We start from the raw sequence: 57,671 nt of genomic DNA on the forward strand, positions 1-57,671 counted from the left end.
CTCCCACAGGTCCGCGTACACTCACCGATTCTTCAGCGGCTGGAATACCGCCTTCTTGAGCAAGGTGGAGGGCCACCCCGCTTACTCCAACAGGTCCAGCGAACTGGCCGAGATCTCAAGCCAAACCACCATCCCGTGGGAGCGAGCTTGCTCGCGAAGGGGCCGGTACATCCACCCCATATGCAGCGGTTGTAATGACCTCTTCGTGAGCAAGCTCACTCCCACAAGATCTGGGTACATCCACTCCATATGCAGCGGTTGAAATGGCCTCTGAGCGAGCAAGCTCACTCCCACAGGTCCGCGTACACTCACCGATTCTTCAGCGGCTGGAATACCGCCTTCTTGAGCAAGGTGGAGGGCCACCCCGCTTACTCCAACAGGTCCAGCGAACTGGCCGACATCTCAAGCCAAACCACCATCCCGTGGGAGCGAGCTTGCTCGCGAAGGGGCCGGTACATCCACCCTACATGCAGCGGTTGAAATGGCACCTTCGTGAGCAAGGTGGAGCGCCACCCCGATTCCACATGGACGGTGGCAGCGACCTAGCGAAACAATGTCTAGATGACAGCAAATCCTAGAACTCGGTACCGGCAACCAATGCATCCACCTCTGCCGCCGTCGGCGCAGTCGCCGGGCCCCAGCGGGTGACGGCAATGGCCGCAGCTGCATTGGCGCGCAGTGCCGCTTGCGACGCTGAAAGCCCTGACGCCAGCCCGGCCAGCAACACCCCCGCATGGGCATCGCCGGCGCCGTTGGTGTCGATGGCCGTCACTGGAAACCCCTGAACGTGTCGGGCCTCGGAACCCTGACGGATCCAGCAGCCGTTCGGTCCGTCGCGCACAACAATCAGCGCGTCACTGCGCAGCCAGTGCGCCAGCCGGTCGAGGGCCTTATCGATCGTCTCGCACCCGGTGAAGCGCAGCGCCTCTTCGGCATTGCTCGTCCACAGGGTGATCAATGGCAACACCGCCTGCATGCCGGGCGCCTCGGGAGAATCGATCAGTGGTCCCGGATCAAACACCACGCCCGCCCCGGCCGGTAACCGCGCGAGCCAATCCAGCAGCGTCGACACCTTGGCTTCGTGCAGCAAGCTGTAGCCACTGACGAACACGAAATCCTCAGCCTGCACATCAACGCCGCGCAGATCCTCAGCCGACAAACCGCCCTCGGCACCGACGTAGGAAATGAACGAGCGCTCGGCCGAAGGCTCGATGAGCGCCACCGACAGGCCCGTGTCCTGCCCCGTCGACGCCGCAGCCGCGATGTCGATGCCTTCTGCCGCCATGGCCTGCCGCGCCAGATCGCCGAAACGCCCCGCACCGTGGCGACCGAGATACACCGTCGGCATACCGCTGCGTCGTGCCGCGGCCATCACGTTGAATCCCCCGCCGGTTTCAAAGGCCGCCGAACGGGCGAGCACATCGCCGCCCGAACGAGGGAGAGCATCGAGGGCCATGACCAGATCGACCACGACCTGGCCGGTGTAGAGCAATCTAGCGGGCATGAACAACCTCTATTGCAACGACACGACGGTCACGGGCACCGCCGAGCAAGGCATACAGACCGCCCGCCACCACGAAGGTCACGATCCAGCCCAGTCCGTTATGGCCAAACCATGAGTCCGACAGCAAGCCCTTGAATATCACGTTCTCCGGCGTGGTGGCGACGGTGGTGAAACTGTAACCGAGCACGATGGCCAGGGCCCACGCACCCAGCGCACGCCACTCGATACCCCCGCGATACCAATAGGCGCTGCGCGGCGAAACGTCCATCAAGTCAGCCGGTGAGTAGTAGTGGCGATGCATCAGGTCGACGACGAAGATCCCGACCCACGCGGTAATCGGCACGGCAAGCATCGAAATGAACGTGATAAAGGGGCCGTAAAAGCTGTCGGCGATCAGCATGAAGTAAATCGAGCCGGCGAAGATCGCCACGATGTCGACAATCACCGCGTGCACGCGCTTGATCTTCAGGCCTAGCGTCAGCGTGGTCAGCCCTGCCGAGTACACCGACAGGTTATTCGAGAGCAGCAGCCCGCCGAACGCCGTGATCAGGTACGGCACGGCCATCCAGGTCGGCAGCAGCTCGCGGATCGCGATGATCGGATCGGTGGCCGACGCCAGGTGGTCATTGCCCACCGACAGCAGCCCGCCCAGGGTGATCAGCAACACCAGCGGGATGCCGGCGCCGAAAGCCGCCGACGCCACCAGCCGCGTGGCCTTGACGCTGCGATGCTGGTAGCGCGACATATCAGCGCCCGCGTTGGCCCAGCCGATGCCGGTGCCTGCCGCCATGGTGCCGATGCCGATGATCATCGCGCTCACCGGCGCAGGCGCGGCGTTGAACACAGCGGCCCAGTCGATGTGCGCGATCAGGAAGCCGCCGACGATGACATTCAGCGCGCCAAAGATGTACGTCGCCCATTTCTGGATGACCAGCAAAGTGGCGTGGCCGAGGCCGGAAACGGTCAGCGTCATCAACACGAAAATGGCGATGAACACGAGGGTCAGGCCCGGCGCGCTCTTGGCCTCTACCGGTGTGGCGAAGAGGATCGAACACAGCGACAGCAGCACGAATGAGGCGGTCGTAGTGTTCACTGTTTCCCAGCCCAGGCGCGACATCAGCGAAACAATGGTCGGACCGATATTCCCGCGCATGCCGAAGATGGCCCGCGACAGCGTAAGACTCGGCGCCCTACCCCGTCGGCCGGCAATGGAAATGACCCCGACCACCGCAAACGAGCCGGCCGCGCCGAGGATCGCGACGATGATCGCCTGCCAGATCGACAGGCCGCGAAAGGCCACGAGCGTCGCCCCCAGCGGCAGACCGAGGATGCTGATATTGGCCGCGAACCACACCCAGAAAAGCTGCAACGGGTGGCCGTTGCATTCGTTTTCCGGAACCGGTTCGATGCCGCGTGTTTCAAGCTGACCTGCGCCTTGAGCGGCGTTGGATGACGTCATGTGAATGCTCCTGTGCCATTTGTTCTGGTTGTGGGCAGTGCGCAAAGCAAACGACATCCGTGTCAGCGTGGGCTTTTGCAGGCTGCAAAAACCCTGGCTCGCCGCTGCATAGAGCCGCGAGGTAGGTCTTGTTCTTTATACGGGCTGGCGTTGGTCGGATCAGACCCCGCGCAGGGACAGCAACTGCTCGACAACCGGATACAGGTCGAGCCCGTTGACGGTCTGGACCTCTCTGATCAAGGGCTCAGGCCAGGCGCCCATGCCGGCGCAGGCACCGAGCATCGCCCCGAGAATGGCGGCGATGGTGTCGGTGTCGCCGCCCAGACTGGCCGCCATGCACAGCGCATCGAATGCCGATACCTGCCCGCGAGCCACGTGATGCGCGAGGGCGAAGGCCGCGACCACCGATTCCTGGGAGGCGACCGACGTGCCGATCACGTCATAAATCAGATCGGGCAGCTGCTCGTTGCTGCATCCGGCGCACAGGTCTCTGGCCCACTGGATGCGCGTGGCAATGCGGCCCCCAGCGATCCAGTAGCCGAATCGCTCTGCTTGCTGGGCGATGCGCGCGCCGACGTCGAGGGCTTCGCCGAGGCTGGCACCGCTGACGCCCGCCGAAACCACCGCCGCCACCGCCGCTGCGCTCGAGATACCGAGAGTGGTGTTGTGGGTGACCTGGCAGGCCTGTTTGACCGCCTCGATGAAGCGCGCTTCTTCGCGCACATCGAAGGCAATGCCGACCGGCGTAATGCGCATGGCGGCGCCGTTGGTGGTGCCGAAACGCCCGGCCTCCTCAGGGCTGTGCCCGGCCAGAATCATCTCGATGGCGCGCTTGGTCGAAGGGCCCAGCAGGTCTTGCGACCCTTTGGCCTGCATCACCGCTTCCCAGTCAATCAGGTGCTGCGCCAGGTCCGAAGGCTCGATGCGCCCTTCCCCGGCGACCAGCAATTCGGCCACCAGGACCGCCTGCTCGGTGTCGTCGGTGATCGACCCGGCGGGCATGTTCGGCGCAATCGGCTGATCGGCACCGGCGGCCTGCAAGGTTGTGATGCGGTCGAATCGCTGCCTGATCTGCTCGCGACTGAGGGACTGCGTTGGCATGCCCAGCGCATCGCCCAGTGCCAGTCCGTAGAAAGCGCCGAGGCCTCGGTCGCGGGTGTCGATCAGTGCAGTCATGTGGGTGATCCAAAAGCCAGATGCAGACGAAAATGCACGGGGTCCAGCAGACTTTCCACGTGCTCCATGAAACGTTCGCGGCGATCAAAGGTGGTGCGCGTCGCCTTGAGAAACACTGAGCCGGGCTGCCGCAACATCAGCGCCGCGTCATCGTTGCTCAGGGGCTCGGCGCCGATCCACTGATCGCCGCGATCACCGACATAGCCGTGGGCGGCGAGCGTGACTGTCAGCGAATCTTCGATCAGCCCGTCGCGGGGCAGATTTTCCAGGCCGTCGCAGGCCGGAATCAGCACGCGTTCCAAAGACACGACGCTGCCATCCCCGGCAGTTCGACGGCGATCCAGCGCGATGAACTCGGCCGTGCCAAACCGGCCCGCCAGATCACCCCGTTGCACCGCCACCAGACGCAGAATCTCGGTGCTGACCTTGGCGCCGGTGTCGGCCAGGGCCTGTGCCCACCCGGCACGCTGATCCAGCGAGATGCCGTCGTAGGTCACGATCGAGCCAACGCCGGTTTGCGTGGCGATGTAGTTGCGTCGCTTGAGCTCGGACAGCGCTTCCCGGAGCGTGCCACGGCTGACGTTGAATTCCTGCGCGAGCAGGTTCTCGCCGGGCAACAATTCGCCCGAGCCCATCTGGCCGGTCTCGATGCGTCGCGCCAGCTCATCCACCACGCGTTTTTTCTTGTCGAATCGAACCTGTCTAATCATGTACAAAGTGATATCCGAAAGTGGCTGGGAGGAGCAAGTGTTTTTTGAAATGCAATGGGGGATGCGTTACCGCTGATGACAGCCGACAGCGAGCAGGATTAGGCGACCACAAGGACGAAGAGCCCCGAGTTACCCACCTGTCCGCTGCGAGAACCCGTAGCTTAGTTGTCTTGGTCGACCGGGTTAACCACGCTCGACTCTTCGCCCACGATCTGACGAATGGCGCTGACGAATACGTCGACAGGTTGCCCACCGGAGACGGCGTACTGGTCATTGAAGACGATTGTCGGCACCGAACTCACGCCCCGCGACACCCACAATTGTTCCAGTTCGCGAACTTCGCTGGCGTACTGGTCGCTGCCCAGCACGGCCTCGGCGCGCACTCGATCCAGACCCACTTTCTGCGCAACATCTGCCAGCACCTGATGGCTGGATACGTTGGCGTGCTGGCTGAAATAGGCGGTGAACAGCGCTTCTTTCAACGCGTGTTGCTTGCCTTCCAGCTCGGCCCAATGGAGCAGTCGATGGGCGTCGAAGGTGTTGAAGATGCGTCGCTCGCCCTGCTTGAAGACGAACCCGAGTTCTGCGCCGCGCTCGCGGATGTTTTCGGCATTGGCCTGGAATTGCTCGCGGGTCGAGCCGTACTTTTCGGCGATATGCTCGAAAATGTCCTGGCCTTCCGGCGGCATTTGCGGATTGAGTTCGAACGGCTGGAAGTGGATGTCGGCTTGAACTTCATCGCCCAGATGGTCCAGCGCCTGGTCCAGCGCGCGCAGGCCGACGATGCACCAGGGGCAGGACACGTCGGAGATGAAGTCGATTTTCAGGGGAATGCTCATCGCAGCCTCGTGCAAGAGAGGAAAAGTTGCACGATACGCCGATCACGCTGACGCTCAAACCCTACACCGGCGCGCTTATCCTCAAAAGGCGGGTCAAGCCCGCCGCTGCATCAGAGCTGGGCGACGTGGGAAGCGTCCTCACGATGCTCGCGCAAATACGGCAACACCGCCGCCAGCAACGGGGCTTTGAAGGCTTCCTGAAAACGGTGGGCCAGGCCGGGAATAAGTTTCAGTTGACTGCCCTGAATGTGCGCCGCTACGTGAATGCCATGCATCACCGGCAACAGCGGATCCGCCGTGCCGTGCACGACCAGCGTCGGCACCCGCAGACGATTCAACAGCTCCACTCGGCTGGGTTCGGCGAGGATCGCCAGAATCTGCCGTTTCACGCCTTCAGGATTGAACGCCCGGTCGTAGGAAACCGCCGCCTGATGCAGCAGCATCTGCCGATCATCCTTGACCTCCGGGCTGCCCAACGCAGCCAGCAAATCAGCCTGCTGCTCGAGTGCGGTCTGCCGGTCCGGCGCGCCACGACGAGCCAGCAGTTGCAGCAACGCCGGGCTGGGCATCGGCAGGCCGGGCGCGCCGGAACTGGTCATGATCAGCGTCAGGCTTTCCACTCGCTTGGGCGCGATGTCCGCCAGATGCTGCGCAATCATCCCGCCCATGCTCGCCCCCAGCACATGGAATTGCTGAACGTGCAGCGCGTCCATCAGGCCCAGCGCATCCTGGGCCATGTCGGTCAGTGAATACGGCGCCGACACCGGCAGGCCGATCTTGTAGCGCAGCACTTCGTAGGTGAGGTTGGCGCTCGGCGGCGCCTGGACCCAGGTCGACAATCCGACATCCCGGTTGTCGTAACGAATCACCCGAAAGCCCTGCTGACACAGCGCGACGACCACTTCGTCCGGCCAGTGGATCAGTTGTCCACCGAGGCCCATGACCAACAGCAGCGCCGGATCGGAATCACGACCGATGCTCTGATACGCCAGGTGCACATCATCGAGCTCGGCCACTTGCGTGGGAACGTCAACATCGCATCGAGAGGCCGCAAAGGACGGCAGGCTGCACAAGAGCGCAGCCAGAAAAAGTAAAACCCGCATGGAAAAACACCGACACACAGAACCCCAGTAGGCCGCGAGTCTGATGAAGTTTGCTCAAGCGCGCTGCCACAGTTGCGTGACAGTTTGATGAAGAGGGCTGAGCGGTAGCGAAACGGTTATCTGGACCTGTATTTACGCTGCCGCGGTTGCCGGCGTGCTGATCGAATCTGCGACCCAGAGGTTGTCGGCGAAGCGCAGCTGAGCCTCCTTCACAACTCCCAGCGCGGCTTCACTGCCAGCGTTTTCTGGATCGAGTTCGCCAGCGACACCCAATGACAGCACTTTGTAGGTCGGCAGGCGGTCCAGCACCAAGGGCATTTGCTCCGGCGCACTGAGCACATCGACGTGCAGGCCTTGCACGGGCAGGCACACTGCGAGGCCAAGGTTACTGCCCAGCCCGAGACCGCCACACGCAACCGCGAGCAGCTTTTTAAGCGGTGAGTATTGCAGGGCGTGGTAGGCGCGCTCGAAGGCGTTCTTCCAGTCCTGCGGCAAGTCCAGGGTCAGGATCGGCTCGTCGATCTGCACCCACTCGACGCCCTTGCCTGCCAGCCGCCCGAGTATCTCGCCATACACCGGCAGCAGACGGTCGAGCAGCTCAAGCTTGTCGAAGCCCTCACCCTCCGCCTGCCCCAGCCAGAGGTAAGTCAACGGCCCAATGATTTCCGGCCGGATCGTTTGGCCCTGCGCGCGGGCTTCGTCGACCTCATCGAACAGCGGCGCCCAATTCAGGTTGAAGCGTTGGTCCGGGGTGAATGTCGGCACTGAATCCACCTCAACGCCGTCACCCAGCGTCTCGAGGATGTGCTTGAAGCCTCTGGCCACGCCGATGTGAGGAAAATTCGAGTTGTTGACCTGGCCCATGCTGGCTGCTTCCTTCAAAAGATGGCGCCATTGTCGACACTTCTCCTTACATGAGACAAACTCATTAAATTCGTGTTGATCACAAAATTTACTCATGGAGCGCCGTCGGTGCTGGAAATTCGCCACCTTAAAACCCTGCATGCATTACGCGAAGCAGACAGCCTTGTTGACGCCGCTGACCGCCTGCACCTGACGCAGTCGGCGCTGTCGCACCAGTTCAAGGAGCTGGAAGAGCGCATGGGCATGCCGCTGTTCGTGCGCAAGACCAAACCGGTGCGGTTCACCAGCGCAGGCTTGCGTCTTCTGCAGTTGGCCGACTCGGTATTGCCGCAGCTGCGCCATGCCGAGCGGGATATCTCGCGGCTCGCCGGCGGTGTTGCCGGGCGCCTGCACATGGCAATCGAATGCCACAGTTGCTTTCAATGGCTGATGCCGACGATCGATCAGTTCCGCGATGCATGGCCGGAGGTGGAACTGGATCTGGCGTCGGGTTTCGCTTTCGCGCCCCTGCCGGCCCTGGCCCGTGGCGATCTGGACCTGGTGGTGACCTCGGACCCGCTGGAACTGACAGGCATTACCTATGTGCCGCTGTTCACCTACGAGGCGATGCTCGCGGTCGCCAATCAGCATCCGCTGGCGACCAGGCCCTACGTGGTGCCGGAAGACCTGATCAATGAAACCCTCATCACCTACCCCGTCGAGCGCGACCGCCTGGACATCTTCACGCGTTTCCTTGAACCAGCCGACATCGAACCGGCGCAGGTGCGCACGTCCGAGCTGACGGTGATGATGATGCAACTGGTCGCCAGCGGACGCGGCGTCTGTGGGATGCCGCACTGGGCGCTGCATGAATACAGCTCACGCGGTTACGTGAAGGGCAAGCGGCTGGGGGAAAAAGGATTGTTCGCCACGCTGTACGCGGCGATTCGCGCAGACATGCTGGACGCGCCCTACATGCGTGACTTCCTGCTGACGGCAAAGGACACGTCATTTTCGACACTGGATGGGGTGAGCGCGGTTCGTTAATCCGCCACGCTGCTTACCCCATGCAATGCGGCTCCTGCAAATCAGGCGTTTTGCAGGCTACGGTACAGCGGCAATATCGAGTCCCGGGTCAGCGGCGCGAGATGCAACTGGTCAACATTCCCGCCGTCGACCCAGATCGCTTCCTCGATCTCGGCCGCGGGATTGACCGGGTCTTCAACCTGAACGCCATACAGCTGGCAGTTCACTTCGAAGCCCGGTTCGTTCGCCGCCACCGCCGAAAACTCACCCAGGAATCGCGTTTGCTCCGGCGCGATGACCAGCCCCAATTCCTCGTTCAACTCACGGACCAGCGCATCGAGCGCCGACTCACCGGCGTCGATCTTGCCGCCCGGCTGCATGAACGCTTCGGTCCCGCGTTTGCGCACCAGCAGTGTCTTACCATCGGCACGGGTCAGCAGCGCGGCGGCGATACGGAGCGTTTTCACCGTCACAGCACCACCTCGGTCTTCAGCGCACGGGTTTCTTCAGCGCGTTCCAGCGCCAGCGTGATCAACCGGTCGATCAGCTCGGCGTAGCTCAATCCGCTGGCCTGCCAGAGTTTCGGGTACATGCTGATGGAAGTGAAACCGGGGAGCGTGTTGACCTCGTTGATGATGATTTCCCGTGCCTCGGTGACAAAGAAATCCACCCGAGCCAGACCGGCGCAGCCCAGCACGCGATAGGCCTGCAGCGCCACTTCACGCACGGCTTCGCTCATGTCTTCGGCCATCTGCGCGGGGATCGCGATGCGCGCTTGGCCGTCGTTCAGGTACTTGGTGTCGTAGGCATAAAACTCGTCGTTGGCGACAACTTCACCGCACACGCTGACCTTCGGTTCGTGGTTGCCCAGCACGGCGCATTCCACCTCACGACCGACGATGCCCTGTTCGATCAGCACCTTGTTGTCGTAGTCAAAAGCCAGTTTCAGGGCGGCGGCGTAACCGGCTTCGTCGGCGACCTTACTCACGCCAACCGAAGATCCCTGACACGCCGGCTTGACGAAAAGCGGCAGGCCCAACTGTGCGGAGACGCTGACAAAATCCACCGTCTCGCCACGGTGAAGGACCACGAACGGCGCAACCGAAATACCCGCATCGCGCAGCAGCCGCTTGGTCACGTCCTTGTCCATGCAGGCCGCAGAGCTCAGCACATCCGGGCCCACGAACGGAATGTCCAGCAGGCGCAACATGCCCTGCAGGCAGCCGTCTTCCCCGAAACTGCCGTGGATCAGCGGAAACACCACGTCGATGCGCGGCACCTCTGCGCCGGTCTGCACTTCCACGAACTGCGGCCCGCTGGCGCCTGGCATCAGCGAAAGCAGGCGGCCGGATTCACTGAGTTTGATGTGCGCAGGATCGGTGGGGTTCTGCAGGTAATCCTGCTCGTCGAAGCGCAGCCAATGGCCCTGCTTGTCGACGCCGATAAGGGTGATGGAGAAGTTGTTGCGATCAATCGCGTTGATCACGTTGCGCGCCGACTGCAACGACACTTCATGCTCGGAGGATTGCCCACCGAAAACGATGGCGACTGACTTTTTCAAAGGGGGATGCTCCTGAATTTCAGGCCGCAGAGCTAAAAGCAATTTGGCCCGATAGTCCAGTGCCAAGGTGGCCTGCAACACGGAATACAGTGAAAAAACGGCAAAAAAATCCCGCGCCCGGGTGATCGACTGGCGATGCCCGGAGCGCGGGAGGTGCTGCGGTCATTCCTCTTTCTTGGCGCCGGAGCCGAAGGTGGCGAAGCGCTTGTTGAAGCCGGCGATACGGCCTTCGGTGGTGGTCTTGCGCTGTTGGCCGGTGTACATGGGATGCGACGCGCTGGACACGTCGAGGGCAACGTAAGGGTAAGAGTTGCCATCGGTGTGCGTGTGCGTGCGGTCGGTGTCAACCGTGGAGCCGATCAGAAAAAACACATCGGCAGCGGTGTCGTGGAACAGCACTTGGCGGTAGTCGGGATGGATGTCGGCTTTCATCGTCTTTCTCCAGAATGTAAGCAATCATGTAATACGTTATACAGTATCAATTCAGCAAAGTTCAATCGGAAACGATTTTGTAACCGTTACAACTTTCGGCTTTTCCGCCGCCTCCCCTGCCGCTAACGTTCGCGCCCTGACGACCCAGCCCGGTCCTCAACAGGAACGGAATGAACAACAACACCAGGAGGTAGTGCCATGCACTTGATCGATCGATATGAAATGAGCGTCCCCGCACACATGAAGCTGATTGACGCCCGCAGCGCGTTGAATCATCTGCAGCGTCTGGTCCAGGCAACCGACGGCAAGCCTGACGCCGAGCAACTCGTCAGCCTGCTCGCCACGATCGTGGAGGCTTTTCACGAAGCGGCTGACGACGTCATGCCGGTCAACGACCACGACGTGTTCATGCGCCAGGCGTGCGAGTGGAACTACATCGGGCTGTCTCCCAAAGAGCGCGAAGTGCTTCACGAGATCCGCTGCTGCAATGACGACGGCAAAGAAGATATCTATCGAATGGTCAGCGAGACGCTGGACCGCAAGCCGATGCTGATGCCGGAAGCTCAGTGATCCAGGGTTGCGTTCAGGATCTGCTCGCACAAAAAGGGCGCCTGTGAAGGACGCCCGCGCTGCATCGCCCGCCGTGTCACTAGGCCGCTTCTTGAAAATCCATTTCCGGCGGCTGACGGCGGAATCCGCCGGTCAGCCACGCCAGGTACACACAGCCGATGGCCAACCAGGCCAGACCGAGCATGATCGCCAGTTTGTCCAGGCTGATCATCAGCCACAGATCGGCAATCAGGCCAATCAGTGGGCAGATCAGGAACAGCAGCAGCTCGCGAGGCCCGCGTTTCTCGCCCGCAATCCAATAGTGAAAAATGACCGACAGGTTGACCAGACTGAACGCCAGAAACGCGCCGAAGTTGATGAACGAGGTGGACGTGGTGACGTCCAGTTTCAGCGCCAGCAACGCCACCACCGCGCACAGCAGAATGCTGTTGACCGGCGTGCCGAATCGTTCGCTCAGGCTGGCAAAGAACGATTTGGGCAACACCCCGTCGCGGCCCATCGCATAGAGCAGGCGCGAGCCGCTGGCCTGGGCGGAAAGCCCTGACGCGAACTGCCCGACGATGAGGCCGATAAGGAAGATCGTCACGAACACGTCGCCGCCAATATTGCGCGCGATTTCATAGGCGGCCGAGTCGACGTTTTCGAACTGCGCCGAGGGATGGGCAAGCTGCACAAAGTACGACACGCCGACAAAGATCAATCCGCCGATCAGCGTGATCAGCATGATCGCCCGGGGGATGGTGCGGCGTGGATCACGGGTTTCTTCGGTCAGGGTGCTGACGGCGTCGAAGCCCAGAAAGGAGTAACAGGCAATCGCCGCTCCGCTCATGATCAACGGCATCTGCATGTCGCCGTTCAGGAACGGCGACAGTGTCCACAACGGTTTGCTGGCATCGCCGCCAATGTAATGGATGCAAAGCGCCACGAAGGCGGCGAGCACCAGGAACTGCACGATCATCAGCAAGGCGTTGATGGTATTGGCGAGCTTGAGGCCAACGATGTTGATCAGGCTGGTCACGACGATGAACGTCAGCACCCACACCGGCTGTGGCACGGACGGGAACGCAGATCCCAGATACGCGGCACCGATCAGCCAGATCGCCATGGGCAAGAACAGGTAATCCAACAGCACCGCCCAGCCGGCAATAAACCCCAGCTTGGGGCTGATGGCTTTGCGCACGTAACTGTAGGCAGAGCCGGCCACCGGAAACGCAGCCGCCATGCGGCCGTAACTCATGGCCGTGAAAAACATAGCGACCAGTGCGGCCAGGTAGGACGCGGGGACCATGCCGCCGGTGGTTTGCGCGAGGATACCAAAGGTGCCGAGCACAATAATGGGGGTCATGTAGGCGATGCCGAACAGCACCACCGACCCTAATGAAAGGGTGCGTTGCAAGCGAGCCATGAGCGACTACTCCGAATTTATAGGTTTTATGGCAGAGAAAAGTGCGGCAGAACAAAGGCGTATTTTTAGTTGGAGGGCGTGCATCCACTGCCGCGATCGACGCAGCAGTGAGGCTTCATTCTTCTTATTAGGCTTATTAGGGATGTCTCTTCTGACGCGTCAGGGAATGATCAGCTCGCGCACGCCGTTGGCATGTTCGATGACTTCGCCCGGCAGTCGCAGGCGCTGGTCATCCAGGTAGCGGTAATCGCGACGCGCAGCCTGTAGCTGCCGAAGGTCGAGTTCGACGGTGAGTTGCGTGTCTTTCCGACCAGCCTCGTGCAACAAAGCCCCGAATGGGTCAACCAGCGCGCTGCTGCCCGCGAACACCAGCCCGCCCTCGCCTTCGCCGACGCGATTGACCATGAGCGCGAACGCTTGATTTTCCTGAGCGCGGGCCATGATCGCGGTGCGGTGGGTCGGACCGTAGGGGTCCATGTTGCCGTTGGTGACGATGATCAGATCAACGCCGAGTTGGGCCAGCGCCCGGGCCGACTCCGGGAACTCGATGTCGTAACAGATCAACAGGCCGACCCGCAGCCCGTTCCACTGACAGGTGGCGTACCGATCGCCCGCGCTGAACACGCCGCGATCGGACGCCCACAAATGCGTTTTGCGGTAACGCAGGGCGATGCCTTCGGGGGTAATGAGCAACGTGGTGTTGAAGAACGCGCCGTTGTCATTTTCGGCCATGCCGATCACGACGGAGACGCCGCGCGCCCGCGCCGCCTCACGAATGGCGGTGACACTGGGGCCGTCCAGCGCTTCGGAAACCCGGGCAACGGTCTCGCTGGAGGGGAAGCCCATCAGGTGTGTTTCCGGGAACACGATCAGCGCAGTGTCGTCAGCGCATGCCGCAATGGCATTCAGCGCGCGCTTGAGATTGTGGACGGTGTCGTTGTCCTGGCCCGTCAATTGGGCGAGTTCCACCTTCATGGGTTCTCCTTATAAGGTCGCGGGCCGGTCGGGCACAAAATGCTGGCCTGATGATTGGCTCTGCGGGCAGTATGCGCATCAGTAAGTGTTACGGGGAATTACGCAGCTGTAGTAACCCAATAGGGGTAGAGGATGACAATCGCACTTCAGGACATGGCCTGGCATCGCTCGGTCGGGCAGTTGATTGAAGCGCTGGACCGCCCCAATTTCTGGGCACAACTGGTGCGGCTGCTTGATCAGTACGTCAGTTTTGATAGCTGGGTCGCGCTGCAATTCAGCTCCGGGCAGCGCCCGCAGGTGTTCGCCGAAAGCCCGGCTGAAGATGGCAGCCCCGACCAACTGTTTCAGGATTACCTCAAAGGCCTGTACTTGCTTGACCCCTTCTACGTCGCCAGCCGCGAGCGCTCGCAAAGCGGCCTGTTCCGCCTCGCTGAGGTGGCGCCCGAACACTTCGAGCTGACGGAGTATTACCAGCGCTACTTTCGGCTAAACGTCGTTGCCGATGAAGTCCAGTTCAATTGCCAGATCGATCAGGACCGCACCCTGTGTCTGTCACTGGGCTCAACCCGGCGATTCAGCGCCGAACAGATTGCCCTGCTGTCGATGATCCAGCCGTGGGTCATCGCACTGTTACGCCAGCGTCTGCCCTTCGAAATGGAAGCTGCGGCAACCGACCAAGAGCTGCTAGATACGCCATTGCCGATGAGCAACTGGCGTAAGCAGCTGGAAGCATCGGCTCAGCACAGCCGTGGCGCGCAACTGACCGCCCGGGAGCTGGAGGTGGGTCGACTGATGCTCAGCGGTTGTTCGAGCAAGGAAATCGCCCGCAAGCTCGCCATCTCTGCGGAAACCGTGCGCGTCCATAAAAAGCATATGTACAGCAAGCTCGGCATCAAGTCGCAATCCGAGCTGTTTTCGATTTTTCTACAAGCGCAGAGTGCTTGAGTCGCAGGACTGGATTGCCTGATTGAAGCAATCGCGACGGTGCCAGCCAAGAAGGGGCTGTCTCGCTGTGTGAAGCGTCTCAAGGCGAGACATCCTGCAACATCCACCCTTTGCTTTTACCCCGCAAACCCGCCACCCTGCGCGCCGCCGATCAGACCCTGCTGACGGCAAGGAACCACGGCCCCACTGGCCCCTCTTCTATAAACACCTTTGCAAGGCCCACCGTCATGACGAACGGACGCGACCATCGCATCGACTTCTTTCGGGGTCTGGCGCTGATCTTCATTTTCTGGGATCACGTGCCGGACAACCCTTTCGCGCAACTGACGCTGCGCAATTTTGGCTTCAGCGACGCCGCTGAGGTGTTCGTTTTTCTCGCCGGCTATGCCGCTGTCCTCGCTTATGGCCGTGTGGCGCAGCGTAACGGTTACGTCGTGGCGTGCCTGCGCATCCTCCGGCGTACGTGGGTGCTGTATGTCGCGCACATCTTCTTGCTGACGCTGCTGATGGGCATCGTTTTCGTCGCCAACAATCACGTCGAAACCCGCGACATGGTGCGCGAAATGGGCCTTGAGTATTTCGTCGGCAACCCGCAACAGGCGCTGGCCGATGAACTGTTGCTGCGCTTTAAACCCAACCTCACTGACCCGCTGCCGCTGTACATCCTGCTGATGGGCGCACTGCCGCTGATTCTGCCGGTCCTGATGCGCAACGCGGCGCTGGCGATCGGCCTCTCGGTGGCGCTGTACATGATGGTGCCGTTGCTCGGCTGGAACCTGCGGGCCTACGAAGGCGGCGGTTACTGGTATTTCAATCCGGTCGCCTGGCAGTTGATCTTCGTGCTCGGCGGTGCTTTTGCCTTGCACACCCAGCGCGAGCTGACCGCAAAGCCCAGCGCTCGCCCGCTCTGGCAACAGCCGATGTTTCTCATAGCGGCGGCTTACCTGCTGATGGCCGGAGTCATCACCGTGCTGTGGAAATTCCCCGATGTGCATGACGCGCTCCTGCCTACAGCGCTCACCGAATTGATCTACCCGATCAGCAAGACCGACCTGTCGCCGGTGCGCCTGTTGCACTTCCTTGCACTGGCCTATGTCGTCGCAAAAGTGCTGCCTACGTCGGTGACCTGGCTGGACAACTGGCCCGGCCAGCAGACCTGCAGGATGGGGCGCTATTCGCTGGAAATCTTCTGCCTGGGCGTCCTCCTCGCCCCGCTGGCCGACATGGCGAACGCGCTGGCGGACGATGCCTGGCAAATGCGCGTGATCACGGCGTTGCTCGGCCTGGGGTTGATGCTGCTGTTGTCGAACTGGCTGGAGTTGAACAAGCGGTTGAGCAGCCCGAAGGCGGCGCGGGTGGTGAAGGTTTGAGAACCGTGTCTCACTGAGGGGGCTCTTCGGAAATTTCCTACTGGTTTATCAGGCAAAGCTTTTTCGCAGGGTGCCGTTAGCTGAGGAGAGTCGATAAACAGTGGGAGGTAACGATGATGGAAATTTCAACGACAACGCGGGCATTTGCATTTCCAAAAGCACGTGAACCGGCTAGTGCTCAGCCGTTAGCAGAAAAATCTGAAGAACTCGAATCGCAAGCGCGCGACCGCAAGGATGCAGCACGCAGGCCGTGGCGCAATGAGCCTGGCTTCGAAAAAGTCGGGAACTGGGAACAGTATTTATCCATTAAAGAAAGCTTCGCGATTTTAGAATTGGCACGTCTTCGGCGCACCTATGACGAGTTCAAGAGTGACCTGGGAACTCTACATCCCGACCTTGCGGGCAAGGACTTCAGCTTTGCGCTGGATGCCGGAGGTATAAAGATTCTTGACCCAACGGGCGCTCTCTCAAACGGGGAGAAAAATCGGCTGGCCCAGAGCCTGAGCCAATACCGGGGCTTCGGTGAACAACTTGCTTCTTTCAGCAAAGCTCTGGCATTACTAGCAACGCATAATCGTAACGGGCGTCAAGTTACTCAAACTCAAGACGCCAACCCTATCGGACAGTTTCCAGACCTCGGCAAGATATTAGACGCAGACACTGCACAGCTAGTTTGGCATCGAGACATAGATCCTCTCATCCAGCGCGCACGCATGTCTATTTCGGAAACGGTATAGGTCATTAATAAGCCTGACGGGCCACAGACCCGCCAGGCATTCACTTAATTGACTTAAGTCAGCTTTTTATTTTCCGGTGATGACATACGTGCCCAAAAACCTTATCACCTTCGGAGGCTGCTGCGGTACCAGTCAGCTCAGACACTACATTAGTAAAGCGGTAGCTGCCGACATAATAGTAGCTTCTCCACGTACCCGGACCATATATATAATTAATATCACCTGATTCCCGCCCTCCATAGCATCGCTCGAAACTCACCACTTCCGTGACCCTTCCATTCTCGTCACTGACCACATCCCTGGAGATAGGCTTTATACGGGACTCTGCCAAGCTCATGTCCAGCCTCCCCATCGCGCCTTTTAGAGGTGTATCAAGAGAGTCTACAAAATAGGCTTCAATGTTAGCCTCAGTGTATCCCTGCACCAAGAGAAACGCTGGCTGAGTGTGTCCGCTCGGTATCCGTTTGATCCCATACTGATCCCGCAATTTAAATTCCTTGAGAACGGGATATGAGCCGAAGACGATTCCATATGGCTGCGGAACGAATACAGCGCCCTTTTTATAGCTAACTCTAATCTGAATTTGACTTCCGGGCTCAAGTCCTGAAAACACCATCGTTTTTTCTGGTAAAAGCTGCCATTTGCCGTCATCGAGTACCTCAATATCCCAGAACACGTCGTCCGAAAAGTCATGAGAGCGTGCCACTACCACTTTCTGTCCTCGGACCGAGGTGAAGCTGTAATAATGAACATCGTCCGGACTGACAAGAACTTCTTTCTTCACATGCAGGGCGTCAGTTAGGGCCACCACTCCCGACACTTTACTTGGCGACTCTATGGGCGCGACCGCCCCCGGACTGCTTCCGGAGGTATCGCTGGGTGTGGTGCCGATCTGGAACGGTAACGCTGACGCCGAGCACATCACTAAGACTGCGCAACTCACAAACGACCCAGTACAAAAATTTTTAATCTTCAAAGTTTATTCTCCATAGCCTGATGGCGTGTTGTTATTGTCAATCGACAAAATCAACTAATCAGCGATATGAAAAGCAATCAACCTCCTACCTCCATATTCGGAACCTTCCTACAAATTCACAGGTACATCTGGCACAGGAGATAAAACCAGCCTGGTCCCGAGCTATTTCCGACAGAACACAGTCAGGCGCGCCACAAACTCCCCGCCCCGCGCCCACCAGCGTCTACGCTTGTAACAAGTGCGATGTGCAGGTTTGACCGGGCCAACGATATGGGCGCTTTTTGGCATTCCGATACGAAGAAGGCTGCGGTCAAGGCTGACAGTCAGGGGAACGGATCAATGCCAGCCCATGCTCGCCCACGGCGTTACGTGTGGCGGTTTCTGCTGGTAGCGGTACTGACGGCAGCGGTGATCCTGGGATTTGTGGTATCCACCGAAGTGCGCAGCTCCCGCTTGCAGGCGCAGGAATTCAGCCATCTGGCCCAAGGCCTGAGCTACAGCGTCGAAGCCGGTGCCAGCGACGCGATTGTGTATCCCGGCGAAGGGCCTTTCGATAGGCGTCTGGGCTATTCCGCCCTCGGCGAATTCCTGCCGCGCTTGCTTAACCGCGACTACCTCATCAGCGCCCAGGCGCGCTTTTCTCCCGATCTCATGTCCTACGCCAAGCGCGGTTTCTTCGTGCCGTATCAGGAGAAGATTCAGTCCGGCCTGACCATTACCGACTGCCGCGCCGAGCCTCTGTACCAGTACGTCTACCCGCAGCAACTGTACCCGACCTTCACCGCCATCCCGCCCGTGCTGGTCAACAGCCTGCTGTTTATTGAAAACCGCGACCTGCTGGACGCTCAACGCCCGCTGGCCAACCCGGCGGTGGACTGGCCAAGGTTTTTCAAGGCGGCGCTTTCCCAAGTGGCGAAAGTGGTGGGGTTGCCCGGGCAATCGGCCGGTGGCAGCACGCTGGCGACTCAATTGGAGAAGTACCGGCACTCGCCGGACGGCCTGACGCTGTCGGGCAGCGAAAAGATCCGGCAGATGGTGTCCGCTAGCGTTCGTGCCTATCAGCCGGGGCAGCAAACGCTCGAAGCGCGGCAGCGGGTGGTGCGGGATTATCTCAACAGCGTGCCGCTGTCGGCGGTCCCCGGTCATGGCGAAGTCCACGGTATGGCCGAAGGGTTGCGGGTCTGGTACGGCGCGGACTTCGACCGCACCAACCAGTTGCTGGCTTCAACGGCGAAGGACGATAAAACCCTGGCGGCGCAAGGGTTGGCGCTGCGCGAAGTCCTGTCGTTGGTGATCGCCCAGCGCAGGCCCTCACACTTTCTGGCGAAGGGGCGCAAGGAACTCGCGGACCTGACTGACAGCCATTTGCGCGTGCTCGCACAGAACAATGTCATCGATCAACCGCTGGCCGACGCCGCTCTGGCCGCCACCGTGACCTATCGCGACTGGGTGCAGCAGCCGACCGTGCAGCCGATTGAGAGTAACAAAGGCATCACCGTCGCCCGCACGCGGCTGTCGAACATGCTCAACCGTTCACTTTACGACCTCGATCGCCTGGACCTGTCGGCCACCAGCACGCTGCAGAACGACCTGCAGGTCAGCGTCGGTCAGTACTTGCGCGACCTTGCCAAACCCGAATTCGCCGGGCAGATGGGTTTGATCGGAGAACACCTGCTGACACCCACCAGCACCCAGGCGGTGCGTTACAGCTTCACCCTGTTCGAGCGCGACCCGGATGGCTCGCGGGTGCGGGTGCAGACTGACAGCACGGATCAGCCGTTCGACATCAACGAGGGCAGCAAACTGGAGCTGGGCTCCACGGCCAAGATGCGCGTGCTGACAACGTACTTGCAGATCATTGCCGAGATGCACGACAAGTACGCCGATCAGCCCAATAGCGCCCTGAAGAAAGTCCCGGTCGATGAGTCTGACCGCCTCAGCCGCTGGGCCGTGGATTACCTGATTCAGAACAACGACCGTGACCTCTCGAAGATGCTCGCTGCAGCCCTCGATCGTCAGTATTCGGCCAGCCCGGGCGAGAGTTTTTTCACCGGGGGCGGCCTGCATCATTTCAATAATTTTCGCCGGGAGGACAACGCTCGCAACCCCACCCTTCGCGAAGCGTTGCGCGAGTCGATCAACCTGCCGTTCATACGCCTGATGCGTGATCTGGTGCGGTACACCACCTATCAGGGGCCCAACAACAGCGCAGTGTTGCTCAAGGACGACAGCGATCCGAGGCGTCAGGAGTACCTGGCCGATTTCGCCGACCGCGAGGGCAAGTCATTCCTGTTGCGCTTCTGGGAACGCTACAAGAACAAATCAACACAGGACCGGCTCGATACCTTTCTCGACGGGGTACATCCCGCTGCGAGTAGGCTCGCCGCCGTGCATCGCTACCTGCTGCCGAACGCCACGCAAAGCGCGTTCAATGCGTTTGTTCGCGCGCACATGGCCGGGGAAAAAGGCAAACCGGCGCTGACCGAAAAGCGTCTGGACGAACTCTATTTCGCCTATGGCCCCGGCAAGTTCGATCTGCCGGATCAGGGCTACGTTGCCCGCGTGCATCCGCTGGATCTGTGGCTGGTGGGGTATCTGTTGCAGAACCAGGACGCCACGTTCAAGGACGCCGTCGCGGCCAGCCGTTTCGAGCGGCAGGAAGTCTATAGCTGGCTGTTCAAGAGCCAGCACAAGAGCGCTCGCGACAGCCGCATTCGCACGATGCTGGAGATCGAAGCGTTCCTGGACATCCATCAGCGCTGGCAGCGGCTGGGCTATCCGTTCGATCACTTGGTGCCGTCGCTGGCGACCGCGATTGGCAGCTCCGGTGATCGACCTGCGGCGCTGGCCGAACTCATCGGCATCATCCAGAACGATGGCATTCGCCTGCCGGTTTTGCGCATCGACAGCCTGCACTTCGCTGCGCAGACGCCCTATGAAACGCAATTGGTCAACAACCCTGGGCTGGGCAAGCGGGTGCTGCCATCGGAAGTCGCTGCGGCCATGCGCGAGGCGCTGTCACAGGTGGTCGATGCCGGCACGGCGAGGCGGGTATCCGGCAGTTTCAAAACTCAGGATGGCAGCGTGCTGGCCATGGGCGGCAAGACCGGCACGGGCGACAACCGCATCGAAAGCATCGGCGCAGGCGGGCGAATCCTGGCGTCCAAAGCGATAAATCGCACGGCGACCTTCGTGTTTTTCATCGGCGACAACCATTACGGCACGCTGACGGCGTACGTCCCGGGACGCGCCGCCGAGAGCTTCAAATTCACCTCCGCCCTTCCGGTGCAAGTGCTCAAAGGCATGGCGCCGATTCTCAATCCCTACCTGGAGCCGGGCACGTTCACGCAGTGCAAGGCGCCCGTACCTACGCAAATCGCATCGCGTCTGTAGCAGACGCTCAACGCATTCCCTCCAAATACTTGACGACAACCGTTCGTCTTAACGCGTCTTGTGGAAACAATAAGATATATCTTAAGGTATATCTAACTTGTACCAAGAGATGAAAAAAATGAAAGACCACTCACACGATCACCCCCACCATCATCGTCCTCACTTCGGCGAACACGGCGACGGCCGCGATGGTTTCGAGAAACGTACCGGCCGAGAACGCGGCGGTCGCGGGCCTCGCGTCTTTGCGCCGGGCGACCTGAAATTGTTGCTGCTGGCGTTGATCGCCGATCAGCCGTGCCACGGGTATGACTTGATTCGCCAGATCGAAGCGCTGTTCGACGGCGCCTACAGCCCGAGCCCGGGCGTGATTTACCCGACGCTGACCTTTCTGGAAGAGAGCGAGTTGATCCAGGGCGATGCCGATGGCGGCAAGAAGCGCTATGGCATCACTGAGGCCGGTCAGAAGTTCCTGACTGAACAGGCGGTGGCACTGGATGGCGTGAAAATGCGCATCGACGTCAGCAAGCGCTCGTTGCGTGGGCATGATCGTCCGCCGGAAATCCACGAGGCCGTGCACAACCTGCGGCATGCGTTGCAGATGCACCACGGTCGCTGGAACCCCGAGGAAATCCTGCGGGTTCGCGACCTGCTGAACGACACCGCGAAAGCCATCGTCGACGGCCAACAAGCTGCTGCGGAGAAACCGGAATGAATGCACCCCAGGGAATTCACCGCGTCAGCCACGAGATCAAACGTCGCAAGCTGCAGGTGTTGAGGGTGACCGACATCACCCCGCGCATGCGCCGCGTCACCTTGCACGGGCCGGAGCTTACGGGGTTCATCAGTCTGGGCACGGATGACCACGTCAAACTGTTGTTCGCCACCACCCCCGAAGAGCAGGCAGCGCTGGACGGCAATGCGCCGTTGCAAAACGCCGAAGGCCCGCGCCCGACGATGCGCGACTACACCCCGCGTCGTTACGACCCGCAGACCGGCGAATTGGACATCGATTTCGTGCTGCATGGCGACGGTCCGGCGGCGACCTGGGCCGCTCAGGCCGAAGCTGGGCAAACGCTGAATATCGCCGGGCCTCGGGGTTCGATGATCGTGCCGGACATGTTCGACAGCTATCTGCTGATCGGCGACGAAACTGCCCTCCCCGCCATTGGTCGTCGGCTGGAAGCATTGCCGGCCGGTCGACGTGCGCTGGTGGTCGTTGAAATCGACAACCCGGCGGAGCGCCAGGCGCTGGCCAGCGATGCGCAGATTGAGGTCATTTGGGTGGTGCGTGGCAAGCAGGATCTGCTTGAAGTCACGCACCAACTGACCCTGCCGCAAGGCAGCCTGTATGCCTGGGTAGCGACCGAATCGTCCTTGTCACGCAAGGTGCGGCGCGTGCTGCTGGATGACTTCAAGCTGGACGAAGCGGCTGTCAAAGCAGCGGGCTACTGGCGCGCGGACGGTTCGGACGAGGAATGAGGCGGTTGAGGTCGCCGGGAATGATTGAGTGCTGCAGGCGCGCCAGATTCTGGGCGCGTCAGCCATACGGTTTACGACTGCCCTCTGCGGCCCAAAACCCTGTCTATCCCATACACGACTGACCCAATCACCACAAAGCCCGCCAGCACGCCCAACGCATTGGTCAGCGCCTTGGTCACTCCCAGCGTGCCGATGTCCAGGAATGGATAGAGATAGTCGCCGAAGGCATTTCCGCGTAACAGCAAATAGCCGAAGTAGACGACGGGATACAGCGTCCAGATCAGCACATGTCTAGGTCTCAACAGGCCTTTGGGCACGAAGAACAACCAGTAGCCCAGGAACAGCAGCGGCATGACGTCGTGCAGCAACTCATCGGCGATCCACTGCCAGCCCTCGGGCGTCCACAGATGGCGCAGCAGCAGGTTGTAGGCGAGGCTCACCAGAATAATGCTGGTAGCGATCCCGGCGCAAACTACGTGTGAACGGAAGAACCGATAACCCGCCGAATGCCGGTCGATGAGCGCACAGCTCAGTGCCACCGCCACCAGCGTGTTTGTGACCACGGTGAAGAAGCTGCAGAAGCGCACCAGTCCGCCGAGGAGGCTGGCGTGGTCGACCCATCGCCCCCAGAGAATCAGGTAAAGCTGCACCGCGAGCCCGAACCAGCCGAGCATGGCGGCGGTGATGACGAAGCGGCGCCGGCCTGAGGACAGCTTCAGCGGGTGGCTTTGCATTGCGATCAGATCCTTGGAAATCGGCGAGTCAGCTCAAGGGCGCTTGGTACGCGCCAGCTTGATGTACAACCCTTCGACCTTCTCCCGCGCCCAAGGAGTCTTGCGCAGAAACGTCAGGCTGGACTTGATGCTCGGGTCGCTCTTGAAGCAGCGAATGTCGATCCGCTCGGCCAGCCCCGACCACTCGTAATGCTCGACCAGCGCAATGAGGATCTGCTCCAGCGTCACGCCGTGCAGCGGGTTGTTGTTGGGTGTGGTCATGGCGGGCCTATGGACGCTGATGGGACAGGACAGTTTCGCGAGCTGCGCACCTTAGCGGACGCCGCGATCAGTGTGAAGGCCGCAGGCAGCCGACGCAGCGGGCCGATATCAAAATGATTGCTTTTTTATTGTTATGTTATAACACTAACAAACCGCACATTTTGTATGTTCTGCAAGGAAACGCCGCATGTCCCGTCCCGCTCCATCCCGTCCCTGGCACCTGACGCCACTGGCTGCCGCATTGCTGATGACATCCCCTGCGTACGCAATCGAGATAGAACCGCAAATCATCACTGCCAACCCCCTTGGCGGCGATCAACTTGCCTCGCCCAGCACCGTACTGACCGGCGATGAGCTGACCCTGCAGCAGAAAGGCAGCCTGGGCGAGACGCTGAACAAACAGCCCGGCGTGTCATCTTCCTATTTCGGACCGGGCGCGAGCAGGCCGATCATCCGGGGGCTGGACGGCGACCGCATCCGGCTCCTGCGCAATGGCGTTGGCGCGCTGGACGCCTCCTCGTTGTCTTACGATCACGCCGTGCCGCTGGACCCGGTCAACGTCGACCGCATTGAAATCGTGCGCGGCCCTGCGGCGCTGCTGTACGGGCGCAGCGCCATCGGCGGCGTAGTCAACACCTTCGACAACCGCATTCCCACTGAAGCCATCGAGGGCATTCACGGCGCCGGCGAGCTGCGTTATGGCGGTGCCGACACGACCCGCAGCAGCGCGGGAAAACTGGAAGCGGGCAATGGCACCTTTGCGTTGCACCTGGACGCCAACGCCCGGGAGTTCAACGACCTGAAGATCCCGGGTTATGCCCGCACCGCCGATGAGCGCGCCCGCGATCCGCAAGACAGTGACAAGAAACACCGCCTCGGCAACAGCGATGGCCGCCAGGACGGAGGCGCAGTCGGAGGCTCATATACGTGGGACGACGGCTACGCCGGGCTCTCCTACAGCAACTACGATTCGAACTACGGTTCGCCTGCCGAGCAAGGCGTGCGCATTCGCATGGAGCAGGACCACTACGCCTTTGCTTCCGAGATCCGCAATCTCTCCGGCCCGTTCAGCTCGGTGAAACTCGACGCCGGTTATACCGATTACAAGCACATGGAGATCGAAGACGGCGAAGTCGGCACCACTTTCAAGAACAAGGGCTATGAAGCCCGCGTCGAGGCCCGGCATCAGCCCATCGGCCCACTTGAAGGCATTGTCGGCGCCCAGGTGACACGCAGTGAGTTTTCAGCTTTGGGCGAAGAGGCGTTCGTGCCGCAGACCGATACTGACGCCGGTGCCTTGTTCATTCTGGAGGAGCTACAGGCTACCGATCGCTTAAAGCTCAGCCTGGGTGGCCGCATCGAACACACCTCCGTGGACCCTGACGGCGCAGGCAACGCACGCTTCGCGAACGCCAGCAGTTCAAGCAGCTTCACGGCGGGGAGCGTTTCGTCCGGAGCCGTCTACACGCTGACGCCGATCTGGTCGCTGGCGGCGACCCTTGGCTACACCGAACGGGCGCCGACGTTCTATGAGCTCTATGCCAATGGCGCTCACGTTGCCACCGGTACGTACGAGGTCGGTGACGCTGACCTGTCGAAGGAAAAAGCGGTTTCCAGCGACCTGGCGCTGCGCTTCGACAATGGCACCCATAAAGGAAGTGTCGGCGTGTTCTACAGCCACTTCTCCAACTACATCGGACTGCTGGGCAGCGGCCGCACATTGAACGACGACGGTACGGAAGACCCTGACGGCATCCCCGAGTACAGCTATTCCGGCGTGCGGGCACGGTTCACCGGATTCGAGGCGCAGGATCACTGGAAGCTGGGAGATACACGGTATGGCAGTTTTGCACTGGAGTTGTCCGGCGATTACACCCGTGCCAAGAACCTCGAGACAGGAGAGGCCTTGCCGCGAATCGCGCCGTTGCGGCTTCAAAGCGGATTGTTGTGGGAACTGGACAAGTGGCAGGCGAGGATTGACCTCGAGCACGCCGCTTCCCAACGCCGCGTACCGGATAATGAATCGGGGACCGATGGGTACACGACCGTGGGCGCCAGCGCTGGCTACACGTTCAAAGTGGGCGGCAGCCAGTGGCTGGCTTTCGTCAGCGGCGAAAACCTGACCAACCAGACCGTGCGCTACGCCAGCTCCATTCTGCGCGACATCGCACCGGCTGAAGGCCGCAGTGTCGAGGTCGGGTTAAGGACGACGTTTTAACGCCGACACCTGAACGGTCACGCCGCAACATGAGGGGCCGCAACGAGCCCCTCACTTGGCAGGACCGGCTTCAGCCGGGAAAGCGTCATCCGCCACCTCGTAAATCTACGGTGTTCGAACCGGCCTCTTCCCGGCTAAAGCCGGTCCTACATCTGGAACGCGCCTGCGGCCAGACCGCTGAATCCTACAACCTGAACACTCCTGCTAAACACTCATCCATGCGCCGCCTGCAAAGGTCAGCGGCAAATCGCCCTTCCCCGCAGCACCGTAAACAGGCGGTTTGAACAGTGGACAGCGCTACCCTTCCTACCCACCACTGTTACGCCAACCGCAACGATCCATGTCGCAATTTCGACTTTTTAAAAAATCGTTAGGGCCCTATCATCGCCGCCCTAAACGCCGAAACGGTTAATTCGTCATTTGTTAAGACCTTGCAATGCGCCTTCAAAGCGTTGCGAGCGGCATCGCCTTTTGCTCTCGAATAACTCAAAAAGACCTCACGCCCTATGCCCAGTCATCTGAAACGCCTGACCTGCACCCCGACCTGCAAATCGTCCCGAGCCCTTCGTCATGCCAGCGCGCTGAGCCTTGCGGCGCTGGGGTTCGCGACCTGCGCCCATGCCGCGCCGGCGTTCGACAGCACGTCGCCGTGGATGCTGGGTGACTGGGGCGGCAAGCGCAGCGAGCTTTCCGAACAGGGTTACGACTTCAAGCTCGATTCAGTCGTCGAAGTGGGCTCCAACCTGCACGGCGGCTACCACCATGACAAGGCGACTCGCTACAGCGACCAGTTCGCCCTCGGCGCGCACATGGACCTGCAGAAAATCCTCGGCTGGCACGACGCCGAATTTCAGCTGACCCTGACCAACCGAAACGGCGACAACATCAGCAACGACCGCGTGGGTGATCCGCGCACCGGCACCATTTCGTCGTCCCAGGAAGTCTGGGGCCGTGGCAACGTCACGCGACTGACCGACCTCTGGTACCAGCAGAAATTTCTCGACCAGACGCTCAGCGTCAAGGTCGGCCGGTTCAACGAAGGCGAAGACTTCAACACCTTCCCGTGCGACTTCCAGAACCTGGCGCTGTGCGGCTCGCAGGTCGGCAACTGGGGCGGCGGCATCTGGTACAACTGGCCGATCAGCCAGTGGGCGATGCGCGTCAAATACCAGTTGAACCCCGAACTGTTCGTGCAGGTCGGTGCGTTCGAGCAGAACCCGTCCAACCTGGAAAACGACAACGCCTTCAAACTCAGCGGCAGTGGCACCCAAGGCGCGGTATTGCCGGTCGAAGTGGTCTGGTCGCCGAAGGTCAACGGCCTGCCGGGCGAATACCGCGCCGGTTACTACTACAGCACCGCCGACAGCAGCGACGTTTACAAGGACAGCAACGGCCGATACGCCGCCCGGAGCGGCGATGACTACGCCTCGTCGTCCAGCAAACACGGCATGTGGCTGACCCTGCGCCAGCAAGTCACCAGCCAGGCCAGCGACAACAGCCGTGGCCTGAGCCTGTTCGCCAACGTCACGCTGCACGACAAGAAAACCAACATGATCGACAACTTCGTCGCCCTCGGCGCCACGTACAAAGGCCCGTTCGACGCGCGCCCCGAGGACGACATCGGCGTCGGCATCAGCCGCATCCACGTCAACCCGGCGTTCCGCAAGAACATCAACCTGCGCAATCAGGCCGAAGGCGTCTCGGACTACAACGACCCGGCCTTCCTGCCCGTGCAGGACACCGAATACAACGCTGAAATCTATTACGGCGTGCACGTAGCCAACTGGCTGACCGTGCGCCCGAACCTGCAATTCATCCGTCATCCGGGCGGCGTGAATCAGGTCGATGACGCACTGGTCGCGGGGCTGAAAATCCAGTCCTCGTTCTGATCAGCCCTGCTCGTCCGTTCGTGCCCAGGCATCGGCATTGAAGGCATGGCTTGGCCGCCGCGCCTTCACGCCAACACGCGTTAACCACCACATCGTTACGGAGTACAACACTTATGAGCACTGAGGGTGCTTTCGGTAAGGGTCGCCTGCTTCCGAGCTTGCTCGGGCTGGTGATTCTGATAATGGGTCTGGCCTTGCTGGTCGGCGGCATCAAACTGCTGACGCTGGGCGGTTCGCTTTACTACCTGCTGGCCGGCATCGGCTTCGCCATCACCGGCGTCCTGCTGATGATGGGTCGCAGCGCGGCATTCGGCCTGTACGCACTGGTGTTGTTCGCCAGTACGGTATGGGCGCTGTGGGAAGTGGGCCTGGATTGGTGGCAGTTGGTGCCACGTCTGGCACTCTGGTTTGCCCTCGGCATCGTGATGCTGCTGCCATGGTTCCGTCGTCCGGTCCTGCGTGGCCAGGTCGGCGATACCGGTACTCGCGCATTGGGCGCCGCCGTGATTGTCGCGGGCATCGCCGCGCTGGCCAGCCAGTTCACCCACCCCGGTGAAATCAAAGGCCAACTGGACCGCGAAACCGCTGGGACCACCAGCGCCGCGCCAGCCATGCCTGACGGCGACTGGCAGTCCTACGGTCGCACGGCCTTCGGCGATCGCTACTCGCCGCTGTCGCAGATCACCCCGGACAACGTCAGCAAGCTGGTCCCGGCGTGGACCTATCGCACAGGCGACATTCCGGGTCCGAACGATCCGGGTGAAACCACAGCCGAAAACACGCCGCTGAAAGTCAACGGCATGCTCTACGTCTGCACGCCGCACAGCCAGGTCATTGCACTGGACCCGGACACCGGCAAGGAAATCTGGCGCTTCGATCCGAAGATCAGCAGCGGCAAGGCGGCCAACTTCAAGGGTTGGGCGCACATGACCTGCCGTGGCGTGTCGTATCACGATGACGCCGCCTACGCTTCCACCGCTTCCACCACGCCGGCCGACGCTGCCGCCCCTGCGCAAAGCCCGGCCGCTCCGGCAGTTGCTGGCGCAGCCAATGCCTGCCCGCATCGGATCTTCCTGCCGACCGCCGACACCCGTCTGATCGCACTGAACGCCGACACCGGCAAAATGTGTGAAGACTTCGGCAACCACGGTTCGATCGACCTGAGCGCCAACATCGGCACTTACGCACCGGGCGGTTACTACTCGACGTCGCCACCGGCCGTGACAAAAGACCTGGTGGTCATTGGCGGTCACGTCACCGACAACGTGTCCACCGATGAGCCTTCGGGCGTGATCCGTGCGTTCGACGTGCACACCGGCCGTCTGGTCTGGAACTGGGACAGCGGCAATCCGGACGACACCACGCCGATTGCCGAGGGCAAGACCTACACCCGCAACTCGCCCAACATGTGGTCGATGTTCAGCGTCGACGAAAAGCTGGGCATGCTCTACCTGCCAATGGGCAACCAGATGCCTGACCAGTGGGGCGGCAACCGCACCGAGGCGTCGGAGAAATTCAGCGCAGGTCTGGTCGCGCTGGACATCGCCACCGGTCACGTGAAGTGGCATTTCCAGTTCACCCACCATGACTTGTGGGACATGGACGTCGGCGGTCAGCCAACGCTCATGGACATGAAAACCGCTGACGGCGTGAAGCCTGCTGTTCTGGCCTCGACCAAGCAGGGCAGCATCTATGTGCTGGACCGCAGCAACGGTCAGCCTATCGTGCCGATCAACGAAATTCCTGTTCCACAGGGCGCGGTTGCCGGCGATCACACGTCGCCTACCCAGCCGAAGTCCGACCTGAACTTCATGCCGCCGCCGCTGAAAGAGCGCGACATGTGGGGCGTGACGCCGTTTGACCAGATGCTCTGCCGGATCGACTTCAAATCCCTGCGCTATGAAGGCCCGTTCACCCCGCCGTCGCTGCAAGGCTCGCTGGTGTATCCGGGTAACTTCGGCGTGTTCGACTGGGGCGGTATTTCGGTTGACCCAGTGCGTCAAATTGCTTTCGTGAACCCGAGCTACATGGCGTTCCGCTCCAAGCTGGTACCGGCGGCAGAAGTCGAAGGCGGCCCGGGTCGCAAGAGCGAAACCGAAGGCGTGCAGCCAAACAAAGGCGCGCCGTACGGGGTGATCCTCGAAGCGCTGTTGTCGCCAATGGGCCTGCCGTGCCAGGCGCCAGCATGGGGTTACGTGGCGGCGGTCGACCTGACCAACCACCAGACCATCTGGAAGCACAAGAACGGCACCGTGCGTGACAGCTCGCCGGTTCCGATCCCGCTGACCATGGGCGTTCCAAGCCTGGGCGGCACGTTCATCACCGCCAGCGGTGTGTCGTTCCTCAGCGCCACACTGGACCAGTACCTGCGCGCCTACGATGTCCGTAACGGCAAGCAGTTGTGGGAAGGTCGTCTGCCAGCAGGCGCTCAAACCACGCCGATGACTTACACCGGCAAGGACGGCAAGCAATACGTGCTGGTCGTTGCAGGCGGTCACGGTTCGCTGGGCACCAAACAGGGCGATTACGTGATCGCCTACAAACTGCCGGATTGATCAGTTTCACTGATTAGCTGCATGCAGTAACAGAAAAGGCGGTCCCGTGAGGTGACCGCCTTTTTTGTGGGCGCTGAAAAGCTTGAAGACGCTCAAAAGGGGACTCTCAAAAGGGGACTGATTTATTTACAACGTTTCACCGTAAATTAATCTGTCCCCTTTGACTCGAAGCACACATCCCTACTTCTCGATCACTTCCCCACGCTGAGGCGCTAGCCGGGCAATGAACCGGTTCTGCGTCGTGACCGGAATGTGCTGCTCGTTCATCGCATCGATGAGGTTCTCCACCAGCGCATTGAAATCACTGCGGCTGATTTTCATGCCCTTGTGCACTTCTTCCAGGGAGTCACCCGTGTACGTGCACGGCCCGCCTGCCTCGACGCAAAACCGCTCCACCAGTTTGTCGCGCACCCGGACGATGTCGACCTTGGCGAAGTATTTATAGATGCGGTCATCCTGGGCGATGTGCAGCAGCATGCCTTCGACGATTTTCTGGATGCCGGCGCGTTGGCCCAGGTCCTGATAAAGGCTGTCGTCCCTGGCCGGCTGTTGGGCGCACCCCACCAGCAGCGACAGACTGAGCCCGAGGATCAGCCACAAAAACCGCCTCATCAGAAACTCCCCTGCACGGAAAGGTACGTGCCGTTCTGGTTGTCCAGCGTGGCGATTTCACCGAGGTGCGCGTAGGCGAGCACCACGGAAACATGCTTGTTGGGAAACCAGCCGACAAAGAAATCCGCCCAGTCGCTTTCGCCGGCGAACGACAGGTTGTCGGGCTTCTCGCGATAGTCCATGCCCACCGCCCAGTGCGGGTTGAACAGGATGGCCGCGCCGCCCTCTTTCAGCACGCTGCGGGTATCGCGGCGGTCGCCGCCAAAGCCCATTAAACCGGTTTCGTTGGCGCGGCTATAACGCAAGCCGGCGTTGACCACTACGTTGTAGCCAAAGGCCGCGCCCATGAACAGGCGGCTCGCCGTGACGTAACCCTCGACGTCCGAATCCCGCTTGGCGCCCACCAGGCTGGGGATGAGGAAATCGTTCTGATGCTTGTATTCCAGCCCCGCCGAGACCTGCGGCAGTTGATCGTAGATCAGGTCGCCAAACAGGCGGACCTTCACGCCGAAGATATCCTGAGTGAGGTTGTCTTCCGGAAGATTGAGCTTGCTGACCAGCGATCCCAAGTCAAAGCGTTGATGGGCGTAGGAAATCTCGACGCGATTGCCATAGGAAGCCGCAGCACCGACCACATCAAGGGTGTAGTCCGGCAAATCGACGTGGGTCGCGAAAGCATTGCCGCCCCACTCGCCCTGCTCGTCATACCCGGCCAGCATGGCCCAGGGAATGATCCCGCCGCCTGCGCCGCCCTCAATGCTGCTGGCACCGCCGGTGGCGATCAGCCGCCCCTGTTCGGCTTCAGCCGCAGGCGCAACCCACGCTGCGCAGGCTCCTACCACGCTGGCCAGTACCACGGGGCTCAAACACGTCGAAAGATTTCGTGCCATAAATCTCTGTTCCATCAATGCATCGTCATGCGGGGTGGGAGCTGGGCCTGCGAGATCCAGGCTTCGAATGCGACCGCACTCAGCGGCCGGCTGATCAAGTAACCCTGCGCGGTGTCGCAGTGCCAGCGCTCCAGCAGACGCAGGCTATGTTCGTATTCGACGCCCTCGGCGACCACCTTCAGGCCCAGGTTGTGGCTCATCTCAATGGTCGAGCGCACGATGACGGCGTCTTCGCTGGTTTCATCCAGATCGCGCACAAATGACTGATCGATCTTCAATTCATGCACCGGCAGCCGTTTCAGGTGGGCCAGCGAGGAGTAACCGGTACCGAAATCATCCACCGACAGGCTGATGCCGAATTCGCGCAGGCGATTGAGCACCTTCAGCGACTGCTCCGGCTCGCGCATGATGGCGCTTTCGGTGATCTCGAAAATCAGCTGCTCGGCCGGCACGCGGTACCGTTTGAGCAGCGCCGAAACGCGGTCAGCCAGATCGTTGCCCAGCAGGTCGTCCGCCGAGATGTTCACCGAGACCTGCAGAATGAGACCGCGCTGCGCCCACTCGGCGAGCTGGCGCAGCGCGTCTTCGATGACCCAGTTGGTGAGGATCTGAATGCTGCCGGTGCGCTCCGCCAGCAGGATGAACTCGGCGGGCGATACCGAGCCGAATTGCGGGTGCTGCCAGCGCAGCAAGGCCTCGGCCTGAGTGACCCGGCCGTTGCGAATGTCCAGTTTCGGCTGGTAATGCAGTGAAAGCTCGCCGTTGCGGGCGGCCTGGCGCAAGTCGCGGATCAGACTGATCTGGCGCAGGTGAGCCACATCACGACCGTCCACATAGACTTGCAGACGCCCCGGCAACTGCGCCGCGTCCTGCCGCGCAATGGACGCACGCCTGAGCAGCTCGGTCGCCGAATCGCCATTGGCCGGATAGGCCGCGATGCCGATGCAGGCATCCATCGCGATGTCCTGCTCGCCGATGCGCTGGGGCTTGACCAGTAAACGCTGCAGCCGGTCAGCCACCGCGACGGCGCTGTCGGTCTCGGCATTTTGCACCAACAGTAGAAATTCGTTGTCGGAGAGCCGCGCCACCGTATCGCCGGGACGCAGCGGCTCCTGCAGCTGCCCGCTGATAATCCTCAGCAGTTGCTCAACCCCCTCCAGACCGACGTTGGTGCTGATCGCGCGGAAGTTATCGATGCCCAGATAAAGCAGCGCCACTGGCCGTTGAGCAACGACCGCGCTGCCGAGGCGCTCCATGACCAGCGCGCGGTTGGGCAGCCCGGTCAGTGGATCATGCAGGGCATTGTGCGCCAGCTGCAGCTCACGCTCGGCGATCCCGCTCTGCATTGAATTGATGGCGCTGGCGAGCAGGCCTAATTCATCTCGGCGATCCAGCGCCACCGGCGTGGCGTAATCACCGGCGCCGATGCGCCGAGCGGCTTGAGCCAGGGCGCTGACCGGCCGCGACAGGCTGCGCGCCAGTAACAGCGCGCCGATCAGCGAACACGCCAACGCCACGAAAGTGATCCAGAACAGCGTCTTATCCAGCGGCGCGAATGCCTGCATGGCTTGATCCAGCGGGCTCTGCAGCAGAGCCACGACCTCGTTGTCGCTGTCGCTCCCCAACCGCAGGGTTTTGCTCAGAAAACTCTGGCTGTGGTGCTCGGTCATCTGCATCTCGTTGCTGGGCGGATTCATCATCACGCTGCGCAGGCTGTCGAACAGCGTCTCCGGCTGCGTACTGATCATCTGACCCGGTTGCTTTTGCACGATCGATAGAAACGACACCTGCAAACCGCTCAACGAGCGCAGTTCCTGCGCCAGATCACCGTCCATGCTGAAACCCATCACCACGCGGGCGATCGGCAGCGGTGCGAGCACGGTGCTTTCCACCAGCAAGTGCGGCTGGCCCTGCAACGGCACGATCAACATCGATTGATTCTTGCCCTTGAGCTCACGCAACGCCTGGATGTAGGGGAACGGCGAACCTTCGGGGATCTGCGCGACGGTGCTGGCCATGACCGTGCCGTCCATGCCCAGCAGGAACATGTCATTGGCGTTGATTCGGGCGCCGTGGTTGAGCAGCACCGAACGAATGGTTGCCGAGTCCGCAGATGCCACGGCATCACGGAAACCGAAGTCGGTGGACAACAACTGCACGGCGTCGCGCAGCCGCTTGCCGCGCATTTCCAGCAAGCCTTCAAACACGCGGGTGCCGACTTCGAGCTGCGCCTGGGCCTGTTTGCGCACAGCGTCCTGGGTGGCGGCTTTCACCGCAATAAACACGGCGAAGACCACGATCAGCAGCAGCATGATCAACACGCCGGCAATCCGCGCCTGAAAGCTGATGCGCACCTTCATTCGTGGGCCGCTTTATGGAAGGCATCGCCGAACGCACTGGACGGCGGCGCGGCGGGGGTGTTCTCGGCGTTGGGCTGTACGGCGATGCTGAACCGCTGCTTGAGGCCACCGGCCGGAATGTCGATGTCGCCGCCGGACACCGGCAGCATGTCGGGGGCCTGCGGGTGCCAGAGGGTGACGGTGTAGTGACCGGCGGGCACTTGCTCCAGAGTCAGCGCACCTTTGTCGTTGCTCACGCCAAACCAGCCATCGTCGCTGACGTACACATAACCAAGCATGTTGTCGTGCACGTTGCAGCCGAGCACCACCACGCCCGGCTTGTCGAACAGCACGGGGGCCGACGGCGTGCCGCCATACAACCGCAGTTCGAAACGCTTGGGCGTCGAGAACGAATACACCTGATGGCGGATTTGATCGCTGTTGGGAAAACTGATTTGGGTGCCGGTGCGCACCGCCAGCACGTGGGGGGCAAATTGCACATCGCGCTGGTCCATGTCGGCTTTCAGCGACCCGGCAGGCGGCGAAGTAGCACCGCGCAGGGTGAGCACCGCGTCGGCAAGCGGCTTGCCCTGGCCATCGACGAACTCGACGGTCAGGCTGGCCGCATGGGCGAAGGTGCCATACAGAGCGGTTACAACCAGAAACAACGAAGTAAAAACACGGCGCATGACAGATGTTCCAGACAGCGAGGCCCGCAAAAGAGCCTACTTGGCGATGATTTCCAGCGTAGCCCACGGATCGGAGGTCGGCGATATCAGACGGACTTCCGGCAAAGCACATGGCCATCACCTATTGGAGGCCACGGCCTGGCGCAACGCCACATATGCTTTTAAATCGACCTGCTTAGTCATTGCTATCGACCGGCGCTATTGAAACCTGAGGCCTTGTGCCCCATCTAAGGCTCATCTCCATTTATGCAGGTGCCCCATGAGCGACCAGCAGTCCGACGCCAACCAGCCGCACCCCGACGACGATCATGAGCACGAAATCCTCGGCTCCGACAACAAGCGCCTCGCCCTGCCCGGTCAGAACCTGCCGGATCAGGTGTACATCATCCCGATCCACAACCGTCCGTTCTTCCCCGCGCAAGTGCTGCCGGTCATCGTCAATGAAGAGCCCTGGGCCGAAACGCTGGAGCTGGTCAGCAAGTCTGATCACCACTCGCTGGCGCTGTTTTTCATGGACACCCCGCCCGACGACCCCCGTCATTTCGACACCAAGGCGTTGCCGGAGTACGGCACGCTGGTCAAGGTGCACCACGCCAGCCGTGAAAACGGCAAGCTGCAGTTCGTCGCCCAGGGCCTGAGCCGCGTGCGCATCAAGACCTGGCTCAAGCACCATCGCCCGCCGTTTCTGGTGGAAGTCGAATACCCGCACCAGCCCAACGAGCCGACCGACGAGGTCAAGGCCTACGGCATGGCGCTGATCAACGCGATCAAGGAGCTGCTGCCGCTCAACCCGCTGTACAGCGAAGAATTGAAGAACTACCTCAATCGCTTCAGCCCCAACGATCCTTCCCCGCTGACCGACTTCGCTGCGGCCCTGACCTCCGCCACGGGCGTCGAACTGCAGCAGGTGCTCGATTGCGTGCCCGTGCTCAAGCGCATGGAAAAAGTCCTGCCGATGCTGCGCAAGGAAGTCGAAGTCGCGCGTCTGCAGAAAGAAATCTCTGCGGAAGTGAACCGTAAGATCGGCGAGCACCAGCGTGAGTTCTTCCTCAAGGAACAGCTGAAGGTCATCCAGCAGGAGCTGGGCTTAACCAAGGACGACCGCAGCGCTGACATCGAACAGTTCGAAGAGCGTCTGGTCGGCAAGACCCTGCCGCCCCAGGCGCGCAAGCGCATCGACGAAGAGATCAACAAGCTGTCGGTGCTGGAAACCGGTTCGCCGGAATACGCCGTCACCCGCAACTACCTGGACTGGGCAAGTTCGGTGCCGTGGGGCGTGTTCGGCGACGACAAGCTCGACCTGAAACACGCGCGCAAGGTGCTCGATCAGCACCACGCCGGCCTTGATGACATCAAGAGCCGCATTCTCGAATTCCTCGCCGTCGGCGCCTACAAAGGCGAAATCTCCGGCTCCATCGTGCTGCTGGTCGGCCCGCCGGGCGTGGGTAAAACCAGCGTCGGCAAGTCGATTGCGGAATCCCTGGGCCGGCCTTTCTACCGTTTCAGCGTCGGCGGCATGCGCGACGAGGCCGAGATCAAGGGTCACCGTCGCACCTACATCGGCGCCCAGCCGGGCAAGCTGGTGCAGGCGCTGAAAGACGTGGAAGTGATGAACCCGGTCATCATGCTCGACGAGATCGACAAGATGGGCCAGAGCTTCCAGGGCGACCCGGCCTCGGCGCTGCTGGAAACACTGGACCCGGAGCAGAACGTCGAATTCCTCGACCACTACCTCGACCTGCGTCTGGACCTGTCGAAGGTGCTGTTCATCTGCACCGCGAACACCCTGGACTCAATCCCCGGCCCGCTGCTGGACCGGATGGAAGTGATTCGCCTATCCGGCTATATCACCGAAGAAAAGCTCGCCATCGCCAAGCGCCATCTGTGGCCCAAGCAACTGGCCAAGGCCGGCGTGTCGAAAAACAGCCTGATGATCAGCGACAGTGCGTTGCGCGCGGTGATTGAAGGGTATGCGCGGGAAGCCGGCGTGCGGCAGCTGGAAAAACAGCTCGGCAAACTGGTGCGCAAGGCTGTGGTCAAGCTGCTGGACAACCCGGACACCGTGGTCAAGATCGGCCCGAAAGAGCTGGAAGCCTCGCTGGGCATGGCGGTGTTCCGCAATGAGCAAGTGTTGTCGGGCACCGGCGTGATTACCGGCCTGGCCTGGACCAGCATGGGTGGCGCGACGCTGCCGATCGAAGCGACCCGCATCCATACGCTCAACCGCGGCTTCAAGCTCACCGGCCAGTTGGGCGATGTGATGAAGGAATCTGCTGAAATCGCCTACAGCTACGTCAGCTCCAATCTCGCGAAGTTTGGCGGCGACAAAAGCTTCTTCGACGAAGCCTTTGTTCACTTGCACGTGCCTGAAGGTGCAACGCCGAAAGACGGGCCAAGTGCCGGTGTGACCATGGCCAGTGCGCTGCTGTCGCTGGCGCGTAACCAGGCGCCGAAAAAAGGCGTGGCCATGACCGGCGAACTGACCCTGACCGGTCATGTACTGCCGATTGGCGGCGTGCGGGAGAAAGTCATTGCGGCGCGTCGGCAGAAGATCTATGAGCTGATCCTGCCGGAGGCCAACCGCGGCAACTTCGAAGAACTGCCGGATTACCTGAAAGAAGGCATCACCGCGCACTTCGCCAAACGTTTTGCGGATGTGGCGAAGATATTGTTTTAAGCACTGACCTCGCCTCAACGTGTGGGGGCGCCACCCTGGCCGCCCTCACACGTCTTGTGTGGCCCACCTGATTAGCATCTCTCCCGTCTTCGGTTATTCTCCCTCCACGTTGTTTATGACCGGAGCCTTCATGACCCCTGCCCGCCTGCTCGTCCCGCTCAGCCTCAGCCTGCTCGCCGCCTGCGCCCAGGCGCCAAAACAGATCGTTTCGCTGGACGATCAGCAAGACTGTCCCCTTTCTCTTAAAACCGGCCAGACTCTCATGCTGATGCTGCCGAGCAACCCCACTACGGGTTATCGCTGGCTGGTGCAGAACCCCGCGCCGTCGATACTCGGCAGTCTCGGGCCCGAGGTGTTCAACGCCTCAAAGGACGTCGGTCTGGTCGGTGAAGGCGGTCAGTCGGTGTGGCGCTACCGAGCGGCCAGCCCGGGCACGGGCCACCTCATAATGGTCTATCGACAGCCCTGGGCACCGGAAGTGGCGCCGGCGCGCACCTTCGATTGCGTCATCACGGTGAACTGATCGCCCGCCCATTCCAAGGCCACCCGCCCCCGCAGGAACGTCCTTGCCGGCGAAGGGCTGATCGCCAAAGGGGACTGATTTATTTACACGCTTCTCCGTAAATCAATCTGCCCCCTTCCATGCAAGCCGCCAAGTACTGGCGTAAGCCCCCGTCACTCGGCCAGTAATTGCGCAGCGTCGAAGCCCATGCGCAAGTTGCCCCAATGACGGCCTTCGAAGAAGAACGGCACGTCGATCTCGGTCATGATTTCGCCAGTGTCGCGCAAGTAGGTTTGCAGCAGGAAGCGCTGTTGGTTAGCGGCTGCGCGCAGGCCGATGGGGTCAGCGAACATGCGCTTGTTCCGGCACACCGGTAGGTCGATAGCTCGGTCGCCCGTAGGTTTTTTCGACACCCAGCTGTTGTTCACCGGACAGTAACCCTTGCTGTCGACGATGAAGGTGACCTTACCGCCCCGCGTGCCTTTGGTGAGCGCGTCGCACTCCTCCTGACAGATCTGCGCGAAGCGTTCGGTGTAGCTGGTCGTGTATTGCTTGGGATCAGTCCCGGGAATCAATTTGTAGTTCTGATCGAACAGGTTGACGCCCTCACGTTGCAGCGCGGCCAGGCGCACCTGGAGCCGGTCGCGGCAATGACTGGCGCGGGTAATGCCAGCGTCCAGCGCGCCATGCCCGAGAACAAACCGGCCCAGCAGCGCCTGAACCTTTTCCGCCACGCCCGACAGATCACGAGTGGCCGTGGCCGAATGCTGCATGCGCTGGTCGATGGACTGGCTGTCCGCATGAATCTGCGTGACACGGTCGTTGATGCCGGTGTTGCTGTCGGCGAACTGCTGGATGTGCGAGGCGATGTCCTCCAGCTTGGTGTGGGTGGACTCGAAGTCGCCGATCATGCTCTCGAAATGCCCAGAGGCGCGCTCGACCACTTTCTGGGTCTCCCGGGCGCTGTGGCTGATCTGGGTGGTTTGCTCGTGGGTCGAGCTCACTTCCAGCAACATGGCGTCGATGTTCTGAGAAATGTCCTCGGTGGCGCGGCTGACGTTCTGCGCCAAGGTCCGGACTTCGTCGGCAACCACCGCGAAACCACGCCCGCTCTCCCCTGCACGCGCCGCCTCGATCGCCGCGTTGAGGGCCAGAAGGTTGGTCTGGGAGGAGATCTGTTGAATCAATCCGACGATGGATTTGATGCTCGACGAACGCTGGTTCAGCGCCGAAACCAGGGTGCCGAACTCATTCAGGCTGGTGGAAATCTCACTGATGTTGCCGGTCACTTCCAGCAGTTCAGTGTAGGAGTCGCGGGCCATGCTGAGGTTCTGCGCGGTGGTCCCGGAAATGCCCTGAGTCTGCCGGGACACCTCGGCAATCCGACCCACTGCGTCGTTGCTCTGCTCCATGACTTCCTTGGCGAAGCGCGCCTGATGGGTCGCGCTGTCACTGGAATCGCTGATGTTTTTCAGCGAGCGCGCGGACTCCACGGCAATGTGCACGGTCAACGCCTGAACGCTGCTGATGATCTCCCGCTGTTTGGCCAGAAACCGGTTGCAGGTACTCGCCAGCACGCGAATCTCATCGTGGGTCAACAGCGGCAAGTCCTTGGACAGGTCGCCCTCGCCATTGGCAATGCCTTCCAGCGCCAGGGTCATCTGGGTCACCGGCCGCACGATCAAGTGCCGGAAATACCAGACCATGAAGCTGACCAGACACAGGGTAAACAGCGTGCTGCCCAGAATGGCGTTGCTCAGCACATCGAGTTTGCCCTCGATCATGCCTAGCGTCTCCGCCGGCAACTGCGCGCTGCGCAACTGCAGAAGAATGTCCGCGCGCAGGCTCACGGCTACCCAGTACACCACGGCGCTCACCACCACCACCAGAAAAAGGCTCGACAGCTTCTTGGTCAAAGAATTGAAAAACTGCCTTTCGATGGACTCGTACAACGCCTTGAACGCATGCATGCCACGGTTCCCTGTGCCAGTAATGAAATGGGTTGCGAATTAAGGTGTTTCGACTGCTCGGGGGAAAGCTTTAATGCTGCGGGGTGGAGGCATCCGATCATGGCCAGCATTGCAGCAAACACCAACGCAAGGAATAAATGACATTGATTCTCAATTGTAACTTACCGATAATTGAGAACCATCATCATTTGTTACATTCGCTGGAGCATTACCCGCCATGCGTCACTCGATCCCCTTTTGCCCAAAGGCCCTTTCGTTAATCGCCCTGAGCGTGCTCAACACAGCGAATGCCGAAGAGACAGCGCTTAGCCTGCCGGCCACTGACGTGACGTCAACCGCCACCTACGGCGACACCGGCAACCCGCAGGGCTACCAGGGCAAACCCAGCAGCACCACCACCCGGCTGGACCTGACTAACCAGGAAACGCCCCAGGGTGTGACCAACATCAAACGCGAGCAAATGGATGACTTCAAGCTCAACAGCATTCGCGACGTATTAACCAGCACCCCCGGCGTCAACGTGCAGAAAGTCGAAACAGACCGCACCTACTTCACCGCGCGCGGTTTCGACATCAACAACTTCCAGTACGACGGCACGGCGATGCCGATGACCAATGGTTTGCTGGTGGGCGATATTGACCTGGCGCCCTACGAACAGGTCGATATCGTTCACGGCGCCAACGGATTGATGTCCGGGGCCGGCAACCCCTCGGCCACGGTCAACTTCATCCGCAAACGCCCGACCTACGATCCCCAGGCAAAGATCGACGTGACCGCCGGTTCCTGGGACAAACGCCGGGTGGACATCGACGTCTCCGGCCCCCTGACCGACTCGGGCAACGTGCGGGGACGGGTCATCTACGCCAACGAAAACGGCAACTCATACCTTGATCGTTACTCCCGCGAGAAGAACATCTTCAGCGGTCTGCTGGCATTCGACCTGAGCGACAGCGACACGCTGACCTTTGGTTACGAGGACCAGAAAACCAATGCCAATGGCTCAAGCTGGGGCGCACTGCCGTTGGTCGATGGCAATGGCAACGCCATTCATTACAGCAGCACCCATTCCAATATTTCCCAGCCGTGGGTGCATTGGGATGTTCACACGCAACGTGCGTTTGCCGAGTGGGAGCATACCTTCGCCAACGACTGGAAGTCGAAGCTGACCGTCGCCGGCGCCGAGCACCGCGAAGACACCGAGATGTTCTACATGTACGGCGACAGCACCTCACCCACCGGTTACACCGGGCTGGGCTCCAAGTACAAAGACAAGAACCTCGAACTCAGTGGCGATTACTCCCTGAGCGGCCCCTTCATGCTGGGCGGTCGGGAACATCAACTCACGCTGGGGGCGAACGCTGCACGCCAGCGCAACCGCGAATCCTCGCAGTACGGTGACGTCCTCAACTACTCGCCTGTGACCCTTGAAGATGCGCTGCATGGCTACCTTCCGCAGCCGAATTACGTCGCGGCGTTACCCGCTGCGACCTCGAACTACACCGATCGCCAGAAGAGCGTTTACGCCGGCGCGCGTTTCAGCCTGACCGACGATCTGCATCTGATCACCGGCGCCCGCATGCTCAGCGCGGACAGCAATGGCGAAAACTACGGCTCGGCGCGCGAGGTACGCATTCACGGCAAAGTCACGCCGTATGCCGGTATCGTCTACGACCTGACCCCCGAATACGCGCTGTACGCCAGTTATACCGAAGTCTTCAATCCGCAGTACTACCTCGACGGCCAAGGCCGGGTGCTCGATCCGCTTGAAGGCAAAAGCTATGAAGCGGGCATCAAAGGTCAGTTGCTGGACAAGAAACTCAACGTCAGCGCTGCGGTGTTCCATGCCAAGCAGGACAACGTGCCGGGCAGTTCGACCTATGACGCCAACCTGGGCGGCTATGTGTACGAGGCGATGTCCTACGACAGCAGCGGCGTGGAGCTGGAAGCGTCAGGCGAAGTTGCACCAGGCCTGCAAGTCAACGGCGGGTACACCTACGTCTATATCACCGACGACAACGACAGTCGTGCGCGTAAATTCATCCCGCGCCACGCCCTGACGTCGTCGATGACCTACCAGTTGCCGATGGCACCGAAGGTCAAGGTCGGCGGCAGCCTGAGCTGGCAGAGCAAGACTCAGAACGACGACTCGCCGGCCGCTCGCCAGGACGCCTACGCGCTCATCGGCCTGATGACCCGCTACGACATCGATCAGCACTGGAGCACCCAGCTCAACCTCAACAACCTGACCAACGAGAAATACCAACAGAGCCTGCGCTACAACCAGAGCAACTTCGGGGATCCACGCAACTTCACCGCGTCGGTGAGCTGGAAGTACTGATTACATGGCTTGAGTCCTGGCCGCGTGCGGGCAACCGGGCGCGGCTTTTTTATGGGCGGACCCGACGTGAGCACACGAGCGATGAGATGAGGTTCCAGCCGAGGGGCGGAACTGGCTAAAATGCCGCACTTTTCGCCTTGTACCCCGGAATCGCTGTGAGCCCAGAACCCGACCGCCTATTCGCCCAGCCGCTGCCCCAGGTACCCGACTTCGCCTTCAACGAAGACGTCGTGCGGGTGTTCCCGGACATGATCAAGCGCTCGGTGCCGGGCTACCCGACCATCGTCGAAAACCTCGGCGTGCTTGCAGCGCAATTCGCCCAGCCCCACAGCGTGCTCTATGACCTGGGCAGTTCACTGGGCGCCGTCACTCAGGCATTGCGTCGACATGTGCGCACTGAAGATTGTCGGGTGATTGCCATCGACAACTCGTCGGCCATGGTTGAGCGCTGCCGCGAATACCTCAACGCCCAGGACTCGATGTACCAGGAACTGCTGCCGGTGGAGGTGATCGACGGCGATATCTTGAATCTCGAGTTTCAGCCCGCCTCGGTGGTCGCGCTGAACTTCACCCTGCAATTCATCGCGCCGGAACAACGCCTCGCGCTGCTGACGCGTATCCGCCAGTCGCTGCTGCCCGGCGGCGCGCTGATCGTGTCGGAGAAGCTGCGCTTTGATGACACCGAAGAGCACGCGCTGCTCACCGATCTGCACGTCGCCTTCAAGCGTGCCAACGGTTACAGCGAACTGGAGATCGCGCAGAAACGCAGCGCCATCGAAAACGTGATGAAGCCCGACAGCCTTGAGCAACACCGCGAACGCTTGCTCGCTGCTGGTTTCAGCAAAGTCGTGCCCTGGTTCCAGTGCCTTAATTTCGCCTCGTTGATTGCCCTGCCATGATTGATCTCGCTCCTCTCGTTCGCCGTCTGGCGGGCACGCCACTGTATGCCTGGGCCCAAAGCCTGCAGGCGCAACTCGACACGAAGATGGAAAAGGGTCACGGCGACCTGGAACGCTGGCAAGGCGCGCTGAATGCCTTGCCTGACCTGACGCCAACCCGCATCGAGCTCAAGGACGATTTCATCCTCGACGCCGACTGCGATGACGCCACCCGCGAGCAGACCCGCGCTGCGCTGATGGGCCTGTCACCATGGCGCAAAGGCCCTTTTGATGTGTTCGGCGTGCACGTCGACACCGAATGGCGCTCGGACTGGAAATGGTCGCGGGTCTCGCCGCACCTTGATCTGAAAGGCAAGCGCGTTCTGGATGTGGGCTGCGGCAACGGCTATTACCAGTGGCGCATGCTGGGCGCTGGCGCCGACAGCGTGATTGGCGTCGATCCCAACTGGCTGTTCTTCTGCCAGTTCCAGGCCATGCAGCGCTACCTGCCGGGCCTGCCGGCCTGGCACCTGCCGTTCACCCTGGAAGATCTGCCGGCGCGGCTCGAAGGTTTCGACACGGTGTTTTCCATGGGCGTGCTCTACCACCGCAAATCGCCCATCGATCATCTCCTGGCGCTGAAGGACTGCCTGGTCAAAGGCGGCGAGCTGGTGCTGGAAACCATGGTGGTGAAAGGCGACGCGAATCAGGTGCTGGTGCCGGAAGACCGCTACTCGCAGATGCGCAACGTGTGGTTTCTGCCGTCAGTGCCCGCGCTGGAACTGTGGCTGCGCCGCGCGGGCTTTGTGGATGTGCGCTGCGTTGACGTCAGCACCACCACGGTGGAAGAACAACGCGGCACCGACTGGATGCGCTTTCAGTCGCTGAGCGACTTCCTCGATCCGGCGGATCACAGCAAAACCGTGGAAGGACTGCCGGCGCCGCGGCGTGCCGTGATTGTGGGCCGCAAGCCGTAGCCCGACAAAAGCGCTATTGCGCGCGCTCATTGAGCATGACAACACCGCAGATGTCAGTGCGGACAAATCACCCGTGGGAGCGACCGGGGTGGCGCTCCACCTTGCTCGCGAAGGCATTCTGTCTGCCGACATAGTGAGTGAGAGTGCCGGCCTCTTCGCGAGCAAGCTCGACTCCCAGAGGATTTCCGTTTCCTGCACGTAAACGGAGCGTCAGACGATGAAGTCCCCGTGGGAGCGAGCTTGCTCGCGAAGGCGATCGTGGTCACTCCCTCAGATCACTGGCTGTGAGAAGAACCCGCCGCCGCCAGAATCAACGCCTTCATCTCCGACACCGCTGACTTGAAACCGACAAACAGCGCATGGGCCACCAGCGCGTGGCCGATGTTCAGCTCGTTGATGCCCTTGATCGCCGCGACGGCTTCGACGTTGTGATAGTGCAAGCCATGGCCGGCGTTGACGATCAGACCCTGCGCCACACCGAAGGCGACGCCATCGGCAATGCGCTGGAGTTCTTCGGCCACAGCCGCCGGGGTTTCGGCATCGGCATAACGGCCTGTGTGCAGTTCGATGGCCGGCGCGCCAACCCGGGCCGACGCTGCGATCTGGCGCTCATCGGCGTCGATGAACAACGAGACTTCGCTGCCGATGGCCGACAACCGCTCCACCGCCGCCTTGATGCGCGCTTCCTGACCGGCGACATCCAGCCCGCCCTCGGTGGTCAGTTCCTGACGGGTCTCCGGCACCAGGCAGATATGCGCCGGCCGAATGCGCTCGGCGAACGCCATCATCGCTTCGGTGACGCCCATCTCGAAATTCATGCGCGTTTGCAGCACGTCTTTCAGCAGCAACACATCGCGCTCCTGAATGTGCCGACGGTCCTCACGCAAATGAACGGTGATGCCGTCGGCGCCTGCTTCCTCAGCATCCAGCGCTGCCTTGACCGGATCGGGATAGCGCGTCCCCCGGGCCTGGCGCAGGGTAGCAACGTGGTCGATGTTCACGCCGAGCAGAATGCGGGTGCTGTGGGTCACGGAGTTCTCCTGATTACTGAAGCGGTGCCAGCCAGTAGCGGCTGATTGCGCAAGCGAGGGAAGATTTTCTAGGTTTGCGCCGCAGGACGCTAGAGTTTGCGAAACAATTCACGGCTGACCAACGGGCGCCCGCCCAGATGCACGGCCAGGGCCTGGCGCATCAGACGCTTGGCCGCGGACAGCGCGCCCGGCGAACTCCAGTCCGCTTCAGACATTGCCTGCAATTCGGCGCCCTGAAACAATCCCGGCTGAAACAGATAAACCCGCTCAAGGCCAGCATCCACCTGAAGCCGGTACATGCCGTCGCTGGCCAGTGGATCGCCGTTGACGTCCGCGTCCAGCGCAAAACCGTAACCGAGATCGTCCAGCAGCCGCCATTCGAACGAGCGCAGCAACGGTTCCAGCGCGCGCCCCTCGGCCAACGCCACAAGCGTCGCGGCGTAATGTTCGAACACGCCCGGGTGCGGGTCTTCGGCGGGCAGCAGGCGAATCAGCAGCTCATTAAGATAAAGACCGCTGAACAGCGCTTCGCCTTCCAGCCACGTGGCGACGCCGGCGCCTTCCATCCGCCCCACGTTCTTCAACTCGCCCCGCCCGCGAAACTCGACTTCCAGCGGCACGAAAGGCCGCGCCATCGTGCCCGCCTTCCCCCGGGCGCTGCGCAACACCGCGCGCAGGCGACCCTGCGGGGTAATGAAATCGACCAGCGCGCTGTTTTCGCGGTACGCACGGCTGTGCAACACATACGCGAGCTGACCGACGGGTGGGTTCTGTGACATGGCTATCTCGATGAAAGAACGCGGCCGAACGGGCAATCTTAAACGACTGTGGGAGTGAGGTTACTCACGAAAACCCGGCTCCATCCGCTGGATAGTCAGCGGCTGAAATACCAGCTTCGTGAGCAAGCTCACTCCCACAAGGTTGCATTTGCTGCGCGGCAGCGTGGGATTTCCCCACAGAGCAGCGGTGTCGATCGGCGTCTTACAAGTCGCCGTAACCCAGCGAACGCAACGCGCGTTCGTCATCGGACCAGCCGCCTTTGACCTTGACCCACAGATTGAGCATGACCTTGGAGTCGAACAGCACTTCCATGTCACGGCGCGCATCCGAGCCGATGCGCTTGATGCGCTCGCCCTTGTCGCCAATGATGATTTTCTTCTGCCCGTCGCGCTCGACCAGAATCAGCGCGTGGATATGCAGCGTCTTGCCCTGCTGCTTGAATTGTTCGATCTCGACAGTGATCTGATACGGCAGCTCGGCGCCGAGCTGACGCATGATCTTCTCGCGCACCAGTTCCGCGGCAAGAAAACGGCTGCTGCGGTCGGTGATCTGATCTTCCGGGAAGAAATGCTCATTCTGCGGCAGATGATCGGCGATGACCTTTTCCAGCGCTTCCAGGTTGTGCCCCTGCTGCGCCGAGATCGGGATGATCTGGGCGTTCGGCAGTTGCTCCTGCAGCCAGGACAAATGCGGCATCAGCGCGCTTTTGTCTTCGATGCGATCGGTCTTGTTCAGGGCAACGATCAACGGGCCGGTCACGTACTGCACGCGCTCGAGGACCATCTGGTCTTCTTCGGTCCACTTGGTGCGGTCGACCACGAAGATCACCACGTCGACGTCTTTCAACGCTGCCGAAGCGGTCTTGTTCATGTAACGGTTAAGCGCTTTGTCGCTGTTTTTGTGCATGCCGGGCGTATCGACGTAAACCGCCTGTACCGCGCCTTCAGTCTTGATCCCGAGCATGTTGTGCCGGGTCGTCTGCGGCTTCCGCGAAGTGATCGCCAGTTTCTGGCCGAGGATGTGGTTCAGCAGCGTCGACTTGCCCACGTTTGGCCGGCCAACAATGGCAACATAGCCACAGCGTGTTGCAGGTGAATCAGTCATTGCCATTCTCCACACCCAGGGCGATAAGGGCTGCGGCCGCTGCTACCTGTTCGGCAATGCGACGGCTGACACCTTGTCCCCGGCTTTTTTCATTCAATAAAGAGATCTCGCATTCGACGAAGAAGATTCGGCAATGCGGTTCGCCCTGAATATCCACCACTTCATAGCGCGGCAGGTCACAGGCGCGTGACTGGAGGAATTCCTGCAGCCGTGTTTTCGGGTCTTTGTTGGTGTCGACCAGCGTCAGGGTTTCGAACTCGCTGGCCAGCCAGGCCAGCACGCGATCCCTTGCCATGTCCATGCCGGCGTCGAGGTAGATCGCACCGATCAGGGCCTCGAGCGCGTCGGCCAGAATCGACTCACGGCGAAAGCCGCCGCTCTTCAGCTCACCCGAGCCCAGGCGCAGGTATTCGCCCAGATCGAAACCACGGGCCAGCAGCGCAAGGGTCTCGCCTTTCACCAGACGGGCACGCAGGCGGGACAGCTGACCTTCACGCGCTTGGGGGAAACGCTCGAACAGCGCTTCGCCGGCGACGAAGTTGAGAATGGCATCACCGAGGAATTCCAGACGCTCGTTGTTGCGTCCGGCAAAGCTGCGGTGGGTCAGGGCCAGGATCATCAGTTCCTGATCCTTGAAGGTATAGCCGAGCTGACGCTCCAGGCGACTTAATGAAACGCTCACGGTTTACCCACGCTGAATTCGTGGTCGAACTTGACCACCAGATCGATGTTCTGGATCAGTGGTTCACGTTTTTCATACTTCAAATGGGCGAGGAACCTGTTGTTCTCCGTCGTCACAGTTAACGCCTTGTTCAAATCCAAATCCCGAATGTTATTAACCAGCATGCCTTTGGCCACGTAGGCGTTAAGGTCACCGGCGTTGGTGATGTCTGCCGTGCGATCAGTGCCGGCACTTTCGATGATTTTCTTCATCGACAGGTAGTCCATGTAGTGCGGCACGATCTTGGCGGCAGCACTTCCGACAAAAGCCAGAATCGCCAGCAACACCAGCCAGCCGATGAACGACAGGCCTTTTTGCGGACCGGCAGACGTCATGGTTGCTTTCAAGAGTAGCCCTTCCCTGTCACCTGCGAGATCGGCCACGCAACATGGCCCTGAATGACATACGGCGCTGCCAGTGGCAGCGCCGCATCGATTACTTGATCAGACCGACTCGCGAGAAGTTCGGAAAGTGGCTGAGCTTGGGTTCAGGCCAGCTCATCCAGACCGCGAAGGCCTTGCCGACGATGTTCTTGTCGGGGACCATGCCCAGCTCGTCCTTGGGAATATTGGGGTCATCCCAGTAACGGCTGTCGTTCGAGTTGTCGCGGTTGTCGCCCATCATGAAGTAATGCGCGGCCGGAACGGTCCATTCATGGTCAGGCGGCGCGCGATAGCGGCTCATTTCCTGACGGATCTGGTGTTCCACCTCGCCCAGCTTCTCGTTGTAAAGCTCTGCGCTGCCCAGCGTGCCCGGCTCCGAACCAATCAGCTGCTTGGCCACCAACTGACCGTTGATGAACAACTGCTTGTCGTTGGTGTAGCGAATCACATCCCCCGGCAAGCCGACGACGCGCTTGATGTAGTTGACGTTGGGGTCGCTTGGGTAGCGGAACACCATCACGTCCCCACGTTGCGGGTCTCCGACCGGGATGACCTTGAGGTCGATCACCGGCAGGCGGATGCCGTACGAGAACTTGTTGACCAGGATGAAATCGCCCACGTCCAGCGTTGGCTTCATCGAGCCCGACGGGATCTGGAACGGCTCGACCAGAAACGAGCGCAGCACCAGAACGATGAACAACACCGGAAAGAACGACTTGCCGTATTCGACCAGAAACGGCTCCTTGTTCAACCGCTCGACGACCGCGACATCAGGCTGGCTCACGCTGCCCTGATAGTTCGCAATCGCGTTGCGGCGACGCGGCGCCAATATGACCAGATCGAACAGGGCCAGCAAACCGCAGACAAACACGGCAACGACCAGCAACAGCGGGAAATTTAGTGACATAGGGCCTGACTATTCCAACCTGAGCACTGCAAGGAAGGCTTCTTGTGGAATTTCCACGTTGCCGACCTGCTTCATGCGTTTCTTACCGGCCTTCTGCTTCTCGAGCAGCTTGCGCTTGCGGCTGACGTCGCCGCCGTAACATTTGGCCAGTACGTTCTTTCTGAGCGCCTTGACGGTTGTACGCGCGATAATCTGGCCACCAATGGCAGCCTGGATTGCCACGTCGAACATCTGACGAGGAATCAGTTCTTTCATCTTTTCAGTCAACGCGCGGCCTTTGTAGGCTGCGTTGTCACGGTGCACGATCAGCGCCAGAGCGTCGACCTTGTCACCGTTGATCATCACGTCCAGGCGAACCAGATTGGCCGACTGATAACGATCAAAATGGTAGTCCAGCGAGGCATAGCCACGGCTGGTCGACTTCAGACGGTCGAAGAAGTCCAGAACCACTTCGTTCATCGGCAAATCGTAGGTCACTTGCACCTGCGTACCGAGGAACAGCATGTCGTGCTGAATGCCACGCTTCTCGATACACAGCGTAATGACGTTGCCCAGGTGCTCTTGAGGCACAAGAATGTTCGCCCGCACGATCGGCTCGCGCATGTCCTCGATCGTGGACAGGTCTGGCAATTTCGACGGGTTGTCGACGTAAATGGTTTCACCGGTCTTCAACAGCAGCTCGAAGATTACCGTCGGTGCGGTGGTGATCAGGTCCAGGTCGTACTCGCGCTCGAGGCGCTCCTGGATGATCTCCATGTGCAGCATGCCGAGGAAGCCGCAGCGGAAGCCGAAGCCCAGCGCGTCGGAGCTTTCCGGCAGATATTGCAGGGACGAGTCATTGAGCGTCAGCTTTTGCAGCGCGTCGCGGAAATCCTCGAAGTCATCGGAGCTGACCGGGAACAGACCGGCGTAGACCTGCGGCTGAATGCGCTTGAAGCCGGGCAGCACCGGAACGTCCGGCGTAGTGCTCAGGGTCAGGGTGTCGCCCACCGGCGCGCCGTGAATATCCTTGATGCCGGCAATAATAAAGCCCACTTCACCGGCTTTCAGATCAGCGGTGGCACTGTGCTTGGGGTTGAATACACCCACGCTGTCAACCAGGTGCATCTTGCCGGTCGACTTGACCAGGATCTTGTCGCCCTTCTTGACGCGGCCATGACGCACACGCACCAGGGAAACAACGCCCAGGTAGTTGTCGAACCAGGAGTCGATGATCAACGCTTGCAGCGGGTCTTCGATGTTGCCGGTCGGCGCGGGAATGGTGTGGACCAGACGCTCGAGCACTTCGTCAACGCCCAGGCCGGTCTTGGCACTACAGGCCACCGCATCGGTGGCATCGATGCCGATGATCTTTTCGATTTCTTCCTTGACCCGGTCCGGATCGGCCTGGGGCAGGTCAATCTTGTTCAGGACCGGCATGACTTCCAGGCCCTGTTCGATGGCGGTGTAGCAGTTGGCAACGGACTGGGCTTCGACGCCCTGACCGGCATCGACCACCAGCAGCGCCCCTTCACACGCCGCCAGCGAACGGCTGACTTCGTAGGTGAAGTCAACGTGCCCCGGGGTGTCAATGAAGTTGAGCTGGTAGGTGATGCCGTCCTTCGCCTTGTAATAAAGGGTGACGCTGTGGGCTTTGATCGTAATCCCGCGCTCACGCTCCAGGTCCATGGAATCAAGCACCTGAGCTTCCATCTCGCGCTCGGTCAGGCCGCCGCACATCTGGATGAAACGGTCAGCCAGCGTCGACTTGCCATGGTCAATGTGGGCGATGATGGAGAAATTGCGGATATGACTCAAATCACTCACGGATCAACACTCGAAAAAGGTCGCAGGCAGACTGCCCGCCAAAAATAGCCGGGAATTGTACCTGAAGGAACGATCAGGCGTCACGTTCACGCGCAGAGCCTGCGCGCCATGCACTGCGGGAACATAAAAAAAGGAGCGGTCTGACCGCTCCTTTTTGCTGTGCCCGACGGGTTATTCCGCCAGCTTGAACGTGATGAACGTCGCACGGCCCTGACGCAGAACGCGCATGGAGACAGAGCGATTCTTCGGCAGGTCCTTGGCCACTTCGGTGAACTGCTTCGACGAAGTGATCGCCTGGTTGTTGAGGTGGGTAATGACATCACCTGCCTGCAAGCCGATCAGCGAAGCCGGTCCGTCCTGGACTTCCTTGATGACGACACCGCCCTTGAGGTCCAGCGACTTCATCTGCTCGGCCGTCAGATCGACGACCGAAACGCCCAGGCGGTTGCTGCTGCGCTCGACACCGGTGTCGGCTGCGCCCATCTCTTCGCCTTCGGCCGGCAACGCACCCACGGTCACGGTGAGCTTCTGACGCTTGCCGTCACGAATCACTTCGAGCTCGGCCTTGCTGCCATCTTTCAGGTTGCCGATCAGGTGCGGCAGGTCTGCGGACATCACGATCGGGGTGCCATTGGCACTCAGGATCACGTCGCCAACCTGCAAACCACCCTTGGCGGCAGGGCCATCTTCAAGCACTTGAGCCACCAGCGCACCGGCCGGCTTGTCCAGACCGAAGGATTCGGCCAAGTCTTTGTTCACTTCCTGGATCACGACGCCCAGCCAGCCACGGTTGACCTTGCCGCTGGCCTTGAGCTGGTTGGCAACGTCCATCGCCACGTCGATCGGAATTGCGAACGACAGGCCCATGAAGCCACCGGAGCGCGTGAAGATCTGCGAGTTGATCCCCACCACTTCGCCCGCCATGTTGAATAGCGGACCGCCCGAGTTACCCGGGTTGATCGCTACGTCCGTCTGGATGAACGGCACGTAGGTGTCGTTCGGCAAGCTACGGCCCTTGGCACTGACGATGCCTTTGGTCACCGAATGATCGAAGCCGAATGGCGAACCGATCGCCAGCACCCATTCACCGACTTTCAGTTTGTCGGAGTTACCCAGCTTGACGGTTGGGAGGTCCTTGCCATCGATCTTCAGAACCGCCACGTCGGTCCGTGGATCGGTGCCGATCAGTTTGGCTTTCATCTCGCTGCGATCTGAAAGACGCACGAGGATTTCGTCGGCACCGTCAATCACGTGATTGTTGGTCAGGATGAAGCCGTCAGCAGAAATGATGAAGCCCGAGCCCAGTGACTGCGCCTCACGCTGGCGATCACCCTTGCCGCCTCCTGGCGCACGGGAGCCTGGCGGCGTGCTGCGCTCGAGGAATTCACGGAGCATCGGTGGCAGGCCTTCCAGATCAGGCATCTGACCCTGGGCAACCGAGCGATCCGGCAACTTCTGACGCGTGCTGATGTTGACAACTGCCGGGGAAGCCTGCTCCACCAGAGAGGTGAAGTCCGGCAAGGCTTCGGCCTGAGCAGTGACGACCTGTCCGAGCATCAGCACAGCGGCCATCCAGGCCAGGTAAGGTTTCAAGCGTGGTATCGACATATGGCTCCCGTTTACAACGAGCATGGTTAAGCGGTACGAGCCCGCAGGCTCGCGAAGCATCTGTGCGTCGCGACTTCCCGCGACACCTGTATCTGCTCCAGTTTCCTGGACCCTGAAACAACAAAGGCCACAGCTGTGAAGCTGTGACCTATAGAAAAAAACACATCCGATTGCAACCGACAAAGCGCACTAAACATTTCAGCAGTACCAGTGAAGCCCATATTTAAAGGCTTGTGAACGTGAAACGACCAAATGAAACCTTTTTCATCGTGGCCATCACCGGTGCGCAGAATCAGTTTTTGCTCGTAGCCGCAGCATCGTCCCGCATGGACAATGCAATGCGTTCGGCCGTCCCGATCGGGATCTCGCCGACCACCGTCACCATGGCATCACCCTTCTGCGTAGTTACGCGACGGGACACAGCAACGGTCGGGCCCAGCTGAGTACGAATATCGGTCACGGCCGCACCGCTGACCGGCTCGACGAATACCGAGAATCGAGCCAGGCCATCGTCATACATCAGGCTCGTTACCAGACTCTTGGAATCCGGGTCCTTGCGTGCCGCAGCGCTACTCAAGCCAAAACCCGGCGGCAGCCAGTCGGAACGCCACGCGACCTTTTGCTTGGGCGCATCAGTCTTGGATTTGACCACTTCGACCGGCCTGCAGTCAGCACCGGCGGAGAGCATCTGATCGGTCAGTGAATGCGAGGTGTTGAGGTCAGTGAACTGAAAACGCTCGAGCAACTGGCCCTTATCGCTGAGCAACAACGACTTCAGGGGCAAGCCCGTTTCACTGTCGAGGTGCAGTTCGATGCCGTAACGGTGCTGATCACGGGGGGTCAGCGTCACGACATTGGCCAGACGCCCAGCAACACGTGAGGTGCCTGCCGACTTGATGTCGTACCAGGATGACAACCTGGCAGCATCGAACGCTCGGGCCGGAGAATCAGGAACGCTGGACACGCCCTCTTCAAGCGTACCGCTGACGCATTGGGTTACCCCATTGACGCGCAGGACTTCTTGAGGAGAGCCATCCAGCTGGAGAAGATGCTCCCGAACCTTGCCGTCGGCGACCCGTTGCCAGATTCGGTGAGTGGAGAAGCTGCCGTTACGCTCGTAAACGAATGTGCCGGTATAGCTTTGCTGCTGCTCAGCCTGCGCAAGACGTTTCAGCTGGTCTTGCGCGTCATCGGCATGAGCGGGAAGGACCAGCCATCCACCCAGCAGAAGCGGCAGTAGAGGGATGGCGCGCATGATCCTCCTTAACGGTTTTCCAGGCTTGCAGCGCGAGCGTACGGCAGAGCGCCTTCAGCGCCTTTCATTGCAGCTTGCTGAGCATGTTGACGCAGGTAGCCTGGCAAACGCTGGTCATGCCAGCCGGCCTGGTTCTGCAGCACACCGCTGGCCATCGGACCCGGGGACTGTTCGCCCTCGGTGTAACCCGCCAACACTGCCGGCCCTTTGGCCTGCGGCATTGCAACGTTGCTCGGCTGGGATTGCTGGGCCAGTTGCGCCCCTGCAATTTCGTCCTGGTTGTACAAACGTACACCGGCCAGCACGGCAACCGTCACCGAGGCGGCTACGGCCAGACGGCCCAGCGTACGCCAAGGACCGCGGCCGGCCTTGAGCGGGCTGACTTCATCAGCGATCCCGGCAGCAACAGCGGCCGAAATATCCAGATGAGGGATCAGTAATTCTTTATGCATCGCTGCACGGGCAATCTGATAACGGGACCAGGTGGCTCGTGTGTCCGCATCTTCAATAGCGCTAAGCACGCGACGCAGTTCCAATTCGTCCGCTTCGTTATCCATCACCGCGGACAGCGATTCCTGCAGGGCTTCACGACTCATGGCGGTTCCTCTCTTGTGGCTATCGCCGCTGTCTCAGGTTTCCTGCAACAGAGGTTGCAAGGCTTTGTCGATGGCTTCCCGAGCGCGGAAAATGCGAGAGCGCACGGTACCAACGGGACATTGCATGACGCTGGCAATGTCTTCGTAACTCAGACCGTCGAACTCACGCAAAGTTAAAGCTGTACGCAAATCTTCTGGCAGTAGCTGGATGGTTCGGTGGACGGTGCCCTCGATCTCATCCCGCAGCAATGCCCGCTCCGGCGACTCGATGTCCTTGAGGCCGTGATCGCCGTCATAGAACTCCGCGTCTTCCGATCTGACATCGCTATCCGGAGGCCGCCGACCTCGCGACACCAGATAGTTCTTCGCCGTGTTAATGGCGATACGGTACAGCCACGTATAAAACGCACTGTCACCGCGGAAGTTACCAAGTGCGCGATAGGCTTTGATGAACGCCTCTTGCGCAACGTCCTGGGCTTCGTGGGTGTCGTGAACGAATCTCACGATCAACCCAAGAATCTTGTGCTGATATTTCACCACTAGCAGATCAAAGGCTCGCTTGTCGCCGCGCTGTACGCGTTCAACCAGCTGCTGATCTTCTTCCTGGGTTAGCATGAACACTCCTCATAAAGCTTAAAGGAGCATCGCATCGGCTCTTTCGCAGGCTTGCAAACATAGACTCGGGCTTTAAGCAAAAGTTCTCCCCCCTTCAAGCAAGTTTCCGGCGAGCGTCTGCTGCCCGCACGAAAAACGCCGCTCGAACCAGGTCGGCTGCGTAAATAATCTTGTCGTCAGAAGCGTTCGTACTGGCTGGAAACCGCCATTGCGTAACGTCGACGCTGTTCCTTTATGGGCAACCCACTATTGAACGTGCGGGTTCGTGAAAAGTTCCCACCGTTCATTATTGGATGTAAGACACACGCCCCGGCAGCTGTAGGACTCAATCCGTATGAAGCTGTAGGAAAGATCGCGTCCATCAAACGGGGTGCAGGACGTCGCAGGGTGGCGCACACTCCGCTCCCACTGTGATTCACCGTTGCCATAAAGCGCGGCCATTGTGCCGTTCCACCCTTGCTTATACTAGTGGCCATTTAGATACCGGAAGCAGAGATGAGTCAGCATTTCCAGCACGACGTATTGGTAATAGGCTCCGGCGCAGCCGGTTTGAGCCTTGCACTGACATTGCCCGGGCATCTGCACGTAGCGGTCCTCAGCAAAGGCGATCTGGCGAACGGTTCGACTTTCTGGGCCCAAGGCGGCGTTGCGGCGGTGCTGGATTACACCGATACCGTTCAGTCCCACGTCGAAGACACGCTGAACGCAGGCGGCGGGCTGTGCAACGAGGACGCAGTCCGGTTCACCGTCGAGCACAGCCGCGAGGCCATTCAATGGCTGATCGACCTAGGCGTGCCCTTTACCCGGGATGACCCGTCAAGCGTTGTGGACGGCGGTTTCGACTTTCACCTCACCCGCGAAGGCGGGCACAGCCACCGCCGGATCATTCATGCCGCCGACGCCACCGGCGCAGCGATCTTTCGCACATTGCTGGCGCAGGCCAAGTCGCGTCCCAATATCGAACTGCTGGAACAACGCGTGGCGGTTGATCTCATCACCGAGTCGAGGCTGGGTCTGGAGGGGGAACGTTGCCTGGGCGCCTATGTGCTGGATCGCTCGACGGGCGAAGTCGACACCCACAGCGCACGCTTCACCATTCTGGCGTCCGGCGGCGCGGCGAAAGTCTATCTGTACACCAGCAATCCAGACGGCGCCTGCGGCGACGGTATAGCGATGGCCTGGCGCTCGGGCTGCCGCGTGGGCAACCTGGAGTTCAACCAGTTCCACCCCACCTGCCTGTATCACCCCCAAGCCAAGAGCTTTTTGATTACCGAAGCGCTGCGTGGCGAAGGCGCCTACCTGAAGCTGCCCAATGGCGAGCGTTTCATGCAGCGCTATGACCCACGAGCTGAACTGGCGCCCCGGGACATCGTTGCCCGTGCCATTGACCACGAGATGAAACGCCTGGGCGCCGACTGCGTGTTTCTGGACATCAGCCACAAGCCCGAAGCCTTCATCAAGAGCCACTTCCCGACCGTGTACGAGCGTTGCCTCACTTTTGGCATCGACATTACGCGTCAGCCGATTCCCGTGGTCCCGGCGGCGCACTACACCTGTGGCGGCGTTTTGGTTGACCAGCAAGGCCGCACCGATGTGCCCGGGCTGTATGCAATCGGCGAGACCAGCTTCACCGGCCTGCACGGCGCCAATCGCATGGCCAGCAACTCGCTGCTGGAATGCTTCGTTTATGCCCGCTCGGCTGCGGCGGACATCGTGACCCAGCTCGAGCAAATCCCGCAGCCGCAAAACCTGCCGGCCTGGGATTCAAGTCAGGTGACCGATTCCGACGAAGACGTGATCATCGCCCACAACTGGGATGAACTGCGTCGGTTCATGTGGGACTACGTGGGCATCGTGCGGACCAACAAACGTCTGCAACGCGCCCAGCATCGGGTGCGGCTGTTGCTGGACGAGATCGACGAGTTTTACAGCAACTATAAGGTCAGTCGCGATCTGATCGAGCTGCGCAACCTGGCCCAGGTGGCGGAGCTGATGATTGCGTCGGCGATGGCGCGCAAAGAAAGCCGCGGGCTCCATTACACGCTGGACTACCCGGACATGCTGCCCGAAGCACTGGACACTATTCTGGTACCGCCCACCTTCGCCGGCTGAACTTCAGGCGCAACCGCAGGCGTCGGTGGCTGTCCGGCGCCATGGCGTCTGCCGGGATGCACAGGCTCCGCACCCGAAAACGGCTCAGCCCATGGCCCGTCATCAGCCTGAAACGCAGCACGACCATGTGCGGCAGCGCCAGGCTGTCGGGGCGCAGCTGGACCGGTTGCCAGCCGCCCGCCTCGCTCCACAATGCCCAACCGCTGCCGTCACGCCGCAGCCCGGTAGGCGACTGCGGCCGATCAAGCAGAATGAATCGGCGAAGACTGCGTGAGGCATGCAAGGCACATAGCAGGACGCCGATGGCTTTTGCCCACAGAGGAATTGAAAGGAGGACGGTCGATGCCAGCGCAAGGATTTGCGCGACAAGGTACGCCGTCAGCAGCGCCCGGGAGGGTTGCCAACGGCATTCGAAACGATCACTTCGGCTGGACACGGTCCAGAATCATCCGAACCATGCGCTGCAGTTCCGGGTCTTCCGACTCCGCGCGCTGCATGAACCAGCCAAACATGTCCTGATCTTCACAGGTCAGCAGGCGCACGTAGAGGTCGCGATCGACCTGATCGAGCGTCGGGTAGACTTCTTTGACGAATGGCACCAGCAATACGTCCAGCTCGAGCATGCCGCGACGGCTGTGCCAAAAGAGGCGATTGAGTTCAACATCTTCGACCATGGAGGGCTCCTCGAATTTGCCGGCGAGTATACAGGCGCATCGTCCCG

49 protein-coding genes and 1 pseudogene are annotated in these 57,671 nt (G+C 60.6%); 17 read left to right on the forward strand and 33 right to left on the reverse strand.

The window, feature by feature from the left end; translation table 11 throughout:
* Positions 1-574: 574 nt before the first annotated feature.
* The 7 genes and pseudogenes from QWI20_RS10445 to QWI20_RS10475 all read right to left on the reverse strand — a co-directional run.
* A complete protein-coding gene (locus QWI20_RS10445) occupies positions 575-1,504 on the reverse strand; it encodes a PfkB family carbohydrate kinase (RefSeq protein WP_369305418.1) in 930 nt (309 codons plus the stop codon).
* Positions 1,494-2,963, reverse strand: a complete 1,470-nt coding sequence (locus tag QWI20_RS10450; protein ID WP_369305419.1) for a cytosine permease — start codon at positions 2,961-2,963, stop codon at positions 1,494-1,496. The genes QWI20_RS10445 and QWI20_RS10450 overlap by 11 nt, the downstream gene beginning before the upstream one ends.
* Positions 2,964-3,122: 159 nt before the next feature.
* Positions 3,123-4,139, reverse strand: a complete 1,017-nt coding sequence (locus QWI20_RS10455; protein WP_369305420.1) for an ADP-ribosylglycohydrolase family protein — start codon at positions 4,137-4,139, stop codon at positions 3,123-3,125.
* A complete protein-coding gene (locus QWI20_RS10460; RefSeq protein ID WP_369305421.1) occupies positions 4,136-4,849 on the reverse strand; it encodes a GntR family transcriptional regulator in 714 nt (237 codons plus the stop codon). Before QWI20_RS10460 ends, QWI20_RS10455 begins: the two co-directional genes overlap by 4 nt.
* A 161-nt stretch (positions 4,850-5,010) precedes the next feature.
* Complete coding sequence (locus QWI20_RS10465; RefSeq protein WP_369305422.1) at positions 5,011-5,688, reverse strand: DsbA family oxidoreductase; 678 nt, start codon at positions 5,686-5,688, stop codon at positions 5,011-5,013.
* 110 nt (positions 5,689-5,798) lie between these two features.
* Positions 5,799-6,791: an alpha/beta fold hydrolase gene (locus tag QWI20_RS10470; protein ID WP_369305423.1), complete on the reverse strand. Its 993-nt coding sequence runs from the start codon at positions 6,789-6,791 to the stop codon at positions 5,799-5,801.
* 156 nt (positions 6,792-6,947) lie between these two features.
* Positions 6,948-7,556: pseudogene (locus QWI20_RS10475) on the reverse strand (5-methyltetrahydropteroyltriglutamate--homocysteine S-methyltransferase); the annotation flags it as partial.
* Positions 7,557-7,763: 207 nt separating this feature from the next.
* Between QWI20_RS10475 and metR the strand changes: the two are divergent.
* Complete coding sequence (gene metR, locus QWI20_RS10480) at positions 7,764-8,681, forward strand: transcriptional regulator MetR (RefSeq protein WP_369305424.1); 918 nt, start codon at positions 7,764-7,766, stop codon at positions 8,679-8,681.
* 41 nt (positions 8,682-8,722) lie between these two features.
* On the opposite strand, the gene QWI20_RS10485 is transcribed toward metR, so the two are convergent.
* From QWI20_RS10485 to QWI20_RS10495, 3 genes are all read right to left on the reverse strand, one after another.
* Positions 8,723-9,127, reverse strand: coding sequence for an NUDIX domain-containing protein (locus tag QWI20_RS10485; protein ID WP_369305425.1), 405 nt, complete (start codon positions 9,125-9,127; stop codon positions 8,723-8,725).
* Positions 9,128-9,129: 2 nt separating this feature from the next.
* Positions 9,130-10,221: a D-alanine--D-alanine ligase gene (gene ddlA / locus QWI20_RS10490; RefSeq protein ID WP_369305427.1), complete on the reverse strand. Its 1,092-nt coding sequence runs from the start codon at positions 10,219-10,221 to the stop codon at positions 9,130-9,132.
* A gap of 162 nt (positions 10,222-10,383) precedes the next feature.
* Entirely contained in the window at positions 10,384-10,653 is a 270-nt protein-coding gene (locus QWI20_RS10495; RefSeq protein ID WP_122536087.1) for a type B 50S ribosomal protein L31, read from the reverse strand.
* Positions 10,654-10,851: 198 nt separating this feature from the next.
* On the opposite strand from QWI20_RS10495, the gene QWI20_RS10500 reads away from it, so the two are divergent.
* Positions 10,852-11,223: a hypothetical protein gene (locus tag QWI20_RS10500; protein WP_282366220.1), complete on the forward strand. Its 372-nt coding sequence runs from the start codon at positions 10,852-10,854 to the stop codon at positions 11,221-11,223.
* A gap of 79 nt (positions 11,224-11,302) precedes the next feature.
* Here the strand turns inward: QWI20_RS10500 and QWI20_RS10505 are convergent, their stop codons facing one another.
* Positions 11,303-12,628, reverse strand: a complete 1,326-nt coding sequence (locus QWI20_RS10505) for an APC family permease (RefSeq protein ID WP_192171609.1) — start codon at positions 12,626-12,628, stop codon at positions 11,303-11,305.
* Between the two features lie 159 nt (positions 12,629-12,787).
* On the reverse strand, positions 12,788-13,603 hold the full coding sequence (locus QWI20_RS10510; protein WP_369305428.1) for a carbon-nitrogen hydrolase family protein: 816 nt from the start codon (positions 13,601-13,603) through the stop codon (positions 12,788-12,790).
* A 132-nt stretch (positions 13,604-13,735) separates the two neighbouring features.
* On the opposite strand from QWI20_RS10510, the gene QWI20_RS10515 reads away from it, so the two are divergent.
* The 3 genes from QWI20_RS10515 (at position 13,736) to QWI20_RS10525 (ending at position 16,655) form a co-directional block, all read left to right on the forward strand.
* Positions 13,736-14,548: a response regulator transcription factor gene (locus QWI20_RS10515; RefSeq protein WP_369305429.1), complete on the forward strand. Its 813-nt coding sequence runs from the start codon at positions 13,736-13,738 to the stop codon at positions 14,546-14,548.
* A gap of 227 nt (positions 14,549-14,775) precedes the next feature.
* Positions 14,776-15,918, forward strand: coding sequence for an OpgC domain-containing protein (locus tag QWI20_RS10520; RefSeq protein ID WP_369305430.1), 1,143 nt, complete (start codon positions 14,776-14,778; stop codon positions 15,916-15,918).
* Positions 15,919-16,031: 113 nt separating this feature from the next.
* The gene (locus QWI20_RS10525) at positions 16,032-16,655 is read left to right on the forward strand and encodes a hypothetical protein (RefSeq protein ID WP_369305431.1); all 624 of its coding nucleotides are present in this window, start codon (positions 16,032-16,034) and stop codon (positions 16,653-16,655) included.
* A 58-nt stretch (positions 16,656-16,713) separates the two neighbouring features.
* Here the strand turns inward: QWI20_RS10525 and QWI20_RS10530 are convergent, their stop codons facing one another.
* Entirely contained in the window at positions 16,714-17,631 is a 918-nt protein-coding gene (locus QWI20_RS10530; RefSeq protein ID WP_369305432.1) for a hypothetical protein, read from the reverse strand.
* A 270-nt stretch (positions 17,632-17,901) separates the two neighbouring features.
* On the opposite strand from QWI20_RS10530, the gene QWI20_RS10535 reads away from it, so the two are divergent.
* The 3 genes from QWI20_RS10535 to QWI20_RS10545 all read left to right on the forward strand — a co-directional run bounded on the left by QWI20_RS10535 (position 17,902) and on the right by QWI20_RS10545 (position 22,503).
* Positions 17,902-21,024 carry a transglycosylase domain-containing protein gene (locus QWI20_RS10535; RefSeq protein WP_369305433.1) on the forward strand — a complete coding sequence of 1,041 codons (3,123 nt, stop codon included), beginning with the start codon at positions 17,902-17,904 and terminating at the stop codon, positions 21,022-21,024.
* Positions 21,025-21,142: 118 nt separating this feature from the next.
* Positions 21,143-21,736: a PadR family transcriptional regulator gene (locus QWI20_RS10540; RefSeq protein WP_369305434.1), complete on the forward strand. Its 594-nt coding sequence runs from the start codon at positions 21,143-21,145 to the stop codon at positions 21,734-21,736.
* A complete protein-coding gene (locus tag QWI20_RS10545) occupies positions 21,733-22,503 on the forward strand; it encodes a siderophore-interacting protein (protein WP_369305435.1) in 771 nt (256 codons plus the stop codon). Before QWI20_RS10540 ends, QWI20_RS10545 begins: the two co-directional genes overlap by 4 nt.
* 71 nt (positions 22,504-22,574) lie before the next feature.
* On the opposite strand, the gene QWI20_RS10550 is transcribed toward QWI20_RS10545, so the two are convergent.
* The gene (locus tag QWI20_RS10550; RefSeq protein WP_369305436.1) at positions 22,575-23,237 is read right to left on the reverse strand and encodes a Pr6Pr family membrane protein; all 663 of its coding nucleotides are present in this window, start codon (positions 23,235-23,237) and stop codon (positions 22,575-22,577) included.
* A gap of 33 nt (positions 23,238-23,270) precedes the next feature.
* Positions 23,271-23,498: a VF530 family DNA-binding protein gene (locus QWI20_RS10555; RefSeq protein WP_074888901.1), complete on the reverse strand. Its 228-nt coding sequence runs from the start codon at positions 23,496-23,498 to the stop codon at positions 23,271-23,273.
* A gap of 187 nt (positions 23,499-23,685) precedes the next feature.
* Between QWI20_RS10555 and QWI20_RS10560 the strand changes: the two genes are divergently transcribed.
* The 3 genes from QWI20_RS10560 (at position 23,686) to QWI20_RS10570 (ending at position 30,160) form a co-directional block, all read left to right on the forward strand.
* Positions 23,686-25,716, forward strand: coding sequence for a TonB-dependent receptor (locus tag QWI20_RS10560; RefSeq protein WP_369305437.1), 2,031 nt, complete (start codon positions 23,686-23,688; stop codon positions 25,714-25,716).
* Positions 25,717-26,222: 506 nt separating this feature from the next.
* Entirely contained in the window at positions 26,223-27,605 is a 1,383-nt protein-coding gene (locus QWI20_RS10565; protein WP_369305438.1) for a carbohydrate porin, read from the forward strand.
* A 113-nt stretch (positions 27,606-27,718) separates the two neighbouring features.
* Positions 27,719-30,160 carry a glucose/quinate/shikimate family membrane-bound PQQ-dependent dehydrogenase gene (locus QWI20_RS10570; RefSeq protein WP_369305439.1) on the forward strand — a complete coding sequence of 814 codons (2,442 nt, stop codon included), beginning with the start codon at positions 27,719-27,721 and terminating at the stop codon, positions 30,158-30,160.
* Between the two features lie 180 nt (positions 30,161-30,340).
* Here the strand turns inward: QWI20_RS10570 and QWI20_RS10575 are convergent, their stop codons facing one another.
* The 4 genes from QWI20_RS10575 to QWI20_RS10590 are packed head-to-tail and all read right to left on the reverse strand — an operon-like array spanning position 30,341 to position 34,690.
* On the reverse strand, positions 30,341-30,772 hold the full coding sequence (locus QWI20_RS10575; protein ID WP_369305440.1) for a group 1 truncated hemoglobin: 432 nt from the start codon (positions 30,770-30,772) through the stop codon (positions 30,341-30,343).
* Positions 30,772-31,662 (reverse strand): DUF3034 family protein, encoded by an 891-nt coding sequence (locus QWI20_RS10580; protein ID WP_346630735.1) that lies wholly within the window; start codon positions 31,660-31,662, stop codon positions 30,772-30,774. Before QWI20_RS10580 ends, QWI20_RS10575 begins: the two co-directional genes overlap by 1 nt.
* A gap of 14 nt (positions 31,663-31,676) precedes the next feature.
* The gene (locus QWI20_RS10585; protein WP_369305441.1) at positions 31,677-34,022 is read right to left on the reverse strand and encodes an EAL domain-containing protein; all 2,346 of its coding nucleotides are present in this window, start codon (positions 34,020-34,022) and stop codon (positions 31,677-31,679) included.
* On the reverse strand, positions 34,019-34,690 hold the full coding sequence (locus QWI20_RS10590) for a methylamine utilization protein (protein ID WP_369305442.1): 672 nt from the start codon (positions 34,688-34,690) through the stop codon (positions 34,019-34,021). The genes QWI20_RS10585 and QWI20_RS10590 overlap by 4 nt, the downstream gene beginning before the upstream one ends.
* Positions 34,691-34,949: 259 nt before the next feature.
* On the opposite strand from QWI20_RS10590, the gene lon reads away from it, so the two are divergent.
* Both lon and QWI20_RS10600 read left to right on the forward strand, forming a co-directional pair.
* Entirely contained in the window at positions 34,950-37,367 is a 2,418-nt protein-coding gene (gene lon / locus QWI20_RS10595) for an endopeptidase La (protein ID WP_369305443.1), read from the forward strand.
* 130 nt (positions 37,368-37,497) lie between these two features.
* Positions 37,498-37,890: a protease inhibitor I42 family protein gene (locus QWI20_RS10600; RefSeq protein WP_369305444.1), complete on the forward strand. Its 393-nt coding sequence runs from the start codon at positions 37,498-37,500 to the stop codon at positions 37,888-37,890.
* 152 nt (positions 37,891-38,042) lie between these two features.
* Here QWI20_RS10600 and QWI20_RS10605 read toward each other — a convergent pair whose 3' ends face one another.
* Positions 38,043-39,839 (reverse strand): methyl-accepting chemotaxis protein, encoded by a 1,797-nt coding sequence (locus QWI20_RS10605; RefSeq protein WP_369305445.1) that lies wholly within the window; start codon positions 39,837-39,839, stop codon positions 38,043-38,045.
* Positions 39,840-40,056: 217 nt separating this feature from the next.
* Between QWI20_RS10605 and QWI20_RS10610 the strand changes: the two genes are divergently transcribed.
* The 3 genes from QWI20_RS10610 to cmoB all read left to right on the forward strand — a co-directional run bounded on the left by QWI20_RS10610 (position 40,057) and on the right by cmoB (position 44,032).
* On the forward strand, positions 40,057-42,177 hold the full coding sequence (locus QWI20_RS10610; protein WP_369305446.1) for a TonB-dependent siderophore receptor: 2,121 nt from the start codon (positions 40,057-40,059) through the stop codon (positions 42,175-42,177).
* 155 nt (positions 42,178-42,332) lie between these two features.
* Positions 42,333-43,076: a carboxy-S-adenosyl-L-methionine synthase CmoA gene (gene cmoA, locus QWI20_RS10615; RefSeq protein ID WP_133772470.1), complete on the forward strand. Its 744-nt coding sequence runs from the start codon at positions 42,333-42,335 to the stop codon at positions 43,074-43,076.
* Positions 43,073-44,032, forward strand: coding sequence for a tRNA 5-methoxyuridine(34)/uridine 5-oxyacetic acid(34) synthase CmoB (gene cmoB, locus QWI20_RS10620; protein ID WP_369305447.1), 960 nt, complete (start codon positions 43,073-43,075; stop codon positions 44,030-44,032). Before cmoA ends, cmoB begins: the two co-directional genes overlap by 4 nt.
* Before the next feature lie 275 nt (positions 44,033-44,307).
* Here the strand turns inward: cmoB and pdxJ are convergent, their stop codons facing one another.
* From pdxJ to rpoE, 11 genes are all read right to left on the reverse strand, one after another.
* Positions 44,308-45,063 carry a pyridoxine 5'-phosphate synthase gene (gene pdxJ, locus QWI20_RS10625; RefSeq protein WP_369305448.1) on the reverse strand — a complete coding sequence of 252 codons (756 nt, stop codon included), beginning with the start codon at positions 45,061-45,063 and terminating at the stop codon, positions 44,308-44,310.
* An 89-nt stretch (positions 45,064-45,152) separates the two neighbouring features.
* Positions 45,153-45,842 carry a DNA repair protein RecO gene (gene recO, locus QWI20_RS10630; protein ID WP_369305450.1) on the reverse strand — a complete coding sequence of 230 codons (690 nt, stop codon included), beginning with the start codon at positions 45,840-45,842 and terminating at the stop codon, positions 45,153-45,155.
* Between the two features lie 202 nt (positions 45,843-46,044).
* Entirely contained in the window at positions 46,045-46,947 is a 903-nt protein-coding gene (era, locus tag QWI20_RS10635; RefSeq protein ID WP_369305451.1) for a GTPase Era, read from the reverse strand.
* Positions 46,940-47,629 (reverse strand): ribonuclease III, encoded by a 690-nt coding sequence (gene rnc, locus QWI20_RS10640; protein WP_037014347.1) that lies wholly within the window; start codon positions 47,627-47,629, stop codon positions 46,940-46,942. Before rnc ends, era begins: the two co-directional genes overlap by 8 nt.
* Positions 47,626-48,003 carry a DUF4845 domain-containing protein gene (locus tag QWI20_RS10645; RefSeq protein ID WP_192171633.1) on the reverse strand — a complete coding sequence of 126 codons (378 nt, stop codon included), beginning with the start codon at positions 48,001-48,003 and terminating at the stop codon, positions 47,626-47,628. Before QWI20_RS10645 ends, rnc begins: the two co-directional genes overlap by 4 nt.
* A 100-nt stretch (positions 48,004-48,103) precedes the next feature.
* Entirely contained in the window at positions 48,104-48,958 is an 855-nt protein-coding gene (gene lepB, locus QWI20_RS10650) for a signal peptidase I (protein WP_192171634.1), read from the reverse strand.
* Positions 48,959-48,967: 9 nt separating this feature from the next.
* Positions 48,968-50,764, reverse strand: a complete 1,797-nt coding sequence (gene lepA / locus QWI20_RS10655; RefSeq protein ID WP_369305453.1) for a translation elongation factor 4 — start codon at positions 50,762-50,764, stop codon at positions 48,968-48,970.
* Between the two features lie 171 nt (positions 50,765-50,935).
* Complete coding sequence (locus QWI20_RS10660) at positions 50,936-52,366, reverse strand: DegQ family serine endoprotease (protein WP_369305602.1); 1,431 nt, start codon at positions 52,364-52,366, stop codon at positions 50,936-50,938.
* A gap of 298 nt (positions 52,367-52,664) precedes the next feature.
* On the reverse strand, positions 52,665-53,627 hold the full coding sequence (locus QWI20_RS10665) for a MucB/RseB C-terminal domain-containing protein (protein WP_369305454.1): 963 nt from the start codon (positions 53,625-53,627) through the stop codon (positions 52,665-52,667).
* Between the two features lie 8 nt (positions 53,628-53,635).
* Positions 53,636-54,223 (reverse strand): sigma-E factor negative regulatory protein, encoded by a 588-nt coding sequence (locus QWI20_RS10670; protein ID WP_237250383.1) that lies wholly within the window; start codon positions 54,221-54,223, stop codon positions 53,636-53,638.
* Between the two features lie 33 nt (positions 54,224-54,256).
* Positions 54,257-54,838, reverse strand: coding sequence for an RNA polymerase sigma factor RpoE (gene rpoE, locus QWI20_RS10675; protein ID WP_037014368.1), 582 nt, complete (start codon positions 54,836-54,838; stop codon positions 54,257-54,259).
* A gap of 495 nt (positions 54,839-55,333) precedes the next feature.
* On the opposite strand from rpoE, the gene nadB reads away from it, so the two are divergent.
* Entirely contained in the window at positions 55,334-56,950 is a 1,617-nt protein-coding gene (gene nadB, locus QWI20_RS10680; RefSeq protein ID WP_369305456.1) for an L-aspartate oxidase, read from the forward strand.
* Here nadB and QWI20_RS10685 read toward each other — a convergent pair.
* Both QWI20_RS10685 and QWI20_RS10690 read right to left on the reverse strand, forming a co-directional pair.
* Complete coding sequence (locus QWI20_RS10685) at positions 56,919-57,386, reverse strand: protein YgfX (protein ID WP_369305457.1); 468 nt, start codon at positions 57,384-57,386, stop codon at positions 56,919-56,921. The genes nadB and QWI20_RS10685 overlap by 32 nt on opposite strands.
* The gene (locus tag QWI20_RS10690; protein WP_346627461.1) at positions 57,370-57,624 is read right to left on the reverse strand and encodes a succinate dehydrogenase assembly factor 2; all 255 of its coding nucleotides are present in this window, start codon (positions 57,622-57,624) and stop codon (positions 57,370-57,372) included. Before QWI20_RS10690 ends, QWI20_RS10685 begins: the two co-directional genes overlap by 17 nt.
* Between the last annotated feature and the right edge of the window lie 47 nt (positions 57,625-57,671).

Source organism: Pseudomonas sp. W2-17 (assembly GCF_041060445.1).
In the GTDB taxonomy this organism is placed as follows: Bacteria; Pseudomonadota; Gammaproteobacteria; order Pseudomonadales; family Pseudomonadaceae; genus Aquipseudomonas.

Excerpts from the sequence above, each read along its gene's own strand:
- QWI20_RS10585 (WP_369305441.1), bottom strand. The coding sequence starts at position 34,022 with ATGAAGGTGCGCATCAGCTTTCAGGCGCGGATTGCCGGCGTGTTGATC.
- QWI20_RS10600 (WP_369305444.1), top strand. The coding sequence starts at position 37,498 with ATGACCCCTGCCCGCCTGCTCGTCCCGCTCAGCCTCAGCCTGCTCGCC.
- QWI20_RS10470 (WP_369305423.1), bottom strand. The coding sequence starts at position 6,791 with ATGCGGGTTTTACTTTTTCTGGCTGCGCTCTTGTGCAGCCTGCCGTCC.
- QWI20_RS10545 (WP_369305435.1), top strand. The coding sequence starts at position 21,733 with ATGAATGCACCCCAGGGAATTCACCGCGTCAGCCACGAGATCAAACGT.
- QWI20_RS10690 (WP_346627461.1), bottom strand. The coding sequence starts at position 57,624 with ATGGTCGAAGATGTTGAACTCAATCGCCTCTTTTGGCACAGCCGTCGC.
- lon (WP_369305443.1), top strand. The coding sequence starts at position 34,950 with ATGAGCGACCAGCAGTCCGACGCCAACCAGCCGCACCCCGACGACGAT.
- QWI20_RS10510 (WP_369305428.1), bottom strand. The coding sequence starts at position 13,603 with ATGAAGGTGGAACTCGCCCAATTGACGGGCCAGGACAACGACACCGTC.
- QWI20_RS10575 (WP_369305440.1), bottom strand. The coding sequence starts at position 30,772 with ATGAGGCGGTTTTTGTGGCTGATCCTCGGGCTCAGTCTGTCGCTGCTG.
- QWI20_RS10465 (WP_369305422.1), bottom strand. The coding sequence starts at position 5,688 with ATGAGCATTCCCCTGAAAATCGACTTCATCTCCGACGTGTCCTGCCCC.
- QWI20_RS10605 (WP_369305445.1), bottom strand. The coding sequence starts at position 39,839 with ATGCATGCGTTCAAGGCGTTGTACGAGTCCATCGAAAGGCAGTTTTTC.
- rpoE (WP_037014368.1), bottom strand. The coding sequence starts at position 54,838 with ATGCTAACCCAGGAAGAAGATCAGCAGCTGGTTGAACGCGTACAGCGC.
- QWI20_RS10570 (WP_369305439.1), top strand. The coding sequence starts at position 27,719 with ATGAGCACTGAGGGTGCTTTCGGTAAGGGTCGCCTGCTTCCGAGCTTG.
- QWI20_RS10580 (WP_346630735.1), bottom strand. The coding sequence starts at position 31,662 with ATGGCACGAAATCTTTCGACGTGTTTGAGCCCCGTGGTACTGGCCAGC.
- QWI20_RS10645 (WP_192171633.1), bottom strand. The coding sequence starts at position 48,003 with ATGACGTCTGCCGGTCCGCAAAAAGGCCTGTCGTTCATCGGCTGGCTG.
- QWI20_RS10495 (WP_122536087.1), bottom strand. The coding sequence starts at position 10,653 with ATGAAAGCCGACATCCATCCCGACTACCGCCAAGTGCTGTTCCACGAC.
- QWI20_RS10555 (WP_074888901.1), bottom strand. The coding sequence starts at position 23,498 with ATGACCACACCCAACAACAACCCGCTGCACGGCGTGACGCTGGAGCAG.
- QWI20_RS10520 (WP_369305430.1), top strand. The coding sequence starts at position 14,776 with ATGACGAACGGACGCGACCATCGCATCGACTTCTTTCGGGGTCTGGCG.
- QWI20_RS10515 (WP_369305429.1), top strand. The coding sequence starts at position 13,736 with ATGACAATCGCACTTCAGGACATGGCCTGGCATCGCTCGGTCGGGCAG.
- QWI20_RS10525 (WP_369305431.1), top strand. The coding sequence starts at position 16,032 with ATGATGGAAATTTCAACGACAACGCGGGCATTTGCATTTCCAAAAGCA.
- QWI20_RS10460 (WP_369305421.1), bottom strand. The coding sequence starts at position 4,849 with ATGATTAGACAGGTTCGATTCGACAAGAAAAAACGCGTGGTGGATGAG.
- QWI20_RS10670 (WP_237250383.1), bottom strand. The coding sequence starts at position 54,223 with ATGAGTCGTGAAGCCCTGCAGGAATCGCTGTCCGCGGTGATGGATAAC.
- QWI20_RS10505 (WP_192171609.1), bottom strand. The coding sequence starts at position 12,628 with ATGGCTCGCTTGCAACGCACCCTTTCATTAGGGTCGGTGGTGCTGTTC.
- QWI20_RS10590 (WP_369305442.1), bottom strand. The coding sequence starts at position 34,690 with ATGCGCCGTGTTTTTACTTCGTTGTTTCTGGTTGTAACCGCTCTGTAT.
- QWI20_RS10450 (WP_369305419.1), bottom strand. The coding sequence starts at position 2,963 with ATGACGTCATCCAACGCCGCTCAAGGCGCAGGTCAGCTTGAAACACGC.
- QWI20_RS10540 (WP_369305434.1), top strand. The coding sequence starts at position 21,143 with ATGAAAGACCACTCACACGATCACCCCCACCATCATCGTCCTCACTTC.
- lepB (WP_192171634.1), bottom strand. The coding sequence starts at position 48,958 with ATGTCACTAAATTTCCCGCTGTTGCTGGTCGTTGCCGTGTTTGTCTGC.
- QWI20_RS10455 (WP_369305420.1), bottom strand. The coding sequence starts at position 4,139 with ATGACTGCACTGATCGACACCCGCGACCGAGGCCTCGGCGCTTTCTAC.
- QWI20_RS10665 (WP_369305454.1), bottom strand. The coding sequence starts at position 53,627 with ATGCGCGCCATCCCTCTACTGCCGCTTCTGCTGGGTGGATGGCTGGTC.
- QWI20_RS10560 (WP_369305437.1), top strand. The coding sequence starts at position 23,686 with ATGTCCCGTCCCGCTCCATCCCGTCCCTGGCACCTGACGCCACTGGCT.
- nadB (WP_369305456.1), top strand. The coding sequence starts at position 55,334 with ATGAGTCAGCATTTCCAGCACGACGTATTGGTAATAGGCTCCGGCGCA.
- QWI20_RS10610 (WP_369305446.1), top strand. The coding sequence starts at position 40,057 with ATGCGTCACTCGATCCCCTTTTGCCCAAAGGCCCTTTCGTTAATCGCC.
- QWI20_RS10565 (WP_369305438.1), top strand. The coding sequence starts at position 26,223 with ATGCCCAGTCATCTGAAACGCCTGACCTGCACCCCGACCTGCAAATCG.
- QWI20_RS10550 (WP_369305436.1), bottom strand. The coding sequence starts at position 23,237 with ATGCAAAGCCACCCGCTGAAGCTGTCCTCAGGCCGGCGCCGCTTCGTC.
- cmoB (WP_369305447.1), top strand. The coding sequence starts at position 43,073 with ATGATTGATCTCGCTCCTCTCGTTCGCCGTCTGGCGGGCACGCCACTG.
- QWI20_RS10535 (WP_369305433.1), top strand. The coding sequence starts at position 17,902 with ATGGGCGCTTTTTGGCATTCCGATACGAAGAAGGCTGCGGTCAAGGCT.
- recO (WP_369305450.1), bottom strand. The coding sequence starts at position 45,842 with ATGTCACAGAACCCACCCGTCGGTCAGCTCGCGTATGTGTTGCACAGC.
- QWI20_RS10500 (WP_282366220.1), top strand. The coding sequence starts at position 10,852 with ATGCACTTGATCGATCGATATGAAATGAGCGTCCCCGCACACATGAAG.
- era (WP_369305451.1), bottom strand. The coding sequence starts at position 46,947 with ATGACTGATTCACCTGCAACACGCTGTGGCTATGTTGCCATTGTTGGC.
- QWI20_RS10445 (WP_369305418.1), bottom strand. The coding sequence starts at position 1,504 with ATGCCCGCTAGATTGCTCTACACCGGCCAGGTCGTGGTCGATCTGGTC.